The following is a 57,671-nucleotide window of genomic DNA, read 5'->3' as shown; positions in this document are numbered from 1 at the left end:
AATGACAAAAGCTTGTGAAACAGCAATTGAAAATAATACAGTTTTACCAAAACTAGATGATTATAGTATTGATTTTGATGCAAATAAAGCAACTCCAATTATTGAAACTTTTAAATATGATGAACTAGATATCGATATAGCTATTAGAGCAGCTGGGAATGAGTTTATTTTAATAGAAGCAGGTGAATTAAAACTTGATATTGAACTAAGATTCTTTATCCATGCATTAATGACTTATATTGAAGAAAAAAACTTAAGTGGTATTGTAGATTTAACACCTGGAATTAGAAGTTTACAAATTCATTTTAATACAAATATTGTAAGTAGAAATACTATCTTAAATCTAGTAAAAAAAGCAGTAAGCTCTTTAAAAGACATTGAGAACTTAGAAGTTGATTCAAGAACTGTTTGGCTGCCACTTTCATGGAATGACCCATCAATTCAAATTGCGATAGATAAGTATCAACAAGGAGTTCGACCAAATGCACCTTGGTGTCCTTCAAATATTGATTTTATTAAAAGAATTAATGGACTTCAAAATAAAGATGAAGTTAAAAATATAGTATTTGATGCAGATTATTTAGTAATGGGATTAGGAGATGTTTATTTAGGAGCTCCTGTTGCCACTCCACTTAATCCATCACATAGAGTAGTAACAACAAAATATAATCCTGCAAGGACATGGACAGCTCAAAACTCAGTTGGTATTGGTGGTGCTTATATGTGTGTGTATGGTATGGAAGGACCAGGTGGGTATCAATTATTTGGTAGAACTTTACAAATGTGGAATACCTATAGACAAACAAAAGAGTTTACAAATCCATGGCTTTTAAGATTTTTTGATCAAGTGAAATTTTATCCTGTAACAACAGATGAATTACATGACATTAGAGAAAAGTTTTTATATGGAAAATTTCCTTTGACAATCGAAGATAAAACTTTTAAATTAAAAGAGTATAAAGAGTTTTTAAAAGCTAATGAAGAGAAATCAAATATTTTCCAAACAAAAAGAGCTAATGCTTTTGAAACTGAAAGATTAATGTGGAAAGAAAAAGGTCTAGATAGTTTTGATACAAAAGTTGTAGCAGTTGAAGATAAAGATGAACTAATATTAGCAGATGATGAAGAAGCTATTGAATCTATTATGTCTGGGAATATTTGGAAAATAGAAGTAAAAGTTGGAGATAAAGTAAAAGCTGGAGAGGTATTAGTTATTTTAGAATCTATGAAAATGGAAGTAGAAATCGAAACAGAGGTATCTGGCGTTGTATCGCAAATTCTTTATAAAGAGGGTGATAATATTGAAAGTGGTAATGTTTTAGTTGTATTAAAAAAGGATGAGAAATGAATTTAAATATTGATAGTTTAAGAGAAAATTATATTAATAAAACAATAACAATACAAGATGTTTTATCATCTATTAAAAATAAAATAAAAGAAACAAAAAATCACAATATTTGGATATATACTTTAAGTGATAAAGAGTTAGAAGCTTATATTAAAAACTTAGAAACAAAAGACCCTAAAGAGTTACCACTTTATGGTATCCCTTTTGCTATTAAAGATAATATAGATTTAGAAAATATCCCTACAACAGCAGGATGTAAAGAGTATAAATATACTCCAAAAGATTCTGCTTTTGTTGTATCAAAACTTATAGAAGCTGGTGCTATTCCTATTGGGAAAACAAATCTAGACCAATTTGCAACAGGACTCGTTGGTACTAGAAGTCCTTATGGTGAGTGTAAAAACTCTATTAATCCTGAGTATATCTCAGGGGGTTCAAGTTCTGGAAGTGCTGTAAGTGTTGCACTTGATATGGTTTCTTTTTCACTTGGAACTGATACAGCTGGATCAGGTCGTGTTCCTGCTGCTTTTAATAATCTAATTGGACTTAAAGCTACAAAAGGTGTTGTTAGTACAAGTGGAGTAGTACCTGCTTGTAGAAGTTTAGATTGTGTTACAGTTTTTGCTAAAGATTTAGATGATATAGAGTCTGTATTTGAAATCGTAAATAAATATGATGAAGAAGATATTTATAGTCGTGAATATACAGCAACAACAAAAAAAGCTAAAAATGAATTTACTTTTGCAATACCTCAAAAATCGCAGTTGAAATTCTTTGGAGATGAACAAGCTAAACAACTATTTTTTTATGCAATTAAAAAATTTGAATCTCTGGGTGGAAAAGCTATAGAGATTGATTATGAGCCATTTAATGAAAGTGCAAATTTACTTTATAGTGGACCTTGGGTAACGGAAAGATATATAGCTATAAAAGATACTATAACAAAAACACCCCAAGTTGTAGAAAAAACGGTAAGAGCAATTATTAGTGGTGGAAATAAAATTGATGCTATAAACTACTTTGAGTCTGAATATACTTTAAAGAAAAATAGGAAATATGTAAATAAAATATTTACAGATTTTGACTTTTTATTAACACCAACAACTGGAACTATATATAAAATTGATGAAGTAAATAATGACCCAATACAATTAAATACTAATCTTGGATACTACACAAACTATATGAACTTACTTGACTTATCAGCTATTGCAGTACCTGCTGGATTTAGAGACAATGGCCTTCCTTTTGGTGTAACAATTGTTGCTGATGCATTTGAAGAAGAAAAATTGTTATCTTATTCTTCAAAATATTTAGGAGTTTAATTTGAAGGAAAATGAAATACTAATAGGAGTTTGTGGTGCTCATATGAGTGGACTATCACTTAACTGGCAACTTACAGATTTAGATGCAACTTTTGTAAAACAAACTAAAACAAAACAAGGTTATAGACTTTTTGTACTAGAAAATAAAACTCCAATTCGTCCAGGAATGATTTATGATAATTCAAGTAAAGGTCAAATAGATGTAGAAATATGGTCAATGCCTATAGAGAACTTTGGAAAATTTATGAAACAGATACAATCACCTTTAGGTATAGGAACAGTTTATTTAGAAGATGAAAGTATTGTTTATGGTTTTTTATGTGAAAGTGATTATATAAAAAATGCAAAAGAAATTACAGAAATGAAATCTTGGAGAAACTTTATTTCTTAAAAAGAATAAATATATAAAGTCAAAAACTAAAATATTAAAGAAGTATTAGAATATGAAAACACAAGAAATGTCTTAATTTCTAATTTCTTCTTTAAATACTACTATTTTATTTTACTTCTTTTATACCCTATAAAAAATGCTGTTAGAATAAAAAATACACTTATTAGTGCTGTATATAAAACTGCTGTTTCTTCTTTTTTTACAGTTTTGTCAAACCCTTTTTCAGGAGCTATTCCTTCTACAACAATATCATTATCTCTTACTATTACATAAATCCAATATGACTCTTTAGGTATATCTAAAGCTATTCCTTGATAAGTTAGTATTCCTTTTTTTAATACTCTATTATCAAACATTGAAATTAATCGAACTTCATTTCCTGTAAGAGGTTTCTTTGAACGTTTGAAAAAAGCTTTTATATTAATCTTATCATTTTCAAGTTTTGTTACATCTACTGATATACCAGGTATTTGGTGAGCATATAAAGTAGAAAAAAAGGTTATTAGAATAAAGAAAACTATTTTTTTACTAAGCATGATATCTCCTTGAGTATTTTGTTAAAAATGTAATTTTGTGTGAATATTTATAAAATAAGAAAAAAACTATACTTAAGAGTAATAAGGTTAAATCAAAATATAAAACACTATGAATAGAATCTGCTTTGATTAGTTTTGCAATATAAACACTAGTAGCCATAATATGTGATATTACAGCAGAGAATAAAAATATAGATGTAAATAAGGCAAGACTTTTTAATATGTCTAGTATATCATCATAATAAACGCTAAGAAGTAAGGTAAAGGCCCAAAAAGAGTAAAAAATACCTTTAATCCATATAGTTCTTTGAAATAATTCAGTAGGTATTCCCCAATATAAAACTAATATAAGTGCTGATGATGGAATGATTCCAAACATAATAGCAATAGAAAACCTTCCAGTGAAATTAAAATAGTTTCTATTATCTTTATTTTTTATAGCTTTTTTATTAGTTATTATAAGAAAACCAAGTGCTAAAGATGCAATAAAAGCAAGAGAAAGTATTAAGTATATTATTCTTACAAATAAAGTTTCATCTGGTATAAAATGAAAAAAGTAAAAAGCAGATAAAGTTTTATTTGCAAGGTGTGAACTACTTAGATCTTTTTTATCTATTAATTCTCCTGAAATAGGATTTAAAAGAACATGAACTCTATTAATTCTTCCTGTTAGCATTCTATTGTTTTTTAAAAAACCCTCTATTTTTATTTGTGCATTTTTATCATTCCATTGAAGAAGCTTTATATTTGTAACTTCAAGATGGGGCATGATTATTTTTGCTTTTTCTATAAGAGTGTCTATGTTTTGAAAGTTTTTAAACTCAGTACTTTTTTTAGGAATTCTTTCACTAGGGAAAATAATAGGTCCTACAAGTGGTCTTAATTCTGAACTTTCAGTATTTGTAGCAACATAAGCAAATGCAGAAGCAGAAGATAACATAAAACCAAGTACTGCTCCTGTTAATGAAAAAACAATAATATAGGGTAATAAAAGTAAAGATAGATTTCTATGCCATTTAAAATTAAACTCTGTATTGTTTTTTTATGTTTATTTAAATATAAAATTACTCCACTTATAGTTAAAAATATAATTAGAATTGATGCAATTCCCATTAATAATTGTCCAATTTTAGGAATATTTCTTCTTATATGTAAGTCATTGAAAAAGTTACTTAACAATGAAGTATCAGAAGTACTATCAAGCATTTTATATTCAAAAGATATAGATGATATCCACGAAACAGTGGTAATAGAATGTAAACCTAATGTATTTAAAAATAAACATATAAATTTAGAAGAAGATATAAAAAATGATTTACAAAAAAGTTTTGAATTATCTAATAAAGACCATAGAGGGAAAATAAATCTTATCTGGGTAAATTCAGATTATGAGAAATTTGCTAATAAACCTTTATATAATATTAATGATAATGCATATAACGATAAATATTGCTTGAGTAAAATGTCAAGTTCTAACTATCCCCAAACAGGTCTTCTTAGCGCAAAAGAAATTATTGAAATAGCAGATAAAGAACCTATATATCATTTAGTAAATTCAAAAGAAAATCTTAAAGATTTTGTAAATCCTGCTTTTACTTGGGTGAAATCTATTTGAGATATGGAAGACAGAAAACTTTTATTTTTGACAACAGTATATTTAAGAGATTTTAATAGAGATTTTTATTCTCCTATATTTAAAATTTTACCAGCCGCTATCTTATCTATACTAATAGCTGTATTATTAGGTTTTTTCCTTTTTAAAAAACTTTTTAAAAGTATTAATATATTAACAAATACTGCAAAACAAGTTAATGAAGGAAATCTTCATTTTAGAAGCAAAATCAAAGGTGAGGATGATATTTCTATTCTTGCTAGAACATTTGATAATATGCTAGATTCACTTGAAGTTAATATTAATGACTTAGATCAGAAAGTTGAAATAAAAACAATCTTGCAATGACTATAAATTTAATAAAACTTCAGAAATCAAAGATTAGTGATTCAAATACAAAAAATACATTAACTGATATTCAAGAAAGAGTTTTTACTATGGAATTACTACATAGAAAGTTATATGAATCAAAAGATTTAAACTCTATCTCTTTAAAAAAATATATTTTAGAGCTTATTGAAGATTTAGATAATACATATGGAAAAGACAAAGAGATAAAAATAAACACTTTAATTAGTGATGTTAATATGGATATTGAATATGCCTTACCTTGTGGTTTAATCATAACGGAGTGTATTACAAATGCTTACAAATATGCTTTTAAAAATAAAAATGGGAATTTAAAAATAGAATTTAAAAAATTAGATAATAATTGCATTTTACTTATTCATGATGATGGGTTTGGCATAGCTAGTGATGTTGATGTAAATCAAACAAAAACACTAGGATTAAGACTTGTCTCTACTATTGTAAGAACTCAATTATTTGGTACTTTTACTTATAAATATGAGCATGGTGCAAAATTTACAATAATGTTTGACTATAAAGAGAAGTAGTAAAACTACATTCTCTTCATATAAGTTGATAATGTTGAAATTAGTTCATTATTAAGATTTTGTAAATTTATATCATTTTCATAACATTCATACTCTTCAAGAATAAATGTATAGTTTTGAAGATTTTTTTGTAAGTTTATATCTTCTGTTAAAAGCATAATTTTTGATGATATTTCTTTTATATGTATTCTATTATCTGCAATATTCTGACAATTTATAGTTAATATTTTTTCTGAAAGTTGTGAAAAAAGATTTAATTTTTTTTCTCTTAGCCATTTGTTTTTTTCTTGTTTTTGTGTAAGTCTTGATGTGATAACTGTATCAAATATTTTCGTAGTAACTGATCCAATAACGATATTAGTTGCTGTACTAACTAATGACATTGCTAACATGTATTTTCCTTTTTGATATTTATTATCACATAATATCAATTAAATCTTAGATATAAATTAAATTAATAATTATTATCATTAATATTATGTTAAGTTTTTTGTGTGTATCATAATGATACTCATTATCAAGGTTTAAAATGAAAAAAAACAAAATTGCAAAAAGATCTCTTTTGCATAAGCGGAATATTAAAATACATAATAATTTATGGAAGATTTACACACTTACTTTAACTATAGGTATTTTATTAATTTTAGTAAAAGGATTTAATTAATGAATAATTATAAAAAAGATTTTAATGCTTTTTTAGAAAACTTTAAAAAACATGTTTCAAAATCAGGCTTAAAGAATTCGATACAAAAGGATTATATTTTAAAGATATTATATTTTGCCGAAGAGCATTTGAGCGTTGAGCAAATTGCAAATGATGTAAAAGTTAAATATAAAATAGATATTGGAATTGCTACAGTTTATAGATCAATGAAGTTTTTTGAAGAACTTAATATTGTAGAGTCATTGGATGTAGGTGATGGAATAAAAAGATATGAATTAAATTTATCTTTACATCATGATCATTTAGTTTGTACATCTTGTAGCAAGATTATTGAGTTTACAGATGAAATTATTGAAGAACAACAACTAAAAGTAGCTTCTGATAATAATTTTGATTTAAAAGACCATGTTATGACGATTTATGGGATATGTGAAGATTGTCAATAATTGCTTTTTGATAATGAGTATGACTTTATAATAAGTCTTACTTAAGATTGAAAAAGAGAAAATAGAATGATGAAAGGAAGACTTTGATAAATACAGAAGATATTATAAAAATTGCTAAATATTTTTCAATTATTGCCCACACTCCTGGACGACTAAGAGTTAGAGTAAGTCCTAAAATAAAAGAAGAAAGTGGCAATATAACAATAAATGATATTGAAAGTTTACCTACAAGAATAAATGGAATAAAAGATATAAAAATTAAAAAGATTATAGGCTCAGTTACTATTCTTTATGATCATAATATTTTTGCTCCAAAACTTTGGGAAGATTTAGTAAAAAATGAAAACTTAGATGAATTAACACAGTTAATAAATAAATTAGCGAAGGAGGTAGTTTAATTGGAAGAGAATTTTGATGAACAATTACTTTTATCTCAAAGAGTAGATATAAATAGCGAACAAACACAAATTGAACAAGTTCTTAGAATTGCAGTATATGATGAATTTAAAGCTTATGAAACTTATACAAAAGTTATAGAAAAATTTGGATTTATTCAGCCTTTTGTAAATATAAAAGCAGCAGAATCAAGACATTATAGTGCTTTAATTCCACTTTTAGAAAAATACGGAGTTGAAGTACCAATTAATAATTGGGCTTCTAAGATTGAAGTACCAAATTCATATGTTGAATGTTGTGAAGTAGGTGTTGCAGCAGAAATTAGAAATATTGCAATGTATGATAATCTTTTATTACATACAAAAGAGGATGATATTAGAGATGTTTTATTTAGACTTCAAGCAGCTTCTTTTAATAATCATTTACCAACCTTTAGATCTTGTGTAATTAATTATTATACTGCATCAAATACTCAAGGAATTAATCAAGAAGATTTAATGCAAAAACTTGGTGAATATCAAGGTTTATTTGATGATTTAATGACTGGAAATGTAGATCAAAATAAATTAACTGAACTTTTTTCAAAGTTAAATATTTCGATGATTAGTGGAGGAGCTTTAGGAAGTACATCTGTTGCACTTTTAAATAGTTACTTAAACAAAGAAAATAAGGAGTAAGTTATGGCATTACCATTTATATTAGGATTAGCAGTAGGTGCAGGAGCAATAGTTGCTTATAATAAGTCTGATAAATTAAAAAAAGTTGCAGGAAGTTTTTTGAATAAATCAAAAGATGTAGCAAATAATTCTTTAGAAAAAGGGAAAGAAACTGTTGATGAGGTTAAACAAACAATAAATGCAACAGCAGAATGTATAAAAGAGAAAAAAGAAAAAGCAGCGCTAGAAGAAAAACAAGAAAAAATAAAAAAGGTAGAAGAATGAATCAACCCTTAATTAATACAGGTGCACCTAGAAACGTACTAGGACATGTTGTAAGTGGAGCAGTAGCCTCTGCTATTGTTTCTGGTACGATTAATTATAAAAAATTACAAGAAAGAAAAATTTCTCCAAATGATGCAATAAAAGATACAGTAAAAAGAACATCTCAAGGAGCAATAGCAACAGGTTCTGCAATTGCAACTGCAAATTATATTGGACAAAAAGGTGGTCTTTTCAAAGCTCTAACAGCAGCTTCAATTGGTATGGCTGGAATTTATGCTTTAGAGCTTATTGACAATAAACTTGAAGAAAAAGATGAGTTTATTTCTGAATCAAATAATGATTTAATTAGTGAAGGTGAATAATGAATAATAACAATAATTTAAACTATGATACAAACATTGAAAATACTAGAAATCAAAGTAATCAAAATATGAATCAAAACCAAAATCCTTATATAAATCAAGAAATGAATATAAATCAAACAGGACCACTAGTTCAAGAAAATCAATCAGGGTTCAATAATGGAGATTTTATCAAAGGTGCACTAATAGGTGCAGCTGTTACATTTCTTTTAACAAATAAAGGTACTCAAGAATCTTTAATGAAAGCAGCTTCTAAAGGAAGTGAATTATTTCAAGCTGGAATGGAAGAAATAAAAGAGAGATTTGAAGATGCTAAAGCTGCTGCGGAAGCAAATCAAGAATAGTATTTATGCACAATCAATTTATAAAAGTACATAGTACACCAAATAGAGCTAGATATAAATTTTCCTTATTAAAAGATAAATATCTTGATGAAAATATTTTAAGAACTAATTTAGAAAAACTTGAAGGTGTAACTTCTGTACGAGTAAATAAAAAAGCAAATAGTATTATTTTTCATTTTGATAATATATCTACATGTGATGAGATAGAGAATAAATTATCAACTTTAGATATAGAAGAACTATTAAGTTCTTGTGAAGATGCTGCGGTTTGTGTTTCTTGTGTTAGTGATGAAGAACCTAGTACCAAAGGTATTATAAGAGCTAGTTCTGCATTAGTAGGAGAGCGATTTATTCAAAATGATATGCTAAAAGCTGGTATTACAACAGCTGCCGCTTTTCCTATGTTAATTGATGGATCGAAGGAACTTTTTTCTGAAGGCTTAACATCAAAAGTTTTAGAAAGTGCTGCTGTTGGTATATCTATTTATAGAAAAGATTATTTAGCTGCAAACTCAACAAATGCTATGCTTGAACTTGGTGAATATATTGAGGAAACTACAGTTCATAAAAGTGATGATTTATTAAAAGAATTATCAAAACCAAATGTTGAAGAAGCATGGATTGAAAAAGAAGTTGATGGAAAAATTACAGAAGTTTTAATAAAAAGTATTGATATTAAAATAGGTGATATTGTAATAGTAGCAACAGGTAATACTGTACCTGTTGATGGGCATGTTATTGATGGAAGTGCTAGTGTAAATGAAGTTTCAATGACAGGGGAAGCTGAACCTGTTATAAAACAAAGAGGAAATAGAGTTATATCTGGAACTATTGTAGAAGATGGAAGATTAAAAATCTGGGCTGAATATGTAGGTTCTAATACAGCAACTCAAAGAATAAAACATTATATTGAAAACTCTTTAAATGAAAAATCTTCTGTGCAGTTAAAAGCTACAAAACTTGCGGATAAACTTGTTCCTGTAACCTTAGGCTTAGCTGGAGTCTCTTATATCTTTACTAAGGATTTTGAAAGAACAGCATCAATTCTACAAGCTGACTACTCTTGTGCTTTAAAACTTGCAACTCCCGTAGCTTTTAAATCAACAATTTCAAAAGCAGGTCATCAAGGTATTATGATAAAAGGTGCAAAAGCAATTGAGTCCTTATATAGTGCGGATACATTTATTTTTGATAAGACAGGAACTTTAACAGAAGGTGAATTAGAAGTAATTTCAGTTGAATCGTATGATAAAGATTGGACTAAAGAACAATTACTAAATCTTACTGCATCAACTGAAGAGCATTACTTTCATCCCGTTGCTGATGCAGTTGTAAAAGCTGCAAAGGAGAATGGTTTTGTACATATGCATCATGAAGAAGTTGAATTTATTGTAGCTCATGGCGTTAAAACAGAAGTAGATGGAAAACAAGTAATAATTGGAAGTAGACACTTTTTGGAGGATGATGAAAAAATTGATTTCTCAATACATAAAGAAAAGATAGATAAGTCTTTAAGTAAAGGAGAAACACTTCTATATGTAGGTTTTGATGGAAAGTTATTAGGAGTAATCACACTTGCTGATAATTTAAGAGCTAATGCAAAAGAATCAATAAATAGATTAAGACAATTAGGTGTAAAAAATATTGTTATGTTGACAGGCGATACTATGAAAAAAGCTAAAATGATAGCTGATGAATTAGGTATAACTGAAGTAAGAGCAGAACTTTTACCTACAGCCAAAGCAAAAATAGTAAAAGAATTTATTGATGAAGGGAAAAAAGTTGCCTTTATTGGTGATGGAATAAATGATGCTCCTGCATTAATATCTGCGCATGTAGGAATTTCTATGAGTAGGGGTGCTGATATTGCAAAAGCTACAGCTGATGTTGCCTTATTAAAAGATGATATTGCAGCAGTTGTAGAAGCTAAAGAGTTAGCAAATAGTACGATGCAATTAATTAATAATAACTTTAAAGCAACAGTTGGTATAAATTCTGTAATTTTGGCAGGTGCTACTTTTGGTTTCTTTTCTCCTATTGTAACAGCAGTTTTACATAATGGTACAACTATTGGCTTATTATTAAACTCAATAAAAGGGGTAAAGTAAATATGAAATTTGATAAAGAACTACAAAGAGAAACTGCAAAGATTGGTATGACAGCAACTCTTGGTGTTACAGTAGTGACTTCAATGTTTATGAAAAATAAAGCTTCTAAGAAAGCACATGTTATTGCCGGAGCTGCTTTTTGTGGTTTTACATTATGGCATACATTATTATATGATTCAAAAAAGAAAAAAAGTGTAAATAATAGTAAAGAAAATATAGAAGAGTTGGAAATAGATATAAAAACAATATAATGATAATAAATATCAGTATTGTATAAGTTTACTTTTGATAAAATTATTGATAATTATTATTAAAAAGGATTTATATGGGATTTTTATTACCATTAGCTACACTATTAACAGCTGCAATTACAGCTAAAACTATTACTAAAACATCTAAAAAATTAATAAAAAGAAAAAATAGAATAGAGAAACTTTAATACTAAGTTTTTCTACTCATTTTTTAATAATATTTTAAAACAAGCACCTTCCTCTTTATTTGTCACTGTGAGTTGACCATTACATTCTTTATTTATTATCATTGTTGCCATATATAAACCTATTCCTGTTCCTTGTGTTTTTCTTTTAGTCGTAAAGTATGGGTCAAATATTTTTTCTATTATATTAATATCTATTCCTTTTGCATTATCAATAACTTCAATTATGTAGTGTGAATTTCTTTTATATACATTAATAAAAATCTTTGGATTTACAATTTTTTGAGTCATTAATGCATCTTTGGCATTATTTAATAATACAACAAGGACTTGTTGTAAAGCATTCTTTTGTAACTTACATTTAAGAGATTTATCCATATTTGTACTAATCTCTATATGATAAGAATCAAGTGAACCTTTCATTATAAAAAGCGATTTTTCTATTGCTTCATGTATAAAAAAAGCATCTTTTATTTTAGTTGGATTTAGAAAGTCTTGAAAATCATTAATAGTTTTTGACATGTATGAAGTTAAGGATTCTATTTCTAGTAATTTTTCCATTACTTTTGGATCTTGGAAATTATGCATATTCAACGTAGCATCAGTTATTAATACAGCAGAGTTTATTTGAGCTAATGGTTGCCTCCATTGATGTGCAATATTTTCTATCATCTCTCCCATTTGTATTAATTTATTTTGATGCATAAGGACAACTTGTTGTTTTATATTTTTTTCAATTTCTAATTCAATTTTCTTTTCTAGAGAATTATTTAGTGTTTCTAACTCATCTTTTGCGATTGTAAGCTGTTGAGAAGTTTTTTTTAGTTGAGTATTTAAAATCTTAATCTTATCAGTTTTTGCTAATTCTTTAGACATATCATTAAAACTTATAGTAAGCTGACCTATTTCATCTTTAGAATGGATTTCAAGCTGTTTACCTAAATTTCCGGATGAAAGCTCTTTAATCCCTCTTTGAAGGTTAATAATAGGGGTTGTAATATTTCGTATTAAAATAATTGTAAAAGGTATTACTATTAATAGAGTAACTATAAATACAATAATTAAACTTTTAAGAAGCTCTAGAACATAATCACTAATTGTTTTTTCAATTTGTAAAAGTGCAATTACTCCAATAAGTTTATCATTGTTGTATAATGGCAAAGTTTCCTGAAGATAAGTTACCCCTTCAACATCAACTTTTCTATTCTCTGAATATGTTTTAGATAGTATTTTATATTGTTTTAAAGTACCAACTGTTAAATGCATATTATTTTTATCAAATGCATAAATATTGATCTCTTTATTTGATATAAATCTTTTAAGTTTATCTATAAATGAATAATTTAAAGGGTTCTGCGTTAGAACAAATCCAACTTCAGAAGGTGTCATTTTACGTAACTTTTTGTCAAAATTTAGTCCCATTATGGGATAAAATGACCTAATTGTAAGTTTTGAATCCTCTTTTGCATAAATTATTGTTTCTTTATTAGGAATAATCTCTTTAAAATGTGAATCAAACCCTTTATATTTAGAATGTTTTTCCCATGGATTATATAATGGATCAACAGAAGTTTTTCCATCTGCGATTTTAAATTTAGCATTAGGAAAATCAAAGGCATACCCTTTCTTTGAGTAGTTTTTTTCAATATGTGAAAAAGAAATTAAGTCTCCTTCTTTGTCATAAATCATTGTTTTCCATATACTTCCAGCAATTTTAGCAGAATCATGAGTTGCATTAGCAAGTTGGATATATAGAGGCTGAATATTTTGATTATATCTATTTTTATTACGAGTGATATGTTTTATTTTTAAATCAAGTTCTTGCATTTCTGCTGTTTTTTGAGATGAAGAAAGAAGTTGCTTTTTATTATATTCAAGTTCAGTTTTAATCATTTTTATATTGTCGTATAGTTCTATTTTTGATTTAGCAATATTATTTTCAGTAAGAACCCAAGCGATTGATATTGTTACTAAAAATAAAGTTAAAAGTATAATAATAATACCAAAAAGATTTAACTTTGTTTTTATGCTCATTATCATTATTTGAACTCCTGCATTGGACGGTTATATTTCCCTTCCCATAGTTTTGAATAATCTATATTAGGAAGATTTATAATATTGTTTTTTAGAAAAGTTTGAGCATTTTCACGAGTAATCAGTTTGGTTTTAGTATAAAAGGCACGTTCTTTTTTTGTAAGTTTTAATGGGTCTATATTTCCTAAATATGCTTGATATGCAAAAGATAATCCCATCCCTGATTGCCAATATGGATATGTAGAAACAGTACAAGTTAATTCTTTAGATATAACGGAATTAGCAGATTCTTTGGTACCATCAACACCAGAAACTGCAATTTGTTTTTCTACACCCATTTCTTTAAGAACTTCTATCGCACCCAATGCCATTTCATCATTTGCAGCCCAAATAGCTTGAACATCATCAACTGTATATTTAGTGAACCATTTTGTAACAAGCATTGATGCTTGAGCTCTTGACCAGTTTGCTACTTTGCTATCTAATATTTTTATGTCAGGATAGTTTTTTATAGCTCTATTTAAACCTTCTAATCTACCTTTATTTGTTGAATTATTGAGTATTCCTTGAATTACTAATATATTACCCTTTCCGTCAATTTGTTTAATAATCTCTTGTGTAGTTATGTTCCCTGAAAGTAAGGAATCTGGAACTGTATGTGTCACCCAATATTTACTAACATTCCATGGCCAAAGATTTGTGGGTTTATTAAATACAGTTGAAAAATATATGCCATAATCTTTGGCGATATTTACCAAGTAAATTAGGTCTTTTTCGTCATTTGCATCCATAAATAAAATAGCATTTGAGCCTATCTTCTCAAGAGTTAATTGTAAGTCTTGTATCTGTTTCTCACTGTTCCCATAATTAAAAAGTGATATAACTTTTTCTTGCGATCCTATACTTTTAGCAAATAGTTTTGCACCTTCTACTAAAGCTCTCATAAATTCATTGGCATCTGTTCTAATTGAAATAATTACATAAGGTGTTTCTTTTATCTCAATACTATTTTGAGTTTCTTCTGCATTTAAATATATTGAATTGAAACAAAATAATATACAAAAAACTATTTTTATAACTCTTATCACTGTTTATCTCCCTACTTATCTTCTTAATATAAAAGAAACACTTTTTCTAATTAAAATATTTATTATATTTTAGCATAAAGTCCAAAAAATAAGTTCTTTAATATACGATAATTTCATTTACTAAGATATTAAATATATTATTTATAAATAGAATAAATTAATGAAAGGATTCTAAATTTATTCTATTTAAAACACGTTCAAAGTTTAATTTAAATTATGAAAGTTTTCTATTTGTTGAGATAATAATTTGATTGTTAAAAGAAATGGAGGAGCTAGTCGGACTCGAACCAACGCATACCGGATTTGCAATCCGGGGCATTACCAGCTTTGCTATAGCTCCAATGTTTGAAGAATCATTTTAATATTGAAATGAAAATGATTTGTAAAAATAAAAGTGGCAGAGGGCAAGGGATTCGAACCCTCGGAGGCGTGAACCTCGCCGGTTTTCAAAACCGGTCCATTCGACCAACTCTGGCAACCCTCTACTTTTATATTAAGTGGTGCGAATGGTCGGAATCGAACCGACACTCCGAAACCGGAATTGGATTTTAAGTCCAACGCGTCTACCTATTCCGCCACACTCGCACATTTTTTATTGGTAGAATCTAAGATGTTATTCTTAAATTGGAGTGGAATTATAATAGATTAATTATTGTTTGTCAAGTACTTTTTAAAGAAATATTGAATTTTGTACTTTTTAGCAATTTTAATGAGAGTTAAAATGCAAAAAATGTATAATGTTTAGATAAATTATGTCTACATTTAAAGGATTGAAATTGAGAAGTGATGAAGTAAAAAAAGGCTTTGATAGAGCACCCCATAGATCTTTATTAAGAGCTACAGGATTAAAAGATGAAGATTTTGAAAAACCCTTCATTGGTGTTGCTAATTCTTTTATTGAATTAATACCTGGACACTTTTTCTTAGATAAAGTATCTGTAATTATAAAAGATGAGATAAAAAAGAATGGTTGTGTACCGTTTGAGTTTAATACTATTGGTGTTGATGATGGTATTGCGATGGGGCATGATGGTATGTTATTTTCATTACCTTCAAGAGAATTAATTGCAAATTCTATTGAAACAGTAATGAATGCACATAAATTAGATGCAATGATTGCCATTCCTAACTGTGATAAAATTGTACCTGGTATGATTATGGGTGCATTAAGAGTTAATGTTCCTACTATTTTTGTATCTGGAGGACCTATGCAAAAAGGTCATACTAAAGATGGTACTCCTATTGATTTAGCAACTGCATTTGAAGCTGTTGGGAAACATGAAGCTGGTGAAATTAGTGATGAAGAATTACATGATATTGAGTGTAATGCATGTCCAAGTGGTGGTTCATGTTCTGGTATGTTTACGGCAAACTCTATGAATACACTTATGGAAGCTATGGGTATCGCACTTCCTGGAAATGGAACAATTTTAGCTTTAACTCCAGAAAGAGAAGTACTATATAGACAAGCTGCAAAAAGAATTTGTGAAATTGCATTAGATAAACAATCTAGAGAAAAATACTTATTAAGAAATATTTTAAATGAAAATGCTGTTAGAAATGCTTTTGCTGTTGATATGGCAATGGGTGGTTCTTCAAATACAGTATTACACATGTTAGCAATTGCAAGAGAAGCAAAAGTTGATTTTAACTTGGAAGATATTAATAAAATTTCTAAAAGAGTTTCTCATATTGCAAAAATTTCTCCATCATTATCAACTGTACATATGGAAGATATTAATAAAGCCGGTGGTGTTAATGCTGTAATGAAAGAAATGACAAAAAGAGGTGATGATATTTTACTTGACAATTTATCTATTACTGGTGAAACTTTATATGAAAAAATAAAAGATTCATATATTAAAGATACAAATATTATCCATACTATTGATAATCCTTATTCTGACGTTGGTGGATTAGCTATTTTATATGGTAACTTAGCAGAAGAAGGTGCAGTTATTAAAACTGCAGGAATCACTGGAGCTAGAAAACTTACAGGGAAAGCTGTATGTTTTGACGGTCAAGCTGAAGCAATTGCAGGAATTATTGGTAAAAAAGTAACTCATGGTGATGTTGTTGTTATCAGATATGAAGGGCCTAAAGGTGGACCTGGTATGCAAGAAATGTTAGCACCTACTTCACTTATTATGGGAATGGGTCTTGGAGATACTGTTGCTTTAATTACTGATGGTAGATTTAGTGGTGCTACGAGAGGTGCTTCAATTGGGCATGTATCACCTGAAGCAGCAGAAGGTGGAATGATTGGATTATTACAAGATGGAGATATAATCAATATTGATGTTGATGCTTACCTTTTATCTGTAGATTTAAGTGATGAAGAAATTGCAAGAAGAAAAGCAAATTTCAAACCTCTTAAAAAACCTCTTACTTCAAGTTGGTTAGGACAATATAGAGCACTTGTAACAAATGCAAGTAATGGTGCTATGTTAAAAACTGACTTATAATTTATTAATAAAGCGTTAACTATTGATTGAAAAATAGTTTACGCTTTTACTTTACAATTACTTAATCAAAAAACTAAAAGGATATATTGTGAAGAAAAAACTTTTATTAGCCTCAACACTAATTGCAACTCAATTATTTGCTGAATCTATAAATTTTAACATGATGGATAAAAATCCAACAAGAGTAGCTCCAAATACAAACAATCAAATTTTATCTTTTAATGGTGCTATTAAACAATCAATGAACTCTATAGTAAATATTTCTACAAAAAGACATGTAGATTCATCAATAGAAAATCTTCCACTACAAATGTTTAATGATCCCTTCTTCAAAAGATTTTTTGGAGATCAATTTGGTAATCAATTTAAACAAAATAAAGTACAAAGATCTTTAGGGTCAGGTGTTATTGTTTCTAAAAATGGATATATAGTTACAAATAATCATGTAATCGAAAATGCTGATGAAATAACTGTAACTATTGGAAATGATACTACTGAATTTAATGCAAAGTTAATTGGAAAAGATTCAGATAGTGATTTAGCTGTAATCAAAATAGAAGCAACTGACCTAAAACCAATTAAATTTGGACACTCAAAAGAGTTAGAAATTGCAGATGTGATTTTTGCAATTGGGAATCCATTTGGAATTGGAAGTACAGTAACTCAAGGTATTATCTCAGCACTTAATAAAAATAAAGTTGGAATAAATAGATATGAAAACTATATTCAAACTGATGCTTCAATTAATCCAGGGAACTCTGGCGGTGCTCTTGTAGATTCAAGAGGTGCGTTAATTGGGATTAATACAGCAATTATTTCTAAAAGTGGTGGAAATAATGGAATAGGCTTTGCAATTCCAGTTGCTATGGTAAAAGACGTAGTTAAAAAACTTGTAACTGATGGAAAAGTAACTCGAGGTTATTTAGGTGTTGCTATTAGTGATTTAGATAAAGAAACTGCAAAAGTTTATAATCATAAAAAAGGTGCATTGGTTTTAGATGTATCAGTTGATACTCCTGCATCTAAATATGGTGTAAAAAGAGGTGATTTGATCTATGCAATAAATAATAAACCTATAAAAGATAGAACAGCCTTGCAAAATATGGTGGCATCTTTTAAACCAAATCAAAAAATTGTACTAAATGTTGAAAGAGACAAAAAAGACATTGAACTTAATATAATTTTAGGAAATAGAACGAGTTTAGTTCATATTCAATCAAATAGTGGTAGAGTTTTAGGTGGATTAAAATTAAATACAATTACACCTGCAGCACAAAAACAATTTAGATTAGCACCTGATACAAAAGGTCTTTTGATTTCAGATGTTGAGCCTAAAAGTAAAGCAGAAAAAGCTGGATTCCAACCTGGAGATATTATAATTCAAATTGAAGATATTGAAATTAAGAATTTCCAAAATGTTGAATCTGCATTAACAAAATATAAAAAGAAACACAAAAGAGTTTATGTAAATAGATATGGTCAAACTATTCTATTTGTTATAAAATAAAAGGATTTACTATCATAAAAGTATTAATGATCGAAGATGATTTAGAGCTTGCTCAAATAATAACAGACTATTTATCATCATTTGATATTGAAGTTACAAATACAGATAGCCCATATAATGGGCTGTCTATGTTAAGTATAGATAAGGATTTTAAATTACTTATTTTAGATTTAACACTTCCTGAGATTGATGGATTAGAACTTCTTCCAAAAATTAGAGAAAAATCAGATATTCCTATTATAATAAGTTCAGCAAGAGATGATATTTTAGATAAAGTTATGGGTTTAGAAAGAGGTGCAGATGATTATTTACCAAAACCTTATAATCCAAGGGAACTTCAAGCTAGAATAAAAACTATCTTAAAAAGAGTAGATCTTCCTGAGATAAAAAAAGATGAAAATGCTTCTCCATTTTTTGTAAAAGAAGAAGATATGCAAATATCTTTTAAAGGAACTACTTTAACACTTACACTAGCAGAATACGATATTTTAAAATTACTAATTAAAAGAAATGGTGGGGTGATTGCTAGAGAAGATTTTATCTATGCAAGTGATAGTATTGAAGATGATTCATCATTAAAAAATATTGATGTAATTGTTTCAAGAATCAGATCAAAATTATCAAAGATTGATAGTAGTAAAACTTATATAAAATCCGTTAGAGGTATTGGATATCAATTAGTATGATAAGAAATATCTCTATTTCGACGTTTATTAATATCATTTTTTCATTAGCTTTTGTTGCTACTATAATTACATTTTCTTTATTTATTAGCTTTGATAAGCAAAAACATGAGATTAACCAACAAAATAGATATGAGCTTATCGCAGAAAATTTTTTAAGCACTTTCCAAAACTTACCAACAGCCGAATCCTTAATAAATCTATTTAAAAAGTTTCAAGTAAGACCCTTAGAAGATAGAGATGAAAAACTAAAAATTATAAAAAATGCACAAGAATTAACAATCACACAAAACTATTTAGGAACATATAGAGTTTATAGATATGATAAACAATATTATATTTATGTACAACAATATGGATATAACTTGATGTTAAAAGATATAAGAAATAGCAACTATAGTATGGTAATTATCATATCAGCCTTTGTTTTATCACTTATTACAATCTTTTTCCTATATGCATTTTTAAAAAGAAAACTAAAACCACTTAAACTATTAAATAAACAAATTATCGAGTTTTCAAATGGAAATAAAGATATAAAAATCAAAGCAATTAGCAATGATGAAATTGGAACTATCGCTAAAAGTTTTAATGAAGCAATAAGTCTTATAAATAATCAAACTAAATCCAAAGATTTATTTATGAGAAATATGATGCATGAACTAAAAACTCCTATTACAAAAGCTATGTTTATTGCAGAAACTTTAAACAATGAACAAACAAGAGATAATCTTCAAAGAGCTTTTAAAAGGATGGATGATATTATAAAAGAGCTTGCAACTGTTGAAAAGCTTACCTCTGCTAATAATATGATTTATAAAGAACAAACATCTTTTTTTAATATTTATACTAAAACTTTAGAAATAATGATGGTTACTCCTGAAAATATTGCTTCTAAAATAAAAGGTTTCCAATTTGAAGTTGATGTATCTATGTTTTCAATTGCACTTAAAAACTTAATTGATAATGCTATTAAATTCTCTCCTAATAATAAAGCAATAATCAATGCATCAAAAGAGCAAATCGAAATTAGTTCACTTGGTGAACCTTTAAAATATGATTTAGATTATTATACGGAAGCTTTTTCACAAGAAGAAAAAAGAAGTGATGGATTTGGATTAGGGTTATATATTGTAAAGACTATTGTAAATTTACATGGTTACAAATTACTTTATAAATACGAAAATGGGAAAAACTACTTTATTATAAAGATGTAAAAGCTTAAGCTCTTACATCTTTCATAACTTCAAACCACGAACGGTTAAAGTGCTTTTTAATATATTTTGCTCTATGAGGAACTATACAGCCTGAACAATTTTGATGAATATAATCATCACCTATATATTGAGCACCATCTCTTGATTTTATATTACATACAGAAAATAAAGTTTTACCTTCATCAGTTTTTTCAAAACCTTCTGTTTTAAATCTAAAGTTTGGACAGGCGCAAAGGTAGCAGTTTAAGTCTTCCATATCATGACATTTTTTATTATCTTTATATAAAGGACAGAAATCCGGTTCATTTTTAACCATATTTTCAAATTTAAAATATTCTATTACCTCATCAACACTTTTATCTTCTAATTTTTTCATTACATTTGCATGAAGGTTACCCTGTTGGATAAACCATTCGTCATAAGTCATCATAGTACTCCTAAAATTAATACAATTATTATAAATATATCTAAGCGATACTTTAACGAAAGAGTCTTTAAAACATCTGCATTTTCAATATTTTCACGTCCAATTCCAAAAAAAGGTTTAGTTTTAACTTTTCCAAAATATGAGGTAGGACCTCCAAGTTTTACTTTTATAGCTAATGACATAGAAGCAATTGGCAATCCTGCATTTGGACTTTCATGTTTTGACCCATATTTGTAAAACTCTAATAAAGCTTTTTTACTAAAAAAAAGAAAAGCTATAAGCACAGCCGTTATTCGTGCTGGTATATAATTTACTATATCATCTAGTATTGCAGCTACTTTTCCAAAGTTTTCGTACCTTTCATTTCTATATCCTATCATTGAATCTAAAGTATTAATAGCTTTATAGATATATGCTCCAACTATTCCAAAACAAAGTAAATAAAATAAAGGAGCAATAACTCCATCACTTAAGTTTTCTGCGTATGTTTCTATTGCTGCTTTGTTTACATCTGAATTAGACATATCCCTTGTATCTCTGCTAACTAGCATAGATATCTTTTCTCTTTTTACCTCAAGATTATCACTTGATATTACATCTCTTACACTATCGTATAACATTTTACTAGCAAGTGCAAAAGAAGCTAAAAAACCTTGAAATAAGATATTATCAAAACTAGCTAGAAATGAAGTGATCATATAAACAATTAAAAGCAATGAAACTGTTAGTATTGCACCTCTTAAAATTGAGTCTTGGTAAAACTTCTTTTGAAACCACGAAATATAATCACCCATAAATATAATTGGATGTTTGATAAACTTCAGTTTCTCAAACTCTCCAAAGATATTATCAATAACATAAGCTATTAAAGCAATACTATAAAACATTATCTAATATTCTTTGTACGTCTAATTTACTTTTCATTTGTTCTACAAAAGTATCTATTGAGTTTCTTTTATACTCTTTAAAATTATAACCTTTATATTCGCTATTTATTGACTTAAAGTATTTTGTTCTAAACTCATCATTGTCAAATATACCATGAACAAATGTACCTTTAAAGTTCTTCTTTTCATATGATAAAGAATAATCTAGTGTTATTCCATGATGGATTTCAAAGCCTTCTATCTGACAACTAAATAAATTATACTCTTGCTTTTTAAGTATCTTTTCTTTTTCAAAAGTAATAGTAGAAGGAATTACTCCAAAACCCTCTTCTACTAATGGCTGATTGTTTTCTAAAGCATACTTATCATTAAGTGTTTCAAACATCATCTCATATCCGCCACAAATACAACAAATATCTTTTTTGTAGTTTTTGATTTGCTCAAATAAGCCATTTTGTTTTAACCATTTTAAATCTTTTATCACAAGCTTTGAACCAGGAAGAATTACTAAGTCAAACTTTTCTAATGAGATATTATAATCCACAAACTCTACAAATACCTCATCATCTGCTATTAAAGGTTCTATATCATTGTAATTACTCATATATGGATATGATATAACTGCAATATCTAGTTTTTTCTTTTTAGGATTTTGAACAAAGTTTTTTAAAGATGTAGAATCTTCAAAGCCTAAGTTAAATGGAACATATGGTAATACTCCTAAAACTGGAATTTTAAAATCTTCTTCAATTATTCTAATGCCTTCATCAAAGAGTGATAAATCTCCCCTGAACTTATTTACTACTACACCTATTATATTATTACGTAGTTTTTCTGGTAATAAGTGATACACTCCATAAATAGAAGCAAATACTCCACCTTTTTCTATATCTGCGACTAGTATGATTTTTGTATTGTATTCATTTGCTATAAAGATGTTTGATAGGTCTTTATCCATTAGATTTAATTCAACAGGACTTCCAGCACCTTCATTTACAATGCAATCAAACTTTGAGTCTAAATACTCATAACATCTCTTTACAGCTGGTTTTAAAGTGTCTAAATCTCTATAGTAATCTAATACATCTTTGTTTGCTACAACTTTACCCTCAACTATCAAAGAAGCTGAACTTCCACGACCTGATTTTAATAGTACTGGGTTTAAATGATATGAAGTCTCTACTGATAATACTTCACTTTGGAAGTACTGAGCTATTGCTATTTCACTTCCATCATCACATACATGAGAGTTGTTTGAAACATTTTGTGCTTTAAATGGAGCAACTGAATAACCTAAGTCTTGTAGTATCTTTGCTATTACAAATGTTATAGTTGATTTTCCAGCGTCTGAGGATGTTCCTAGGATTGATATGTTATTCATCTATTAGGATTCCTGTTTCTATGAAGTCGTTGATTTTTTGGAATGTTTTATCATCTACTTTTCTTGAAATATCTAGTTTATTAAAAATCATACTATAAATTAATTCTTTATCTTTTAATAATTTTTCTACATAAGCTGGCATTTCTATTTGATTATTTTTATAGATAGCTTTACTTAATTCAATATTAGTGTCTTTGCCAATTGTTAAGTCGACTATACTATTTAATTGAGAATCTTCGCTATTCTCTAACTTTACGAAACATTCTTGTACATATTCTCCATCTTCACCATCCAAACTATCTTCATGAGGTTCAAATACCTTTTTCAACTCAAAAACTTTATGATTTAAAATAAAATTAATATTTACCAAAATTAAACATCTTAAAATATCATCATTTATCTTTTGTTCTTTATCTACCCACTCAACTAAATTATCCAGAATTTGAATATAAATTCTTGCATTAAGTTCTTCTGTTTCTTCGATAGTTTTTAAAATGATTTTAAATTGTTTTTTTAATTTTGAATATTTAAACTTTTTATTATCTTCTTCTCTCTCAAAAACTATTGACTTGAATAAGTCTCTAATACTTGGTTCATATTTTAAAAATTTAGATACAGTTTTTTCTTTTACATTTGAAAATACATCTTTTTCTTTACCTTCAAATACATCATCATTTAAAATAATCACTACTTTACATTTAAAATTTAAAGTTAATTGAGTGATAAATCCAAAAAGGTCATTTAAATCTATATCTTTTGATTTTCTTTCAAAGTCATCAAAGCATATTATTCCACCATTATTTAATCTTTCTAGTGCTGTTCTTTCTTTATTATCCGCTTGTTCTTCTTGTAAACTATTAGCTAGTTTTGATAAATCAAAAGAGGGTAAGAATTTCCCATATCTTTTAGAATATTTTGTAAATGTTGAGAAGATTTTTGTTGCTAAATTATCTCCACCTATTGCACTAAAATAGATTTGTCCAAAAATATCATTTTCAATTTCTTCAATTGAACTTTTCCCATATAAACTAATATATGAATATGCACTATTTTTTTCATTTAGTTCTTTTTTTAACTCATCATTTGCTATGTAATTCTGCCAAAAATGTGTTTTCCCACTTCCCCATTTTCCAGAAAGCATAATAACTTTCCCATTTGAAAGGTCACTTTTTAAATAGCCTTGTTCTCCAACTAAATACTTTTTTATTCTTTCTTGATTTGTTTTTACAGACACAATTTATCCTAGTTCTATGTTTATATAGCTTATCTTTTAATCGTTTCCAAATTATTATAATCAATTTTATTCATTTAGTCAATTCTTAATAGAAGGCTGAATTTCCACGATGCTTGTTATTAATAATACCTATGCAATCACTATGTAACTATTATACATTATTATAATTCTAAGCTAACATAATAATATATCTAATAAGGAAATATATGAATACCCTATCAAGAAGAAGTTTTTTAAAAGTATCGGCATTAGCAGCTACAACTTTAATAGTATCAACAGGAATTACAGGTTGTGGTAAAAGTGAAAATACAGTAAATGTATCATTTAATCATGGAGTTGCAAGTGGGGATCCACTTAATGATAAAGTAATTATATGGACAAGAGTTACACATGATGATTCCTCTTTAACTAGTGATGTTGAAGTAAGTTTTGAAGTATCAACAGATGATACATTTACAAATATAACTAACAATGGAACATATATAGCAAATGAGTCAGAAGATTTTACGATTAAAATAGATGTGCAAAATTTAGATTCAGGAACAGCATATTATTATAGATTCTTTGTAAATAATGTTATATCTAAGGTAGGTATTGCAAAAACTCTTCCAATAGAGAATCCAGAGCAAGTGAAAATGGCAGTGTTTACCTGTGCAAACTATACTAATGGATTCTTTAATGCATATAGCGAAGCTGCAAAATTAGAAGACTTAGATGTTACTGTCCATGTGGGAGATTATATATATGAATATGGAATGTATAAAGATGATGATTTAGAAGCATTAGTTCCAGCCTATGCTACATCTAATGCAAAAGAAATAGGAAGAGTCTTACCAGATGATAATAATACTGAGTGTATTTCATTATCAGATTATAGAAAAAGATATGCCTTATATCATACAGATATAGGAACTCAAGCTATTCATGCTATTTGTCCTATGATAGTAGTTTGGGATGACCATGAGATAGCAAATGATACTTATAAAGATGGTGCCGAAAATCATGATGATAGTGAAGGCGATTTCGAAATAAGAACACAAGAAGCACTTCAAGCTTATTTTGAATGGCTTCCAATAAGACCAGTTGACAATAAAAAAGAGATATTTAGAAGTTTTGATTTTGGAACATTAGTCTCTTTACATATGTTGGAAACTAGGATATTTGGAAGAAATAAACAGTTAAGTTATGGTGACTACTATAATGAAAATGGTGAGTTTGATACAACTACGTTTACAAGTGACTTAACATCAAGTACTAGAACTATGATAGGAAGTGAACAATTAAATTGGCTACAAGGCCAACTTTCAAATTCTTCTGCAACTTGGCAAGTATTAGGACAACAGGTATTAATGGGAAAAATGAGTTTGCCCTCTGAATTATTAGCAATAATTTCACAACTTGAAAATGCAGATGATGACTCAAAAAACACTTTATTAACATCATTAAATACTAAACTAATAGAACTCACTACAATAAAAACCAAAATATTATTAGGCGATACCTCAGTTACAGATGAAGAGAAAACAAGATTGTACACTGTAATCCCATATAATCTTGATGCATGGGATGGATATTACTATGAAAGAGAAGTTATTTTTGGAACAGTTAAAGCATTAAATAAAAAGCTTGTTATTTTAGCTGGAGACACACATAATGCATGGTCAAGTAATCTTCGAGATGCAAAGGGAAATCAAATAGGCGTAGAATTTGCAAGCCCTTCTATAAGTTCACCTGGTCTTGAAGAGTATGCAGGCTTAAGAGATACAAAAACAGCAATACAATTTGAAAGTGCAATAAAACTTCTTATAGATGATCTACAATATTTGAATGCTTATGATAGAGGATTTATAACAGTTACTTTTACAAAAGATGATGTAGAGGCAAAATGGCAATTCATAGATAATTGTGATTCTACTGATTATAATGTAAATAAGGATAGAGAAAAAACAATTACTGTGCAAAATACTACTTCATCACTTGAAATAGTATAAAATCATTAAAATATAAAGATTCTTGACAATAGAGAATCTTTATAATCCTTTAATATTAATTATTTATACTCCAACTTATCATATACCAACTGTTTATTTTTAAATGGATCAATTATTGCTTCTATTTCATCAAATGTGTATTTTAAAGGAAAGCCTATTTTTGAAAGTGTTGCTGTTGATTCTAATTTGTAAAAGCGTTTGCCATCTATGTATAGTGCTTTTTTATTTGCTAGTTTTGTTTTTAGATTAACTATTACAAATATATGCTTTGGAACTAGTACAAAGTATGCTTCATAACCTTTCATCTTTAACATTGAAATTAATAGGTTTGATTTATCGTCACAGTCTCCAAAGTTTTGAGTTACGACTTGTTTTGAGCTTCTTGCTATACTTTCATTTACTTTATAAGGTATTTTTGTTACGAAGTCTAGCATTGATTGTACTTCACATATTTCATTGTCTTGGCAGTTTTTTGTTAAAAAACTTGCTAGTTTTAAAGTATAGTCATCTCTTCTTACTTGATTTACATAAGTTAAGTCACCTATGTCTATAAACTGTTTTTTTACTATATAAAATGAACTTATTATCATATATATTAAATATCCAAGAAATATAAAAGTTAATAAGAAAGAGAAGTATTTTAAAAACTTGTTTTGAACTAACATATCTCTTCTAATGCTTTTTTTAGTATTTGTATTGAAGTTCTTGATTTTACAGCTAATCTTATATAATATTCATCTAGATAATCAAAGTTTGAACAATCACGAATCATTATTTTATATACTTTTAGTTTTTCTTGTAGTTGCATTGCTGTAATAGTTCTTAACTTTGCAAGTACATAATTTGCCCTACTTTGATATATAGACTCTATTAAAGATGAGTTTTCTAAAATATTTTCTAACTCTATTCTATTTTTTATATTTATTGCTTTTGAGATTCTTTTGAAATTCTTATCATCAAGTGCCGCTTGCAAATAATTTGAGTCAAATTGTGATAGTTTCCACATAGGCTCAAATCTTTTTAAGGAATCAATATTTGTTTCATTTGAAACAATAGTACCAACTCTAATTCCTGCACTTGAGTAAAACTTTGTCATTGATTTTAATATATATAATTTATCATATTTCTTAAGATATTCAATAGCTGATTTTCCATCACAAAAGTCTAAAAAACTTTCATCAATCAAAATAGTACAACCTTTTTCAATCCAGTAATTCATTAAAACATCTAAGTCATAATATGTCCCATCAGGAGTTGATGGATTTACAAAGATTACTAAGCTTCCATCTTTTATAGGTAAATTTATATTTTCAAATCTGTTAATAGTTCTTAATTGATATCCAAAGTTTACACAGGCTTTTTTATATTCTAAGTATGCAGGAGAGTAAATAGTACAATGTTTTAAATTCAAGTGTCTAAAAAGAGTAAAAATAGCAGAACTACCGCCATTAAAAAGTTCTATTTGTTTTGAACTTATTTTATAATTAGTTGCAATTTTTTCATATAACTTGTCATATATTGGATAGGCTGAAATATCAATATTATTAAAATCAATATTTATTTCTGGCTTAATAAAATTTATATTTGAAGAAAGATCAATTATATCTTTTACTTCACAATCTAATTCAGCTGCAAAATTTTCTATTTGCCCACCATGTTCATAAACTTTCATAGAACTAGTGCCAAACCAATATTTAAAAGTATTAGTTCTGTATGTTCAAGCGTAAACCCTAAACAATCACCATTTACAAAAGAGAACTTTTTATTTAATATTTTTAAAACAAAATAAAAACTTACCATTGATATAAATAATAATACTAAAGCACTTGGCAATAAAAACCAAAGAACAATCACATAAATTAAAGCATAAACTTTCACTTTTCCTACTCCTGCACCTTGAAAAGCTAGTGATAAAAAGCTATTTTTACTAAATTTAAAAAATCCTAATAAATACATAAAATTTAGCCTTGAAAAAATTAAAACTGTAAAAAATAGAGAATATTGTTCTTCATATAAAACATAAGTAGAAATACCTACTTTTAAAAGTACAAATGAAAAAGCATATAAAGCACCAATTGCACCAATAGTTGGTTCTTTCATAATTGCATAAGGATCTTTCCCTGAATAAGAAGCAAACCATGCATCAATTACATCACATATTGCTTCAAGGTGCAAAAAGCCATATAAAAAAAGATATAAAATAGAAGCTACAAAAGCAGAATATAAAGGATTAAAAAACTCATTTAATACTATATTTAAACCAATCACTAAGCTAGCTAAAATAGCTCCAACTAAAGGAAGTAATGCAAGAGTATATTTATAAGTATCATTATCTATTTTCATTTCTTTTACAAAAACTGGAATAATTGAAAAATATGAAAGTGCAAAATAAAAAGCATTTAAAATTTGTTTCATTTTAATTTCTTTGAAAGTGAATACTTAACTTCATAAACTTCATCACAAAGTTTTACTAATTCTTGCCCTATTAAACCTGAGAAGTCAACAAATCTTCTTGACTGGTTATCAAATGGAATTACCCCACAAGATACATCATTTAAAACAAAAACTATATTTGCTTTTGTTTTACAAATATCTCTTAATTGTTGTTTTAAAACTTCTTCTTCTAATTCTAGATTATTAAAAAGCCACATTGAAATACAATCTACTAAATATACATTATTATCTTCTATAACTTTTGTTAAATCCTTTGGCTCTTCAATTGTAAGAAAATCATCCCTTCTTTCATTTAAATGTTTATCAATCCTATCTTGCATCGAACTATCATTATAAGAATTATCATAAGTTGCTACATAATATGGTTTTCCATTTGTTGATAATTCTAATGCTTTTTGTGAAGCAGCACTTGTTTTCCCTGATTTTTGTCCACCAAAATATAATACTTTCATTATAATCCTAAAAAGTTTTTAATACCAGTAAAGACAATTTGAGCAGATAAAGCTGCTAAGAATAAACCTGTAATTTTTGAGATTACTAAAAGACCTTGTTTCCCGATAATTTTTTCAATAATACTTGAACTATAAAGCATAAATCCAATTACTAAAACAGCACATACTAATGCAAAACTTCCCATTACCATAGAAGATGTATTTTCAAAAGTTGCACCCATTACTAGTAAAATACCAATAGTTCCAGGTCCTATTGTAATAGGAATAGAAAGAGGTACTACTGCTAAATCTAAGATATCTTTATCCCCAACTTTTGCAGTAGCTTTATTTCCTTGAATTAACTCAACTGCTGATAAAAACATCAATGACCCTGCTCCAATTCTAAAAGCATCCAAAGTTATACCAAATACTTCAAAAATGTGCTTACCAAAAAATAATAAAATTAAACTAGTTACAATTACTGATATTGTAACTTTAATAGCTAATTTCTTTCTTTCTTTAGCTGTTGCATCATGAGTTACTGTTAAAAAAACTGATAACACAAAAAATGGTGTCATAATAAAAAACATTTTTAAAAAAGTAGAAATAAATAATTCCATATTATTATCCTAAGAAACTTTCAATTTTTGAAGTTAACTCTTTTTTTGTAACTCCATTAATAGCTGCATAACATAAAGCTGCACCACAACCAACACCCTCTTTTGCTTCACCCTCATCATATAATTTTAAAGCAGGATGAGAAGACTCTTTAAAATCAAAAGTTGAAGCATATACATTTATTGGAAAATTTAATTGTTCTAAAAGTGCTTTTAAATTTGCATTTTCATCTTCATCTATCCATTTTGTTGTACAAAGTGCAATATTTGAAGAGTCAATTGCCCCTTGCATACTTTCTAAAATAGAATTTACTATTAGTAAAACAGTAGCCATTTGAGTACCACCTGCAAGTATTACTTTTAAGTTTTTTGATGTACTTCCTAAAATAAACCCAGCATTAAAAATAAGCATATTGTCACTTACTTCCGAAAGCTTGGTAAAAACATCATCTTCTACTCTAATTCTTTTTAATGCATCTTTTATTGTATTATTTTTAATATCGCTTGGTGCATCTTTAAAAGAACTTGAAAAGTAACCATCACATTTATAACCAAGTGCTTTGGCACTAGCTTGGGCTGTTGTTGTTCCACTTGGAACTGATTCCCCTAAAATTACATATTCATCTTTTGATTCATAGTTTGTTCCAAATTCAACACCTTTTTGGAATATTTCCATGGCATTAATTTTAGCACCATCATCAATTCTAGCACTTGGTTTTATTGTAAAATCATGTATTTTAAAATAGTTAATTTGAGGTTTTACTTCTAATCCTAAGTCCAATATTTCTATATTTGAAAAAGGTTTTAATTCGTGAACTGCTCGTGTAATTAAGGCAGGAGTTGGAACTCCTTTTGGAGTTTGTGCAATATCCCTTAAAGATCGAACTTCTTTTAAACATAAAAATTCTGTATCTAATGTGGGAGTTAAGTATAGTTTACCAGGAATTCCAGCTTGAGAAATATTGGGAATTTCACAAGTTTTTGTAACACTACCAGATAATAAAAAAGTAGCTTTTTTACCTCGTAAGTGTTCTAAGAAATCTACACTTCCTAAAATAGTATTAAAGTTCATTTGAACCCTTTATATAATTTTTAGGAAGTATAACAAATATGTGCTTATTTAAAATATTTATTTACAATTTCTAAAAAATCTTTAGCATTTTTATATCCTACAATTTTAGAAGCTTTTATTTCATTGTTATCTTCATTCCAAAAAATTAATCCTGGAGGTCCAACTATTCCATATTTTTTTTGTAATGCTTTATCATCATTATTATTTTTAGTAACATCTGCTTTTAAAAGAGTAAAACCTTGAAGCTTATTTATTACTTCAGGGTCTTTAAAAGTAATCTCTTCTAACTCTTTACAAGCCACACACCAGTCAGCATAGAAATCAAGCATTACTGGTTTTGAAGAAGCTTTTATTGCCAAATCTAGTTCTTCAATATTCTTAATATAAGAAAACTTTAAACCTTGAGTTTGTGTAACTATTCCTGAAGCATTTGTAAATTTCTCAAATGGTTTTAAAGGATTTGTAGCTCCAGAAACTGTTCCAAAGAACAAAGTAACTCCATAAAGAAAAATTAACACAGTTATAACTTGTGCTACTATATGTTTGTATATATTTAAATAAATAGCAGCTCCTATAAATAAAGCAGACCATAAAAACATAACAATACTTGCATCTAATACTCTATCTAACATCCATACTGCAATTGCTAACATAATAATACCAAATACTTTTGATACACTATCCATCCAACCACCAGGTTTTGGCATAAATTTTCCGGCACCAAGCCCTATTAATAATAGTGGCATACCCATTCCCATACTCAATACAAACAGTGCAAGTCCACCAAGAACTGCATCACCTGTTTGACCAATATAAACAAGTGCACCTGCTAGTGGGGGAGCTACACAAGGTCCAACTATTAATGCTGATAAGAATCCCATAATTGCAATTCCCACAACACCTTGTTTTTCTTTTCCATCAGTTGATTTATTTATCTTATTTTGAATACTTTGAGGTAATTCAATTCTAAAGTAGCCAAACATTGAAAATGCAAGAGCTATAAAAATAGCTGCAAATACTGTTAGAACATATGGATTTTGAAGTGCAACTTGTAAGTTTGCTCCAAATAAGCCTGCAATTACACCTGCTATTGTATAAGCCATCGCCATTGCTAAAACATAAATTAATGAAAGAAAGAAACCTTTTCCTGCTGTCATTTTCTCATTTTGAGAAGCACCTACAATTATTGACGATAAGATTGGAATCATTGGAAAAACACAAGGTGTAAATGAAAGTAATAATCCAAAGCCAAAGAATGTAGCTAATACTAATAACATATTTCCATTTTTTAAAGTATTTGCAATTGTATCTGTTTCATTTAAATCATTTTTAGTATCAATTTCTGTATCTGTAACTTCATTTGTAGTTGAACTTGATGAATCTAATTGTAAATTATACTTATCACTCATTGGGGCATAACATAGCCCTGCTTTTGAGCATCCTTGAAATTCTACTTCTAATTCATACGAACCAGAATTCACTTTTGATTTTAGTAAAGAAAAAGGGATTTCGATTTTCTGATTATCAAAGTGAACAATAAAACCATCATATTCAATAGGTTCAGGAATATTTACTTCTTCTGTTATATCAATTTTAGAAGGTTTGTTAATAAATACTTTTAATTTATCATCATACAAATAGATATCTTTTCCAAGATTCAGAGTAAAAACTACTTTGTCATTTTCTTTTTTAAATTCTTTTTTAAATGCATCATCTGGATCTAAAAAACCTTGTTGAAGATCTAAGGAGAAGGCATAAAGGCTTATAAATAGTAGTAATAATATTTTTTTCATTCAAAGTCCTATATTATATTTTTCTTATTATATTCAAATTTTGTAAAGAGTTTGTTAATTCCTCTTTTCTATATATCAAAATATAAGATTTTATTATATTTAATCTAAGTATTTTATGTTAAGATTCTATTTTAACTAAGGATAATTATGAATGAATTAGTGGATTTACAACCAAGAATAGTAGAAAAAATGATTGATGATAATATTGTAATGATTGATGTAAGACGTAAGGATGAATATCAAAGGACAGGTGTAATAAAAAATGCACACCTTATGACATTTTTTGATGAATATGGGAATCATAATATAGAGAAATGGATGAAAGAGTTTGAAAAAATAGTAAGATCAAAAGATCAAACTTTTGTATTAATATGTGCACATGCAAATAGAACAAGAAGCATAGGAAATTTTTTAATTGAACAAGGATATAAAAATACAGCTCATTTATTTGGTGGTATGGCTTTATGGAAACAAGAGTTAAGAGAAACTACTAAATTTACAATTTAGTAGTTCATTATAACTTTTCTGTGTGAATTTATCCATTCATCAATTCCACCATCAAGATAGTGTCCATTTTTTAATTTTTTTTCATTATCTAATCTAAAAACTAAATCTTTTGCTTTCTTACCTTTTTTTGATATTAAAACAAAAGCTCTATTTTTATCTTTTATTAGTTTAATTAAAGTATATAACCACTTTTTCTCATTTTTTTTATTATATTCTAATCTATAAGAATTTGGGATTGTTCCCGTAGTTTTCCATTTGTTTTCAGCTCTAATATCAATTACAATAATATTTTTTTCAATATAAATTTCCAATTCATCTACTGTAAGAGATTTTGACTCTTGAGCCATTGAAGAAATTATTAAGGAAGAAAGAAGAGTGATTATTATGAGTATTTTTTTCAAGTTATTTCCTTTCTATTTATTATAGTTAAGTATAACTGAAAAAAGTTACCAGAAAGTAAACGTAAGAAAAATTCTTACGTTAAATATATTTATTGTGAGTTTTTCTTATCTTCACTTGCTTTTTGTAAAATAGCAATAACATCATCTAAATTTTCATATGGAAGATGTGATTTCCATTGAATATCTTGACCATTTAAAGAAACACCAATACTAACTATGTCAGCTGTATCTTTTCCATAAGGTTCTGTAACATTTGAAACTGAAATAACACCTTTTTTTGTACCCGCTAATGGTAATGAACCAAGTTCTGTAATTGTAGACATTTTATACCCTTATTTGTTAAATTTTTTTTCTTTCTTAATTTTACAAGAATAAACTTTTGTTTAATTAAAACTACTCAATATGTGCATCAGGTTTTCCTAAATGGAAACCTTGGAACTCATCTACTCCTAAGCCCATAACTAAATCGAAGACTTCTTGTGAATGTATAAACTCAGCAATAACTCTGATATTTAAAGCTTTTGAAAATTCAATTATTGATTTTACCATTTCAAATGAATTTTTATCTGTGTCAATATCTTTAATTAAGGAACCATCAATTTTAATATAATCAGGTCTAATTTTTAGAATATGAGCAAAATTAGAATATCCTGTTCCAAAATCATCAATTGCTATTTTTATACCTTGCTTTCTATATTTAAAAATAAAATCTTCTAAAATAGAATAATCTGAGATATGATCACTTTCTAATATTTCAAAAACTATTCTTTCTTTATTAGCACTATCAATCTTATCTAAATTTTTATCTAAAGACTCTACAAAATCTAAATCTAAAATATCTTTAAAACTTAAGTTAAATGATATTTGTTTATCTGTTCTATTTAAATCTGCTAATGCTTTTGAAATAACATGATTAGATAATTGTAAATACTGTTTTGTTTTAACTGCAACATCTAAAAATAAATAGGGAAGTAAGAATACTTCATTTCCATCTTTATCAACATCTTTTATTCTCATTAGTGTTTCGTATTTAACAATTTCCTTATTTCTATTAAAAATTGGTTGATAAAAAGGTGTTACAGTATTATTTTTTAATGCACATTTTATTTTTTCTCTCCAGAATATTGATTTCTCAATAATTTCTTTTGTATCAAGCTCATTATTATAAACAAAAAATCTTTGATTAGTTTTTTTAGCTTTTTTAAGTGCAATTCCTGCTGTTTTTAAAGGTTCTTCTTGTGCAATAGATATTCCTAATGTAATATCAATAAAAATTTCAATATCAAGCTCTTCTACGATAATAGGTCTATTTTTAAATAGTGTAGATAATTCAGTTATAAACTGATCATATTTTGAAAAGCCCATCATTCTTTTATCTGTAACACTAAAAACATTTCCATGTATTCGATGAACTGTTACATTATATTTAGCACTAAATTCATTTAATATATTTGCTGTTTCAATTAAAACTAAGTTACCCGTTGAGAATCCATAAAGTTCATTAATATCATCAAAAGAATCGATATCAACTAAAGCTACAGATACAAAATCACAATCTTTTATATCTTCTTGAAGTGCATATCTATTTTTTAAATTTGTTAATTCATCATAGTAAAGCTTATCACTAATTTCTTTTGTTTTCTTTTGTACATGATCTTCTAATGTTTTTCTATTAGTTTCAACTTGATCAAGAAGACTATTAAATTGATTTGCAAGAAAACCAATTTCATCTTTTGATTTTGGTGCTGATTCAAATTCATTTGTTTCGACATGTGCTTTTTGAACTTCTGAAAACATTTTATTAATAGGTGCAATTACTTTAACTGTAATAAATATTCCAATAATAGCAAGTACTACAAATAGCAAAATAGAGATATTTAAAATTAAAGCATTTATACCATCAACATAAGTTGAGAAATCTTCTTTATAAACTGAAGATACAATATACCAATCTAAAGTTTTATTATATTCAACCCATGAAATTTTTGGATATACATAATTATATAAATCATATTGTTTATTCCATAAATATTCAAAAGCCGTTCTACTATTATGAGACTTTTTAATTTCATCTAAAAATAATTTATTTTCTGAATTAGGAAGAATTAATTTAGAAATATCTTTAGAATCAAATTCATTACTAGCATCAATTATTACTTTTCCAGAACTATCAAAAATATATATTTGTCCTGTTTTTGCTAATGTGATACTACTTAATAATAATTCAACCTCTTTGATTAAAGATTCTTTATTTTCAAAATTTCTTGATTTACCGTTAATAATGGAAACCACTTTAGTAAACTGTAGTCTTTCATTTTTAATTTCTGTATCACTTAAGTAGTTATTTACTTTAGGTGAAAGGAAGAATACGACAAAGAAAAGATAGCCAAGCAATGCTATTATAAGCATCCATCCGATTTTTAGAAATATTTTATTATTCATTATTTTTCCAATTCTTAAATTATATTAATTATAACAAAATTATTTTTTATTATAAATTAAAATAACTAGATTTCTCTTGCTATTACTTGACCGAACCTTACATCTTGATTTAATAAATCTTCTATTTCAACGCTATTTTCTTCCCATAACATCACTACAGTTGAACCCATTTTAAAGTAACCTAAACAGTCACCTTTTGAAATTTTTACATTTTCGTATTCATATACTTTTATTTCACTCGTATCTACATTTGTTTCAACTCTTGGTTCAAATTCAAATACCATTTGACCTACATTTAAAGCTCCTACAAATACCATATAAAATAGTTTCCCATTTTTTTCACACTCAATAATAACTCTTTCATTTTGAACAAATAAATCAAGTTCTTTATTTAAATATTTTAAATTTACAGGATAAAGTTTCCCTGGTACATGAATAAGTTTTTTAAGATTAAAATCACTAGCAGCATGATATCTATGATAATCTTTTGGTGAAAGATAAAAATTCATAAATGACCCATTTTTTATTTTTTCTAACTTATCGTTACAATAATAAGTTAATAAATCTTCAATACTGTATTCCATGCCTTTAATTTGTAAAGCAATATCATCTTCTATCTTTCCACATTCTGTTATTAAACTATCTGTTGGAGATATTATTACATTTCTTTCTTCATTTATTTCTCTTGATATCTCTAGCTCTCTTGTAAATAAAGCATTTAATGATTTATAAAACTTCGGGTTTTTAAATTCACTCATATTTAATCCTAAGAACTTAACGTATGCTCCGTTAATAATTCTTTGAATATAAGAAGGGAATTCTGTTTTAGCAAACTTTCCAAAGTTCTGAGAAATTAAATTTGTAATATGCATTTTTTTCCTTTTATATTATTAATTAATCTATTTTATCTAGTTTTACTTCTTAAAGTGCTTTAATAAAAAACAAGTGATTTTTAGCTACTCTACAAATAAATTTAAAAAAATATTAAGGACAATTAAATGTATAAAATTATTGTTTCAAACCAGTGCCCATGCTTTAAAAAAAGTGATTTAGAAAACAATTTAAAATTCCAATCAAAAGATGAAGCATTATTAAAAGCAATCGAAATGAAAAATACTATGAATAACGAATTTTGTAAGAAACACGAATTTGATTTACAGGAAATGTATAATAATTTCGTTATTTCATTTTACAGTGATGCTAGAGATAATTGTTGTGGAAATGGTTGTTGTAGTTAGTAAGAATTATTCCTAAAATAATACTAAATCTTAGGAATTAGCATATGAAGTCGACCTTCTTCTTTCATAAGACCTGCTAATTCTTTTGCTTCTTTTCCAAATCCCATAAAATAATCAGCTCTTATTTCACCTTTAATAGCTCCACCTGTATCAGCAGCAACTACTAGTTTGTTAATTGGCTCTTTTGTTTTTGGATTAAATGTTTCCAAAAATACTGGCATTCCTAAAGGAATATAGTTTCTATCAACTGCAATATTTCTTTTTGCTATTAATGGAACATTTAAACTTCCAGTTGCACTATTAGGACTTTCATGAAAAAACACATAGCTTTCATTTAAATTCATTATATCTTGCATTTTAGAAGGATTTGATTCTAAAAATTCTTTTATACTTTGTAAAGATACTTCTTCTTTTGTTAAATATCCTTCATCAATTAGATGTTTCCCAATTGCAAAATATTTTCTTCCATTTTGATCTGCATAACCAATATTTATAGTTTCACCATTATTTAACTGCACTCTTCCTGAACCTTGAATTTGCATAAAGAAAAGATCAATAGGATCACTTACATAACAAATTATTTCAAAGTTATTTGACTTTTCTATTTCTTCCCTTGAATCATAAGGTATATATTTTCCATTTTTAATTTTAGCTTTATATCTTAATCTTTTAAAGTTTGGATATCTTTTTTTATTTTTTATTGTTATTAAATCTTTTGGTGTTTTATATACTGGATATTTATATATTTCATCCTTAATTCTACTTCCATATAATAAAGGCTCAAAATAACCTGTAATAAGACCTTTATCACCAGAATTTGAAACTAAAACTTTTGGTGTGAAATATTTTGTAAAAAAAATCTGGCCATTATTATAATATTGTGAATTTTCACATACCTCTTTAAACATATCTTTTTTAATAGATTTTGTACAAGCTTCTTTAAATACAGTTAAGGCTAAATCTAAATCATCATCATAAAATCCATTTAAATAATCAAATTCAGTTTTTGGAATAGTAGTTTTAGTAATTTCTTGTGCTAAATTAGTAGGTAAAGTTTGTTCTTTATTAGAACATCCAAGTATGATAAAAGATAGTAGTAGTAATAAATAATGTTTCAAGATATAAATCCATTTTTTTTAAGATTATATCCTCTTAAAGGTTACATCCAGCAGAAGAAACTTGATGAACTTCTTTTAATCCACAAGCTTGGCACTTAAATTCAATTTCACTAACACCTGAACAGCCATGATTTTTTAAAAGATTTGATTTAATCACTTCTGATTTGAATTTTGTATTTGTAGTTTCATCAAAAAAAACTTTCGCTTTTGCTCCACAATCAGGACATTCCCCACTGTTTAGCTTTGCTTCTCTTGTTTTTTTGCTTTTAAAATATTGTAATACTGAAAATATTACGATTAAAAAAGTAAGTAATAAAAATATTATAGTTTGCATGAAGCAGAGTTTTACTCTACTTCAGCGTCGATAACATCGTCATCGTCTTTTTTAGCTTTTTGATTTGGTTGTGCACCAGCTTGGTCACCACCTTCTTTTTTATACATTGCTTCTGCTAATTTATGAGATTTTTCAGTTAAAGTTTTCACTTTTTCTTCAATTTGCTCTTTTGTAGCATTTTCGTCTTTTAATAATTCTTCTAACTCAGCAGCTGAATCAACAATAGCTTTACTTTCTTCTTCAGAAACAGCATCAGGATTTTCTTCTAATGTTTTCTTAGTTGAATGTAATAATGCATCAGCTTGATTTCTAACTTCAATTACTTCTTTTTTCTTAGCATCAACTTCTTTATTAGCTTCTGCTTCATTTACCATTTTTTCGATTTCTTCATCACTAAGTCCAGATGAACCAGAAATAGTAATTTTATTTTCTTTTCCAGTACCTTTATCTTTAGCAGATACATTTAAAACACCATTTGCATCAATATCAAATGTTACTTCAATTTGAGGAACACCTCTTGGCGCTGCTGGAATGTCTGATAATTCAAACATACCTAATGATTTATTATCTTTAGCAAATTCTCTCTCACCTTGTCCTACGTGTATAGAAACAGCTGGTTGATTATCTTCTGCTGTTGAGAACACTTGTGATTTTTTAACAGGAATTGTAGTTCCTTTTTCAATTAATTTAGTTAAAACACCACCTAAAGTTTCAATTCCTAGTGATAATGGAGTAACGTCTAGTAATAATACATCTTTAACATCACCTTTTAATACACCAGCTTGAACTGCAGCACCAGCAGCTACAACTTCATCAGGATTAACACCTTTATTTAAATCTTTACCGAAGAATTCTCTTACTACTTCATTTGCTTTTGGTAATCTAGTAGATCCACCAACCATAATAATTTCTTGAATTTCATCTTTTTCTAGACCAGCATCTTTAAGTGCAGTTTTGATGTGTGATAAAGTTTCTGAAATTAAATGCTCAGTCATAGATTCAAATTTAGCTCTTGTTAATGACTTAACTAAGTGAACTGGTCCTGCATTACCCATTGAAATAAATGGTAAGTTAATTTCTGTTGATTCAGCAGACGAAAGTTCTTTTTTAGCATTTTCAGCTGCATCTTTTAATCTTTGTAATGCCATTTTGTCATTTTTAATATCAAAACCATTTTCAGATTCAAACTCTTTTGCTAACCAATCAATAATTGCATTATCAAAATCATCTCCACCTAAGAATGCATTACCATCAGTTGAAAGTACTTCAAAAGTTCCATCTCCAATTTCAAGAACAGTAACATCAAATGTACCACCACCTAAATCGTAAACAAGAACTTTTTCTTCACCTTTTTTATCTAATCCATAAGATAAAGAAGCAGCTGTTGGTTCGTTAATAATTCTTAATACATTAAGTCCAGCAATAGTACCAGCTTCTTGAGTTGCTTTTCTTTGTGCATCATTAAAGTATGCAGGTACTGTAATAACAGCATCAGTAACTGGTGCTCCTAAATATTCTTCAGCATCAGCTTTTAATTTTCCTAAAATTTTTGCAGAAATTTCTTGAGGAGTATAAACTTTATCTCCGATTTCAATTGCTGCAGCACCATTTCTATTTACAATTTTGTAACCAACTTTTTCTTGCGCTTCTTTAGCATTTTCTTCGTCCATCATTAAACCCATAATTCTTTTTACAGAATAAATAGTTTTTTCAGGGTTTGTAATAGCTTGTCTTTTTGCAGGATCACCTACTAAAACTTCACCTTTATCAGTGAATGCAACAATTGATGGAGTTGTATTTTTACCCTCTTTATTAGGGATAATCTTAGCTTCTCCACCTTCATAAACTGCCATACAAGAGTTTGTAGTTCCTAAATCAATTCCAATTACTTTACTCATTTTTTTTCCTTATCAAGTTTTATTTTTTGTTTTTTGTCTAATTAATATATTCTAGTTTTTTGACATTACGGTCAACATCATTTTAAATCTATTTCTTACAAATAGAAACCATTGCTGGTCTTAATAATCTATCTTTAAACTTATAACCTTTTTGAAGTCTTTGAACAATATGTCCATCTTCATGATCTGGGCTATCTATTTGCATTACCGCATCATGGAAGTTTGGATCAAACTCACCATCTGTATCAACTTCAGTAATATCATGTTTTTCAAAAGCTGTGTAGAAGTTTTTAATTGTTAATTCAACACCTTCTTTTAATTTTCCAAGTAATTCATCAGCTGGTAAATCTGCTGCTGCTTCTTCTGCAGCTAATGCCATTTCTAAAGTATCAATTGGTGCCAATAAATCTTTTGCAAATTTTTCACTTGCATAATCAATAGCATTATATTTTTCTTTTTCTAATCTTTTTTTAATATTTTCAAAATCAGCATGAACTCTTAAATATTTATCTTCTGCTTCTTTTAATTTAGCTTCTAACTCAGCTTTTACACTTTCAATTGTTTCTTCAACAACTGGCGTTTCTTCTTCAACTAATACTTCAGTTTCAGTTTCTAAAACTTCATCTGTTTGTAATTCTTCTTTTTTTTCTTCACTCAAGTTCTTCTCCTATAAAGTTGTAATTTTTTTATAAAAATATTCATAATTTTTTGGAAGCTGCCCAATTACTAACATCTTCACATCTTCGTTGTCAATTTTGCAATAATGACAAATTCCTATATATCCAATCGGTAAGAAGTTTTCAAAATATAAACCTTCTTCTAAATCATCTAAGATTTGTCCTTTTAGAAACTTATTTATAGTTAATTCATCAAAATCATAACTTAATGCCAAATTTAAAAACTCTTTAGAATTAAAGATTTCAAAATCTGAATTTTGTAAAGTCTGATTTATTGCATCACATACATCGTATGCACCAACATCTTTTGAGATTCTTAAAATATCTTTTAGAGTTAAACCTCTCATATCTTGTAAGAATCTATATAATGCATCTGAGAATTTAACAGAAATTGCAAATGAAGAAAACTCTAATATCATATATTTTTCTTCAACATTTAAAATCTCTTTTAATATGTCAGACTTCTCTTTTTTAATAAAAACTGATACTTCTACTTCAGATGAAAAATATTGTAATGCTTTTAAATTTATATCTGAAACATCAAAATTAAGTCTAGTTTTCCAATACTCTTTTAAAGCTTCAGTTGTTGGAGTTCTTCCACTACTAATATGCTCTTGAGCTAGATAACCTTCATCACCTAATTTTTTAAAGTATCCTCTAATTGTTGCAGGAGAATAAGTGATATCATACATAGATTTTAACTGTGTAGAACCTATTGGTTCTAAGTGTTCTATATACGCTTTAATAATAGACTGTAATAAAAACTCTTTCTTATCAATCATTTTACAACCATTTTAATTTATTAGCACTCATTGTCTTAAACTGCTAAAGAATTATAACCTATTGAGTGTATATTTGTCAAGTAGTTTTAATAAAAAGTTTTTTTATCTGCCAAAACTCCTAAATATCGGGCTTACTAATTTTACTATTATTTAAATAATAAGAAATTGTCTTGCAAAACTTATATAAAATTGATTAAAAAATATGATATACTTAAATAAAATATATTTATTTTATAAAATGAAAATAGGAGAAAAAATGAAACTATTTGCTAAAACATCAATTTTAACTGCTTTAATAATCCCTTCATTTTCTGCTGAATTTGTAACTATTGGGACAGGAGGAGTTACTGGAACTTACTATCCAACGGGTGGAGCAATCTGCAGACTCGTAAATAAATACAAAAAAGAAACTAAAATTAGATGTTCTGTTGAATCAACGGCTGGTTCGGTATATAATATTAATACAATTAAAAATGGCAATTTAGATTTTGGTATTGCACAATCTGATGTTGTCTATCAAGCTTCAAAAGGTACTGGAGATTTTAAAGGTAACTCAATTAAAAAATTAAAATCTGTTATGGCTATTTATCCTGAATTATTAACACTAGTTACAAGAAAAGATGCAAATATTAATAATATAACTGATATTAAAGGTAAAAGAATTAACTTAGGAAACCCAGGTTCTGGTAATGAAGCAACTACTTTAACTCTATTTGAAGCAAGTGGTATTAAAAAAGAAGATTTAGAATTTGCAGGAACACTAAAAGCTTCTGAAATGCCTGATGCATTAAAAGAAAATAAAATTGATGGATACTTTTATATGGTAGGTCATCCAACTGCAAATATTAAAGATGCAACAAATTCTGTGGATGCAAGAATTACTCCACTTAATGGTCCAAATATTGATGCTCTTATTAAAAAGTATCCTTACTTTGCAAAAGCAGATGTTCCTGCTGGAATGTATAAAGGGAATCCTAATGATATTCCAACATTTGGAGTAAAAGCAGTTTTAATTACAAGTGATGATGTAAGTGAGAAAGCTGTATATACTATGGTAAAAGCTATTTTAGAAAATTTTGATAAATTTAAAAAGCTTCATCCAGCTTATAGTAATATAACAAAACAATCTTTATTAGAAGGTTTATCAGCTCCACTACATGAGGGTGCAAAAAGGTATTTTAAAGAAGCAGGATTATTATAATCTTGCTTTTATATTTTATATAAGATGCTATTTATTTAACAAAAGGCTTTTCAATTATATAACCATAACCTTTATGAGAAATAATAAAATCATCATCAATAACTTTATCTTTTAATCTTTTCATAACTGTTCTAAATGCAGAGTCATTTGTATTTATATCATTCCAAACTGCTTCTTTAAATTTCTCAACTGAGATTACTTCACCAATAGATTTAATTAATACTTGCAAAATATCTAATTCTTTTTTAGAAAGTTTTACAATTGATTCGTTATTATAAAGTTTATGACTTGATAAATCATATGTATATGTTTTATTTAAAGTTATTAAATTATTTTTAGAAAAAGACTCTTTCTTATCTTCTAAAACTTCTTCTTTTGCTTTTTTTAACATTTCCATCATATTATCAATATTTAAAGGTTTTAAGAAGTACCCTAGAACTCGTAAGTTAATTAATTTTAATAAATCTTCTTCATTTTTATGAGCACTTACAATTATAAATCTTTGATTAGGTATTACTTCTCTAATTAAGTCAATCATTCCCATACCATCTACATTTGGCATTTTTAAATCTGTTAAAACTAAATCAAATGTTTTATCATTATCAATATTCTCTTTTAAAATTGAGAAACCCTCTTTTCCATCACAAGCTAAAACTACTTCATCAAAAATAGTATTTAAATAAAAAGCAAGCGTTTTTCTTGCTACATCTTCATCTTCGACTAAAAGTACTCTTGTTGTTATATTACTCATTTTTCTTCTTCCATTTTCTATAGTATATTGATTATATCAAAACTTAAATTAACACTTTAATTTGATAATAAATTCAACTCCATCATCTTTATTAAATGCATCAATAGTTCCTTCCATATTTTTTTCTATAATTGTTTTTGACATATAAAGACCTATTCCCGTACCTTGATTTTCAAATTTTGTTGTAAAATAAGGTTCAAACATTTTTTCCAAAACTTGTTCTTTTGCATTTCCGCAATTATTTGATATTGAGATAATAATAAATTCATCATCTTTAGAAATACCTACTATTACTTTTGCTTTAAATTTTTCTTCTTTATCTTTTATTAATTTTGCATCACTTGCATTATTTAAAATATTTACAATTACTTGTTCAAATTCATTTTCATAACTATTTATTTGAACATTAAGACCATTTATTTCAAGAAGAATATTATTTCTTTCAAATAAAGAGAGAATAATTTTAGAACTTCTTATGATTGAATCTTTTACATCAAATATTTTTTTATCTTTTGTCGGTTGATAAAAATTTCTAAAATCATCAATAGTTTGAGACATATAATCAATTTGTATCTTTGCACTTTTAATAGAATCATTTAACTCTTCTTGTGAAAAGTTTTTATAATTGTCTCTTATAAAATATAGTAATAAGTTTATATTATTTAAAGGCTGTCTCCATTGATGAGAGATATTCCCTAACATTTCACCCATTGAAGCTAGTTTATTTTGCTGAACTAAAAGTCTATCTTTTTTGATATTTTTATCTACTTCGATTTCAACTCTTTGTTTTAGCTCCTCTTCATTTAGTTTTATCTTTGTAATATCAGTTAAATAACCATATAAACTTCTAACTTTACCGTGATCGTCTTTAATCAAAATTGTTCGATTATAAACCCATTTTACATTACCTAAACTGTCCACTATTCTATGTATATTTGTAAAAGAGTTTGCATCATTTTTGATTGCATTTTCAATCACATCTTTTAATTTTGAAATATCATCTTGATGTACTAAATCAAAATATTCAATATCACCATTTTCAAAATCACTCGCAGTATAACCATATGAGTTAACACTGTTTGAAACAAATTTTACAGTAAGTTTGTCATCATTAAGCCATCTAAAAACTACAATTCGTCCAAAGTCTGTTAATAATTCAACATTTCTTAACTCTTTAGTTAACTTCATTCTATTATCAATATCCATTGACATCATTAGCATTCTATTGGAATCATCTTTTTTAAAAGCTTTTCCTCTTACTAATATCCATTTAAATTGATTTTGTTTTGTTTTTAATCTATACTCACAGATAAAATGAGCTGTTTTTGATTTAATATGAGATTTAAATTTTTTTAGTACTTTTTCTTTATCATCTTTATGTATTAAATCAAGCCATTGATCAACGTTTTGAATATCATCTCTTTTGTATCCAAACATATCAAGCCATTTATTTGAAAAAAATATTTCATTGGTTTCAAGATTTATATCCCATAAACCATCATTTGAAGCAATAATAGCTAATCCGTATCTATCTTTCCATTTTTTATATAATATACTTTTTGTTTCAATTCTTTTATTATATCTGTTAAAAATAGTATTTATAAATCTTGCAAAAATATTTGATGTAGTAATTAATAAAAGTGCCACAAAAATAATGGTTAATAAACTCATTATTATCTTATATTCATAATCACCTTTTATTTTTTTAATTTCATCTTCTAAAAATGTTTCTTTTACAAATATTTCATATTCATATTTTTGAAAAGTATAAGTGAGACTATTATCTTTTATCAAATTAAAATCTCTAATTTTCTCTACTTTTAACTCTTTACCCTTTCCATAGAAATTAAAAACTGTTTCTTTCTTTTTATCATAAAAATAAAAATATGCATTATTTATATTTTTACTTTTAGCTAAGATTGTATCAAGTATTACTTTTTTTGTTAAAAGATTCATATCATCAACTTTTGAAAAAGCTCCTAAAAATAGTTCTTTATCCTTTACATATTTAAAGTAACTTAGTTGAATATTTTCTTTTGAATTATCAATCCAATACATCAGATTATTGTCACCCATATATTGAATATTATTTAACATATGCTTTCTAAATCTATTCGTATTGATTTTTGAATTAGTGAGTTTTGCAAGATTTTCAACTAATATTTTTCCATGTAAAACTTTATAATCTTTTGTATCAAAAAGTAAAAACTTTATATCTTTTTGTTTTTCAATACTTATAATATAATTTTTTAGTTTTTCAAAATCTAATTCTTTATTTTCAAATTTAGAAGACTTTATATAACCATTTATTTCATATACGTTATTGCTTAGTTCGATTTCAATATCGTCAAAACTTGCACTTGTATTGTATTTGATATTATTGATATAGTTTTTTAATTCTTCTTTCTTATAAAAAGTTTCACTTTGAATTAAAAGTTTAGTCTTACTCTTTTCTTGATAACTAAAAAAAAAGAAAACAGTCAAAGAAGAGATAATTGCTAGAAAAATTACGAAAATCAAAGGAGTATAAACTATCTGATTCTGAATATCCCCTAGTGTATAAAACTTTTTCTTTTTAAAAAACATTTTAATATATCACTTTTGCTAAATATAATCCATTTGCCAAAGCGGGTAATCTATGAATATTTTTTTCTTTTTTTAGTTGTAATTTTAAATCTTCAAGATTTAATTTTCCTTCAGAAATTTTTAGTAAAAAACCAACCATTAATCTTATTTGTGATCTTAAGTATGAATTTGCAGTAAATTTAAATACATAAATATCTTTATATTTATAAAACTTAGTATCAAAGATTTCTCGAACTGTTATATCTTTATCACTCCCTTGTTTATGAAAATATTCAAAATCATGTACACCTATAAACTCTTTTATTGCTTCTTTTATTTTTTGTTCATCTATACTTTTTACTTCTGTTATAAAGTTATTATTAAAAGCTGTAATATTTTTTGTAGTTACAAGATATCTATAAACTCTTTTTTTCGCATGAAACCTTGAGTGAAAATCTTCTTTTACTTTTTTAATATGATGCACTCTTATTGAAGAAGGAAGTTGTTGATTTAATGTAGCTTTTAATTTTGAAAAATTATTCCAAAAATCTGGAACAATGCAGTTAAAAACTTGTCCAGTTGCATGGACATCTTTATCAGTTCTGCCACTTAATATAATCTTAGTATCAATATTTATTCTTTTAAAAGCTTGTAAAAGTTTATCTTCTATTGTTTGCTTATTAGGTTGTTTTTGAGACCCTTTGTATAAAGAGCCATCATACGAGATAAGAAATTTTAAATTCATAAAATCTTCTAATACTCTTTTTTTACAGTTTTTGTATATAAATAATAAGTTCCAGCCAACCAAAGAATTGGTATTAAATACAGTGCATGAAGAAGAATTGAATCTCCTATTGCTTTAATTAAAACATAGTATAAAACAACTGCAACAAGAGAATAGGATACAGCTCTATTTTTCTCATATCTTGGATTAAAGTATCCAAATGTGATTACTAAAAAAAGTGATAATACAGGAAAAAGTGATGTTAAAACAAAAAAACTTAAATCATCAATATCAACATTTCTTTTTAGTCTATCTTTCCAATAAGCATAAGTTGTAGTAAATATTCCTAATTTACTTCCTGCTATTGAATCATTAATGTACATTGATTCAAAATTGATTTGATTTACTTCTGATTCATCGATATAAAAAGCTTTTCCTTCTTTAAGTTTAAAACTAAGATCACCTTTATCATTATTTAAAACAGCTGTTTTACCTAATATAAATTGTTCCTTTCCTTTTTCTGTTTTAAATAATTTCACTTCATTATAGATTTTATCTTCTTTGCTATTTATATAAATTAGCCAATCTCCAAACTTTTGTCCAAACTCGCTAGCTTTAATATTAAAGTTTGCTTCTTTTGTTTTTACATCTAGGAACTGTTTTGTTAAAAACTTAGTCTTTGGAATTAGCCCAACAGAAATTACTAAAAGTGCACTTGATAAGATAAGAGTTAGAGGTAAAAATATCTTTAATATTTTCACTGGATTTAAACCAAAAGAGGTAATAACAGTAAGTTCATACTCACTTGAAAGTTTTGAAAGCGTAATAACTAGTGATATGAAAAAAGAAATAGGCATAGTATAAAATAAAATTTGAGGAATTACATAAGCATATAAAGTAAATAACTCAATAAAGTTAATAGTTATAATAGAGGTTAAAGAAGCAATTTTCACTAAAAAAACTATAGATGTAATAAAATACAGTCCTAAGAATATTGGGAAAAATGTAATTGATAGTTGTGAATATAAATATTGTTTTAATTTCAAAAAAGTACCTTTAAAATATTTTCTAAATCAAAAAAATAAACACTTATCATTCCTAAAATTAAATATGGAATAAAAGGCGTTTGAATATCTTTTTTTACAAGATTAGAATAAAGTGAAGGTATTATAGCAAAAATTGCTGCTAAAAATATAGCCAACAGTGCACCTTTTACTCCTAAAATCACTGCAATTGTTGCAATAATTGGGATATCCCCCTCCCCTAAAGCCTCTTGAGTTTTTAAGGCATCATCTTTTAAAATCTTAGCTTTAATATTTTGGATATAAAAAGTTATAAAAAAATTGAGTAATACAAAGGCTCCTGCAAATAAAAATGCATTTTTAAAAGAATCCATCAAAGAAAAAGATGTAGCAAAAAAAGATAAAATTAAGACTATTAAAAGTAGATAATCAGGAACTGCTTTATATTTAAAATCTATAAATGAAAGAGTAATACAAACATAAATTAATAAACTCATATATAAGAATTCATAACTAAGACCAAGCTTTAGAAAAAGACAAAGTGATAAAACTGCACTTAATAATTCAACTATAAAATATTGTGAAGATATTTTTTCTTTACAATAAGCACATTTTGCTTTTAGAAAAAGAAATGATAAAAGAGGAATATTATAATACCATGCAATTATATGCTTACAAGAAGGACAGGAACTTCGAGGAACTACAACAGATTTATTTAAAGGGAGACGAAGTATTAATACATTTAAAAATGATCCAATAACTGCACCAAAGATGAAGCTAAATACCTCCAAATCTTCTCTCTCTATTGTTAAAATCACTTATAATATCATCTAATTCATTTTCATTGAAATCAGGCCAATATGTATTTGTAAAGAACATCTCAGCATAAGCATTTTGCCATAAAAGATAATTTGAAAGTCGAACTTCACCGCTTGTTCTAATCAAAATATCAACATTTGGCATACCAGCTGTATCTAAATTCTCTTCTATATTTTCTTCACTCACTTCAAGGTTTTTTGAGTTTAACCTTTTTACAGCTCTTACTATTTCATCTTTTGAACCATAATTTAAAGCTAATACTTGTGTTAATTTTGTACCATGTGCTGTTTTATCTTCTGTTTCTTTGATAGTTTTTTGTAAAGATTTAGAAAATCTTGAGATATCTCCAATTGTCTTTAATTTTATACCATTTTCTAAATATACTGGTAATTCTTGTTTTAAATATTTCTCAAGAAGTTTCATCAAGAACTCAACTTCTAATTTTGGTCTTTGCCAATTTTCAGTTGAAAATGCATATAAAGTTAAATACTTAACTCCAATATTTCCACAATGAATAGTAATCTTTCGAACAACTTCTGCACCTGCACTATGACCTGCTGTTCTTTTCAGATTTCTCTCTTTTGCCCATCTTCCATTTCCATCCATAATCATTGCTATATGTGCGGGTACCGTATTATTCATAATGATTAAACTCTTTTTCTAATTTTGTTAAAATTTCAATAGAGATATCTAGTTTTGTACCTTTAAATTTATATGAATTGTCTTTTAAAATTAATTCAATCGCATTATCATCTGTACCAAAACTATTTGAATCATCTAAGATATTTAAACATACCCCATCTAAATTCTTTTTTTCTAACATTGTTGTTGCTGAGTTTAAAGCAGATGATTTGTCCATTTCAGCTTTAAAACCTATTGTTATTAAATCATTTTTATCTAAAGATTCTAAAATATCAATATTTTGTTTTAACTCTAAATTCCATGTTTCTCCTATCATATCTTTTTTCATTTTTCCACTTTGAGGAAATGATGGAATATAATCACTTACAGCGGCAACCATAAATAAAAATGGCCGTTTAATTATCAACTCAGGTCTTGAAGAATCCATAAGTGTAGTTTTTGTCAATGTACCTTTTTTAGCAACTCTAAGAGCATCTGCTAGATAACCTTGCATTTCTTTTGAACTTTGTACATTAATAACATGAATATCTTTAGGAATTTCTTCATATCCACGTGAACTAACTAAGCAAACATCAGCACCTTTAAAATATAAAGCTTTTGCCATTGATGCTGCCATTTTTCCAGATGAGAAGTTTGAAATATATCTAACCTCATCAATTTTTTCAATTGTTCCACCACCACTTAATACAACTTTTCTATTTACCCAATACTCATCTTTTAGTAATTCTCTAACTGTTGCATTAAATATATCAATAGGTTCAGCCATCGCTCCATCACCTACATCTTTACAAACCAACTCTTTTGTAACTGATGAAATAATTTCAAAATTACAAAGTTTTAACATTTTTAAACTAGCTTGCGTAATTGGGTTTTTAAGCATCATAGTGTTTGCAGCAGGTGCAAGTATCTTAATTCTAGGATATGCTAAAGCAGTTTGAAGAAGTAAATTGTCAGCTAAACCATTTGATAGTTTATTAATAGTATTAGCAGAACATGGTGCTATTACAAAAATATCTGACCATTTACCAATATCTATGTGATTATAATCTTGATTTTTATCCCAATTTTCATTTAGCTCATCTAAAACTTTACTTTGAGATATTGCTTCAAAAGTTATAGGTGAGATAAACTTCTTCGCACCTTCTGTCATAATTACACGCACCTTTGCACCTGCTTTTATATAAAGTCTAATTAATTCTAAACTTTTATATATTGCAATTGAGCCAGTAACTCCAACAAGTATTTTTTTATCTTTTAATAGCATATCATTTATCTTTGTTTTAAATTTTTACTTTATTTTTTTTGCAGAAAAGTGTTTGTCATAATATCCAGCAACTACTCTTTTTTTAGCACGACTTGTATAAAGTTCACCTTCTTTAACATCAGATGTAACAGTACTTCCTGCACCTATCATTGTATTATCTTCAATTGTAACTGGAGCTATAAACTGTGTATCTGAACCTACGAATACATTTTTACCAATAATAGTTTTGTATTTATTAATACCATCATAATTACAAGTAATTGTTCCACAACCAATATTTGTTCCTTCATTAATTTCACAATCCCCAAGATATGTTAAATGTCCTGCTTTTACACCGTTTAATTTTGCTTTTTTTGTTTCAACAAAGTTTCCTAGATGTGTTCCATTAAGCTCTGAACCTGGTCTTACTCTTGCCATTGGTCCAATATCTGAATCTTCAATAATCGAGTCTTCTACTATAGAATTTGTTTTAATATGTGAATTTATAATCTTTGCATTACCTAAAAGTGTAACTCCATTTTCTAAAATAGACTCACCCTCAATTGTAACACCCTCTTCTATATAAATAGTATCAGGTAGTCTCATAATAACACCAGCTTTTAAAAACTCATGTTTTAATCTATTTTGATGAATTACTTCTGCATCTGCTAGCTCTACTTTTGAATTAACACCTTTAAAGTTCTCAACATTAACTGCAAGTGGTTTTAAAACCTTTCCTTGATTAATTGCCATTTCAATTAAATCTGTTATATAGTACTCTGCTTGTGCATTGTCATTTGAAAGTTTTGGTAAGTTTTCAAGTAAGAATTTTGTATTAAACTGATAAATACCTGCATTTGCAGTTGTAACTGCTAATTCTTCTAAAGAAGCATCTTTTTGCTCCACAATCTTTTTAACAGATCCATTTTCAACAATAACTCTACCATAACCATCAGCACTTTCAAGTTCTAATACAGACATTACAATAGTTGCATCTATATCAAACTTTTTTAATTCAGTAGCTTGAATTAAAGGCATATCACCATTCAATACTAATACTTCTTCATATTTTGGAGTTATTCCCATAACCGCACCACCAGTTCCTGGATAATTTTCATGATCTTGAATCACATAATTTATATTTGAAAAATATTTTTCCATCGCAGCTTGTACACGTTCAGCTTGGTGAAAAAGAACAACAGTAATATCATCACTTAATTTTAATGCTTCTTTTATAGAATAATAAAGCATCTCTTTTCCAGAGATTTTATGTAAAACCTTTGGAGTTGTTGACTTCATTCTTGTACCTGCACCTGCGGCTAATATAATTATTGATTTATTGCTCATTTTTATCCTTCTAATGCTTCGTTAATTTCTCTTCTAGTATTTTCTACTACTTCTTTTAATGCATTTTGCATTTTATCATCTATAATATTATTTATTAGTAATTTATCAAGATTTTTTTCTTTTTCTTTTAAAAGTTTTGCAACTTTTGCACTTTTTTTCTTTCTATTGTACATTAGAACGCCAGATTTAATAAGAGTCACTGCTAAATCTATATGTCCAAATAATGCTGCATAATTTAAAAGAGTAAAGCCTGATTTATCTATCTGATTAATATCAGCACCTGCTGCTATTAACCATCTTGCAATTTTATGGTTACCATTCCATTGAGTATGATGAAGTGCTGTTCTTCCTTGATTATCTGTAAGTGTTAAATCTGCTTTTTTTGTAAGAAGTTTTTCAACTACTCCTAAATCATCTGCTATTACAGTTTTGTGAAATACTGTATAACCATTTTTATCTTGAATATCTACATTTACTCTAAACTTTAATAAAAAAACTAAACGTTCTAAAAAAAGTTCTCGCTCTTTGCTATCTTCTAATTTTAATCCATCATCTACTAAAACTGATAAAGGCGTATTTCCTTCATTATCTACAACATTAGGGTCTATCCCATAATTTAAAAGTAATCTTATCGTATCAAAATCATTATAAGTAATTACATCAAATAGTATATTTCTTCCATCTGATCTTCTCTTATCTAACTTAGGTCTAAAAGATAACATTTTTTTTAACAATAATACATAATCCTCTTCTTCATAGATATCTGGATATTTTTCAAAATCTTCTTCTTTAAAGCCTTTTTGAATTAGTATAATATCTACTAAATCATCAATTATTGTCTTTTCATCTGCATCTTCTAAATCAATATCAGCTCCATGATTAATTAAGAAGTTAATCATTTTATAGTTTGAGTTTCCTTTCATCACTTCATTTAGTAATAAAGTCTTTCCATTTATATTTTTAAGATTAACATCCGCACCACAATTTATTAAAAACTCTATATGTTCATAGTTTTTCTTTTCAACTTCTTTACTTAAAGTTGTAACACCATAATCATCCATTTTATTTATTTCAAGTCCATTTTCTATTAAAACTTTTGCTAGGTTTAAATATTGTGTTTGTTTTGTGATTAAAGAGTAGTTACCTTCCAACTGCAATAATTTTTTTGCAGGTTGAAGTTGTAGTTCTAAGATATATAAAATTTCATCTAAAATATTTTCATCATTTATATCTGTTTGATTGATATTTATTTTCTTTTTTATCATCAACTTTAAAATATCAATATTATTATCCCCTAATAGCACTGTATTAAATAAAGCATTTCTTCCATGATTATCTAAAATATTTAAGTCCATCCCAAAGAGAATTAAAACTTCAGACATTTTACTATTTTCTTTTAAAACAGCTTTAAAAAGAGGTGTTTCATTATCTTCATCAAGAATATCAATGTCTGATATATGATTTACTAATTCTCTTACTATTCTTACATTCCCACCCTCAACGGCATCAAATAATACAGTTCTACCATAACTATCAACTGCATCATAATTTGGATGATAAGACATTAAAATTTGAAATATTTTATAGTTACCTTCTAAGGCTACATTTTGGAGGATTGTTCTATTACTTGAGTTTTTATGGTTAATATCAAAGCCATTTTCTAGTAAATACCTAATCATTACACCATCTGAACGATGAACTACATCATCAAGAACAGTTCGTCCATATTTATCTTCAATATTTAAATCAATGCCATTTTTTATTAGAATTTTTATTGCTTTAAGTTTTTTCTTTAGACAAAGAGGGAAAAGAAGTGTTCTTCCATCTTCATCTATTGTGTTTATATCAATACCGTTATCAATATCTTTTTGGATTTGATTTATATTTATATCATCACTAAATAGTTCTTTTTGAAATGCTTCATTTGTACTATTTCTGAATAATTTAAACAATAGATTCCTTTATATTAAAGATAAGACTTTGCAGTATTAGTTTTATTTTAACTAATTTTTAATTAAAATATTTTACTTAAACTAATCTCGCCTTCTTCTTCTAGGTTTAAATTCACTTCTAGCTCGTCTTGGTCTTAACTCTTTTTCATCTTTTGATGAAGAACTTCTATTATCTCTTCTTGGTCTTTTTTCATCGGTCCTTTTCTTAAAATCATTTCGTCTTGGAGTTTCTATTTGAATAATTTTACCTTTTAAAGACGTTTCAATAAAAGAGTTAAAGGTATTTCTTAAAATATATGCTTTATCGTGGTCAGGGAAAATTTCAGGAAGCTTATATGATAACCATAAATATAATGATATTTTTTTCACTTCATCTTCAACTAAAAGTAAATCTTTTTGAGTTATAGCTTTTTTAGGAAGAGTAATAGAAGGTTTGTACCTACATACTTTTTGTTTTACAACAGCTGCAATATAAGCTTCATAAGCTTGCAAAATAATAGGAGATTTAGTTGTAATTGGAGCTTGTGCAAGTAAATACTTATCTTCAAGTTTCATAGAAAACCTTGTATCAACTATTTTTGAAGCTGTAATCATAGATGAAATATTTGCAGCTACAAAAGGACCACTAAAAGACATATTCTCAGCAAAAAACTTTAGTATCTTTGTTAAAGAAGTTGTTTTTATATGTGAAGACAGAGACTCTAATTGTTGTGCATTTATCTTAACTCTAAAAGGTGGTTTTATTGTTTTAATAGGTTGCTTAAATTCTTCACTTATATGTTTTAAAATATCTCTTCTTGTAGCTCCTAAGAATCCAGCTTCAAAATGTCCATATCTTCCAGCACGACCTGCAATTTGAACTATTTCATTAACATTGATTTTTCTTCTTGAAATTCCATCAAATTTTGTATCAGTTGTGAATAAAATAGTTTTAATAGGAAGATTTAATCCCATTGCAATTGCATCAGTTGCTATTAAAACTTGGCTTTTCTTTTCTCTAAACTTTCTAGCTTCATCACGTCTTACTTCAGGAGAAAGGTTTCCGTAAATTACAGATACTGTATAATTCTTTTTTAATCTATGTCTTAGCTTTAAAACATCAGCACGTGAGAAAGCTATGAGAGCAGTTCCTTCTTCTAGATTATCTAAAGAAGTATATTTCTCATTTACTTTTAGTTCTGTTTTTCTTTTATGTCTTACTACTTCTAATTCTTCTCCTAAGTAAGTAGCTATTTTTTTAATAGCCTCAAGTGCATTAACTGAACCTGTCATTATTACTCTTTTAGCAGGACATCCTATAATTGCATTAACCCATGCCCAGCCTCTATCAATATCAGCTAACATTTGAACTTCATCAATAACGCACACGTCAACATCTAAATCATAGTCAATCATTTCAATAGTTGAACATACATGAGCTGCGTCATCATTTAACATTTGTTCTTCACCAGTAATAAGAGAAGCTTCTATGCCATCTTTTTTTAAGCCTTCATATCCTTCAAGTGCTAATAATCTAAGAGGTGCTAAATAAAGTCCTGAATTTGCTTGCTTTAATTCTTGCATTGCATTATAGGTTTTACCCGAGTTTGTAGGTCCCACATAAAACTCTAGTTTTCTGTTTAAGCTTCGAGCTAACGGATATAATTCTTTTAAATCACAGTTTAATAAAGTGTGTAGTTGTTCTTGCCAATTTTCTTTCATGTGCGTATTATAATCAATTGAATATAATATCGCATTAAATAGCTAAGGATAGTTGATGAATTGTGAATATTTTGGTAAATGTGGATCATGTACAATACATGATATTGGATATGAAGGTCAATTAGACTTAAAAATACAAAGAGAAAAAGAACGTTTTTCAAACTTTACAGATATTGATTTTGATATTGTAAGAGGTGATGAGCAAAACTTTAGAAACAGAGCTGAGTTTAAAATATGGAAAAACTTTGATGAAGATGATAATGCCACATTATCTTATGCAATGACTAGCGTTGATAAAAATGTATTAGAAATAAACTCATGCCAAATTGTTAGCGTTGACATACAAAAATTAATGCCAAAACTATTAGAAGAAATACAAAAAGACAAAATACTTTCATTTAAACTCTTTGCAATAGAGTTTTTAAACTCAACTACAAACGATATGCTAGTAACTCTTATTTATCACAGAAAACTTGAAGAAGATTGGAATACTTTAGCACTTGAATTATCAGATAAATTTAATATCAAAATAATTGGGCGATCTAGAAAACAAAAAGTAATACTTGAAAATGACTACATAAATGAAAAACTAAGTATTAACAATTCTACTTATAACTTCAGATACATAGAAGGTGGCTTTACGCAACCAAATACAAAAGTAAATATAGGAATGATTGAATGGGTTTTAAATAATATCAAAGATTCTTCAAAAGATTTATGTGAATTATATTGTGGTGGTGGGAACTTTACTATTCCTCTTTCATCAAAATTTAGAAAAGTCTTAGCAACTGAAATATCAAAAACATCAATTAAATCAGCAAAAGTAAACTGCGAGCTAAATAACAATACAAAAATAGAATTTATAAGAATGAGTGCAGAAGAGTTCGTAGAAGCTTTAGAAGAAAAAAGAGTATTTTCAAGACTTAAAGATATAAATTTAAAAGATTATGACTTTGATTCTATTTTTGTTGATCCTCCAAGAGCAGGACTTGATGATACAACAAGAGCTTTAGTAAAAGATTTTGATCAAATTATATATGTTTCATGTAATCCTGAAACATTACATAGAGATTTAGAAGAATTAACAAAAACGCATACTATTGAAAACTTCGCACTATTTGATCAGTTTTCATATACACATCATATTGAATCTGGATTAATTTTAAAAAAGATATAAACAACAATTATAATTAATCTAACTTTAAGAATTGGTATGTCATA

58 protein-coding genes, 3 tRNA genes and 1 pseudogene (1 of these 62 running past the window's edge) are annotated in these 57,671 nt (G+C 27.3%); 23 read left to right on the top strand and 39 right to left on the bottom strand.

Translation table 11 applies throughout. The features are described 5' to 3' along the window. The 3 genes in view from uca to KO488_RS13755 are tightly spaced (at most 1 nt apart) and all read left to right on the top strand, a layout consistent with a single transcriptional unit that may run on beyond the window. On the top strand, nt 1-1,348 hold the 3' end of the coding sequence (gene uca, locus KO488_RS13765) for an urea carboxylase (RefSeq protein ID WP_216059387.1). Its footprint begins 2,249 nt before the window's first position; the window shows 1,348 of its 3,597 coding nt (coding positions 2,250-3,597); the start codon falls outside the window, past its left edge; it ends in the stop codon at nt 1,346-1,348. Next, nucleotides 1,345-2,673: an allophanate hydrolase gene (gene atzF, locus KO488_RS13760; RefSeq protein WP_216059386.1), complete on the top strand. Its 1,329-nt coding sequence runs from the start codon at nt 1,345-1,347 to the stop codon at nt 2,671-2,673. Before uca ends, atzF begins: the two co-directional genes overlap by 4 nt. Nucleotide 2,674: 1 nt before the next feature. Next, nucleotides 2,675-3,064 (top strand): hypothetical protein, encoded by a 390-nt coding sequence (locus KO488_RS13755; protein WP_216059385.1) that lies wholly within the window; start codon nt 2,675-2,677, stop codon nt 3,062-3,064. Between the two features lie 101 nt (nt 3,065-3,165). Here KO488_RS13755 and KO488_RS13750 read toward each other — a convergent pair whose 3' ends face one another. The 3 genes and pseudogenes from KO488_RS13750 to KO488_RS15535 all read right to left on the bottom strand — a co-directional run bounded on the left by KO488_RS13750 (nt 3,166) and on the right by KO488_RS15535 (nt 4,806). Beyond that, on the bottom strand, nt 3,166-3,600 hold the full coding sequence (locus KO488_RS13750; protein WP_216059384.1) for a hypothetical protein: 435 nt from the start codon (nt 3,598-3,600) through the stop codon (nt 3,166-3,168). Continuing rightward, nucleotides 3,593-4,621: pseudogene (locus tag KO488_RS13745) on the bottom strand (PepSY domain-containing protein); the annotation flags it as partial. The gene KO488_RS13750 and the pseudogene KO488_RS13745, both read right to left, overlap by 8 nt. Beyond that, nucleotides 4,561-4,806 (bottom strand): PepSY domain-containing protein, encoded by a 246-nt coding sequence (locus KO488_RS15535; RefSeq protein WP_368500038.1) that lies wholly within the window; start codon nt 4,804-4,806, stop codon nt 4,561-4,563. The pseudogene KO488_RS13745 and the gene KO488_RS15535, both read right to left, overlap by 61 nt. Between KO488_RS15535 and KO488_RS13735 the strand changes: the two genes are divergently transcribed. From KO488_RS13735 to KO488_RS13725, 3 genes are read left to right on the top strand one after another with little or no spacing between them, the layout of a single operon-like run. Continuing rightward, the gene (locus KO488_RS13735) at nt 4,760-5,215 is read left to right on the top strand and encodes a hypothetical protein (RefSeq protein WP_216059382.1); all 456 of its coding nucleotides are present in this window, start codon (nt 4,760-4,762) and stop codon (nt 5,213-5,215) included. The genes KO488_RS15535 and KO488_RS13735 overlap by 47 nt on opposite strands. A 27-nt stretch (nt 5,216-5,242) precedes the next feature. After that, nucleotides 5,243-5,560, top strand: coding sequence for a HAMP domain-containing protein (locus KO488_RS13730; protein ID WP_216059381.1), 318 nt, complete (start codon nt 5,243-5,245; stop codon nt 5,558-5,560). Further along, nucleotides 5,557-6,108 (top strand): sensor histidine kinase, encoded by a 552-nt coding sequence (locus tag KO488_RS13725; protein WP_216059380.1) that lies wholly within the window; start codon nt 5,557-5,559, stop codon nt 6,106-6,108. The genes KO488_RS13730 and KO488_RS13725 overlap by 4 nt, the downstream gene beginning before the upstream one ends. A 5-nt stretch (nt 6,109-6,113) precedes the next feature. Here KO488_RS13725 and KO488_RS13720 read toward each other — a convergent pair whose 3' ends face one another. Continuing rightward, a complete protein-coding gene (locus KO488_RS13720; RefSeq protein WP_216059379.1) occupies nt 6,114-6,500 on the bottom strand; it encodes a hypothetical protein in 387 nt (128 codons plus the stop codon). A gap of 271 nt (nt 6,501-6,771) precedes the next feature. On the opposite strand from KO488_RS13720, the gene KO488_RS13715 reads away from it, so the two are divergent. The 8 genes from KO488_RS13715 to KO488_RS13680 all read left to right on the top strand — a co-directional run bounded on the left by KO488_RS13715 (nt 6,772) and on the right by KO488_RS13680 (nt 11,620). Further along, nucleotides 6,772-7,218 (top strand): Fur family transcriptional regulator, encoded by a 447-nt coding sequence (locus KO488_RS13715; RefSeq protein WP_216059378.1) that lies wholly within the window; start codon nt 6,772-6,774, stop codon nt 7,216-7,218. An 83-nt stretch (nt 7,219-7,301) separates the two neighbouring features. Then, nucleotides 7,302-7,616 carry a hypothetical protein gene (locus tag KO488_RS13710; RefSeq protein ID WP_216059377.1) on the top strand — a complete coding sequence of 105 codons (315 nt, stop codon included), beginning with the start codon at nt 7,302-7,304 and terminating at the stop codon, nt 7,614-7,616. After that, nucleotides 7,617-8,291 carry a ferritin-like domain-containing protein gene (locus KO488_RS13705; RefSeq protein WP_216059376.1) on the top strand — a complete coding sequence of 225 codons (675 nt, stop codon included), beginning with the start codon at nt 7,617-7,619 and terminating at the stop codon, nt 8,289-8,291. It begins immediately after the preceding gene. Between the two features lie 3 nt (nt 8,292-8,294). Beyond that, entirely contained in the window at nt 8,295-8,555 is a 261-nt protein-coding gene (locus tag KO488_RS13700) for a hypothetical protein (RefSeq protein WP_216059375.1), read from the top strand. Beyond that, complete coding sequence (locus KO488_RS13695; protein WP_216059374.1) at nt 8,552-8,917, top strand: hypothetical protein; 366 nt, start codon at nt 8,552-8,554, stop codon at nt 8,915-8,917. Before KO488_RS13700 ends, KO488_RS13695 begins: the two co-directional genes overlap by 4 nt. Continuing rightward, on the top strand, nt 8,917-9,261 hold the full coding sequence (locus KO488_RS13690; RefSeq protein ID WP_216059373.1) for a YtxH domain-containing protein: 345 nt from the start codon (nt 8,917-8,919) through the stop codon (nt 9,259-9,261). Before KO488_RS13695 ends, KO488_RS13690 begins: the two co-directional genes overlap by 1 nt. Before the next feature lie 5 nt (nt 9,262-9,266). Beyond that, nucleotides 9,267-11,369 (top strand): heavy metal translocating P-type ATPase, encoded by a 2,103-nt coding sequence (locus KO488_RS13685; protein ID WP_216059372.1) that lies wholly within the window; start codon nt 9,267-9,269, stop codon nt 11,367-11,369. Between the two features lie 2 nt (nt 11,370-11,371). Beyond that, the gene (locus tag KO488_RS13680; protein ID WP_216059371.1) at nt 11,372-11,620 is read left to right on the top strand and encodes a hypothetical protein; all 249 of its coding nucleotides are present in this window, start codon (nt 11,372-11,374) and stop codon (nt 11,618-11,620) included. A 200-nt stretch (nt 11,621-11,820) separates the two neighbouring features. Here the strand turns inward: KO488_RS13680 and KO488_RS13675 are convergent, their stop codons facing one another. The 5 genes from KO488_RS13675 to KO488_RS13655 form a co-directional block, all read right to left on the bottom strand. Further along, a complete protein-coding gene (locus KO488_RS13675) occupies nt 11,821-13,839 on the bottom strand; it encodes a sensor histidine kinase (protein ID WP_216059370.1) in 2,019 nt (672 codons plus the stop codon). A 5-nt stretch (nt 13,840-13,844) separates the two neighbouring features. Then, nucleotides 13,845-14,927, bottom strand: a complete 1,083-nt coding sequence (locus tag KO488_RS13670) for a sugar ABC transporter substrate-binding protein (protein WP_216059369.1) — start codon at nt 14,925-14,927, stop codon at nt 13,845-13,847. 264 nt (nt 14,928-15,191) lie between these two features. After that, a tRNA-Cys gene (locus tag KO488_RS13665) sits at nt 15,192-15,267 on the bottom strand. Nucleotides 15,268-15,322: 55 nt separating this feature from the next. Further along, nucleotides 15,323-15,411, bottom strand: a tRNA-Ser gene (locus KO488_RS13660). Nucleotides 15,412-15,425: 14 nt separating this feature from the next. Next, nucleotides 15,426-15,512: transfer RNA gene (locus tag KO488_RS13655), tRNA-Leu, on the bottom strand. 191 nt (nt 15,513-15,703) lie between these two features. Here KO488_RS13655 and ilvD point away from each other — a divergent pair. The 4 genes from ilvD to KO488_RS13635 all read left to right on the top strand — a co-directional run bounded on the left by ilvD (nt 15,704) and on the right by KO488_RS13635 (nt 20,799). Next, nucleotides 15,704-17,392 (top strand): dihydroxy-acid dehydratase, encoded by a 1,689-nt coding sequence (gene ilvD / locus KO488_RS13650; RefSeq protein ID WP_216059368.1) that lies wholly within the window; start codon nt 15,704-15,706, stop codon nt 17,390-17,392. Between the two features lie 88 nt (nt 17,393-17,480). Next, nucleotides 17,481-18,899, top strand: a complete 1,419-nt coding sequence (locus KO488_RS13645; protein WP_216059367.1) for a Do family serine endopeptidase — start codon at nt 17,481-17,483, stop codon at nt 18,897-18,899. Nucleotides 18,900-18,910: 11 nt separating this feature from the next. Then, the gene (locus KO488_RS13640) at nt 18,911-19,585 is read left to right on the top strand and encodes a response regulator transcription factor (protein WP_216059408.1); all 675 of its coding nucleotides are present in this window, start codon (nt 18,911-18,913) and stop codon (nt 19,583-19,585) included. Further along, nucleotides 19,582-20,799 (top strand): ArsS family sensor histidine kinase, encoded by a 1,218-nt coding sequence (locus KO488_RS13635; RefSeq protein ID WP_216059366.1) that lies wholly within the window; start codon nt 19,582-19,584, stop codon nt 20,797-20,799. Before KO488_RS13640 ends, KO488_RS13635 begins: the two co-directional genes overlap by 4 nt. A 4-nt stretch (nt 20,800-20,803) precedes the next feature. Here the strand turns inward: KO488_RS13635 and KO488_RS13630 are convergent, their stop codons facing one another. Genes KO488_RS13630 through KO488_RS13615 form a run of 4 tightly spaced genes read right to left on the bottom strand, consistent with a single transcriptional unit; the run spans nt 20,804 to nt 24,728 of the window. Continuing rightward, nucleotides 20,804-21,226 (bottom strand): hypothetical protein, encoded by a 423-nt coding sequence (locus KO488_RS13630; protein ID WP_216059365.1) that lies wholly within the window; start codon nt 21,224-21,226, stop codon nt 20,804-20,806. Then, nucleotides 21,226-22,113 (bottom strand): adenosylcobinamide-phosphate synthase CbiB, encoded by an 888-nt coding sequence (gene cbiB, locus KO488_RS13625; protein WP_216059364.1) that lies wholly within the window; start codon nt 22,111-22,113, stop codon nt 21,226-21,228. The genes KO488_RS13630 and cbiB overlap by 1 nt, the downstream gene beginning before the upstream one ends. Then, nucleotides 22,103-23,494: a cobyric acid synthase gene (locus tag KO488_RS13620; RefSeq protein ID WP_216059363.1), complete on the bottom strand. Its 1,392-nt coding sequence runs from the start codon at nt 23,492-23,494 to the stop codon at nt 22,103-22,105. Before KO488_RS13620 ends, cbiB begins: the two co-directional genes overlap by 11 nt. Next, a complete protein-coding gene (locus KO488_RS13615; protein ID WP_216059362.1) occupies nt 23,487-24,728 on the bottom strand; it encodes a P-loop NTPase fold protein in 1,242 nt (413 codons plus the stop codon). The genes KO488_RS13620 and KO488_RS13615 overlap by 8 nt, the downstream gene beginning before the upstream one ends. A gap of 206 nt (nt 24,729-24,934) precedes the next feature. Between KO488_RS13615 and KO488_RS13610 the strand changes: the two genes are divergently transcribed. Further along, nucleotides 24,935-26,719, top strand: coding sequence for an alkaline phosphatase D family protein (locus KO488_RS13610; RefSeq protein ID WP_216059361.1), 1,785 nt, complete (start codon nt 24,935-24,937; stop codon nt 26,717-26,719). Between the two features lie 59 nt (nt 26,720-26,778). On the opposite strand, the gene KO488_RS13605 is transcribed toward KO488_RS13610, so the two are convergent. The 7 genes from KO488_RS13605 to dsbD form a co-directional block, all read right to left on the bottom strand. Then, nucleotides 26,779-27,309, bottom strand: coding sequence for a hypothetical protein (locus KO488_RS13605; RefSeq protein ID WP_216059360.1), 531 nt, complete (start codon nt 27,307-27,309; stop codon nt 26,779-26,781). A gap of 68 nt (nt 27,310-27,377) precedes the next feature. Then, nucleotides 27,378-28,391 carry an aminotransferase class I/II-fold pyridoxal phosphate-dependent enzyme gene (locus KO488_RS13600; protein WP_216059359.1) on the bottom strand — a complete coding sequence of 338 codons (1,014 nt, stop codon included), beginning with the start codon at nt 28,389-28,391 and terminating at the stop codon, nt 27,378-27,380. Next, on the bottom strand, nt 28,388-29,134 hold the full coding sequence (locus KO488_RS13595; RefSeq protein WP_216059358.1) for an adenosylcobinamide-GDP ribazoletransferase: 747 nt from the start codon (nt 29,132-29,134) through the stop codon (nt 28,388-28,390). The genes KO488_RS13600 and KO488_RS13595 overlap by 4 nt, the downstream gene beginning before the upstream one ends. Continuing rightward, the gene (locus KO488_RS13590) at nt 29,131-29,625 is read right to left on the bottom strand and encodes a bifunctional adenosylcobinamide kinase/adenosylcobinamide-phosphate guanylyltransferase (RefSeq protein ID WP_216059357.1); all 495 of its coding nucleotides are present in this window, start codon (nt 29,623-29,625) and stop codon (nt 29,131-29,133) included. The genes KO488_RS13595 and KO488_RS13590 overlap by 4 nt, the downstream gene beginning before the upstream one ends. After that, complete coding sequence (locus KO488_RS13585; RefSeq protein WP_216059356.1) at nt 29,625-30,224, bottom strand: MarC family protein; 600 nt, start codon at nt 30,222-30,224, stop codon at nt 29,625-29,627. The genes KO488_RS13590 and KO488_RS13585 overlap by 1 nt, the downstream gene beginning before the upstream one ends. 4 nt (nt 30,225-30,228) lie before the next feature. Beyond that, nucleotides 30,229-31,293: a nicotinate mononucleotide-dependent phosphoribosyltransferase CobT gene (cobT, locus tag KO488_RS13580; RefSeq protein ID WP_216059355.1), complete on the bottom strand. Its 1,065-nt coding sequence runs from the start codon at nt 31,291-31,293 to the stop codon at nt 30,229-30,231. Between the two features lie 44 nt (nt 31,294-31,337). Then, nucleotides 31,338-33,086, bottom strand: a complete 1,749-nt coding sequence (dsbD, locus tag KO488_RS13575; protein ID WP_216059354.1) for a protein-disulfide reductase DsbD — start codon at nt 33,084-33,086, stop codon at nt 31,338-31,340. A gap of 147 nt (nt 33,087-33,233) precedes the next feature. On the opposite strand from dsbD, the gene KO488_RS13570 reads away from it, so the two are divergent. After that, nucleotides 33,234-33,593: a rhodanese-like domain-containing protein gene (locus tag KO488_RS13570; protein ID WP_216059353.1), complete on the top strand. Its 360-nt coding sequence runs from the start codon at nt 33,234-33,236 to the stop codon at nt 33,591-33,593. Here KO488_RS13570 and KO488_RS13565 read toward each other — a convergent pair. The 4 genes from KO488_RS13565 to KO488_RS13550 all read right to left on the bottom strand — a co-directional run bounded on the left by KO488_RS13565 (nt 33,590) and on the right by KO488_RS13550 (nt 37,308). Continuing rightward, complete coding sequence (locus KO488_RS13565) at nt 33,590-33,994, bottom strand: rhodanese-like domain-containing protein (RefSeq protein WP_216059352.1); 405 nt, start codon at nt 33,992-33,994, stop codon at nt 33,590-33,592. The two genes, KO488_RS13570 and KO488_RS13565, sit on opposite strands and share 4 nt — an antisense overlap. A gap of 89 nt (nt 33,995-34,083) precedes the next feature. Beyond that, on the bottom strand, nt 34,084-34,317 hold the full coding sequence (locus KO488_RS13560) for a hypothetical protein (RefSeq protein ID WP_216059351.1): 234 nt from the start codon (nt 34,315-34,317) through the stop codon (nt 34,084-34,086). A gap of 70 nt (nt 34,318-34,387) precedes the next feature. Further along, entirely contained in the window at nt 34,388-36,436 is a 2,049-nt protein-coding gene (locus KO488_RS13555; protein ID WP_216059350.1) for an EAL domain-containing protein, read from the bottom strand. 65 nt (nt 36,437-36,501) lie between these two features. Continuing rightward, nucleotides 36,502-37,308: a phosphatidylserine decarboxylase gene (locus KO488_RS13550; protein ID WP_216059349.1), complete on the bottom strand. Its 807-nt coding sequence runs from the start codon at nt 37,306-37,308 to the stop codon at nt 36,502-36,504. Nucleotides 37,309-37,434: 126 nt separating this feature from the next. Between KO488_RS13550 and KO488_RS13545 the strand changes: the two genes are divergently transcribed. After that, nucleotides 37,435-37,674, top strand: a complete 240-nt coding sequence (locus tag KO488_RS13545; RefSeq protein ID WP_216059348.1) for a hypothetical protein — start codon at nt 37,435-37,437, stop codon at nt 37,672-37,674. Between the two features lie 23 nt (nt 37,675-37,697). Here KO488_RS13545 and KO488_RS13540 read toward each other — a convergent pair whose 3' ends face one another. The 5 genes from KO488_RS13540 to KO488_RS13520 form a co-directional block, all read right to left on the bottom strand. Continuing rightward, nucleotides 37,698-38,792 (bottom strand): murein transglycosylase A, encoded by a 1,095-nt coding sequence (locus tag KO488_RS13540; protein ID WP_216059347.1) that lies wholly within the window; start codon nt 38,790-38,792, stop codon nt 37,698-37,700. Between the two features lie 34 nt (nt 38,793-38,826). Further along, complete coding sequence (locus KO488_RS13535; RefSeq protein WP_216059346.1) at nt 38,827-39,126, bottom strand: hypothetical protein; 300 nt, start codon at nt 39,124-39,126, stop codon at nt 38,827-38,829. An 11-nt stretch (nt 39,127-39,137) separates the two neighbouring features. Further along, entirely contained in the window at nt 39,138-41,024 is a 1,887-nt protein-coding gene (gene dnaK / locus KO488_RS13530) for a molecular chaperone DnaK (protein WP_216059345.1), read from the bottom strand. 88 nt (nt 41,025-41,112) lie between these two features. After that, a complete protein-coding gene (grpE, locus tag KO488_RS13525; protein ID WP_216059344.1) occupies nt 41,113-41,682 on the bottom strand; it encodes a nucleotide exchange factor GrpE in 570 nt (189 codons plus the stop codon). 9 nt (nt 41,683-41,691) lie between these two features. Continuing rightward, nucleotides 41,692-42,483 (bottom strand): heat-shock protein, encoded by a 792-nt coding sequence (locus KO488_RS13520; protein WP_216059343.1) that lies wholly within the window; start codon nt 42,481-42,483, stop codon nt 41,692-41,694. Nucleotides 42,484-42,739: 256 nt separating this feature from the next. On the opposite strand from KO488_RS13520, the gene KO488_RS13515 reads away from it, so the two are divergent. Then, nucleotides 42,740-43,684 carry a TAXI family TRAP transporter solute-binding subunit gene (locus KO488_RS13515; protein WP_216059342.1) on the top strand — a complete coding sequence of 315 codons (945 nt, stop codon included), beginning with the start codon at nt 42,740-42,742 and terminating at the stop codon, nt 43,682-43,684. Nucleotides 43,685-43,715: 31 nt separating this feature from the next. Here the strand turns inward: KO488_RS13515 and KO488_RS13510 are convergent, their stop codons facing one another. The 10 genes from KO488_RS13510 to KO488_RS13465 all read right to left on the bottom strand — a co-directional run bounded on the left by KO488_RS13510 (nt 43,716) and on the right by KO488_RS13465 (nt 56,450). After that, the gene (locus KO488_RS13510; protein WP_216059341.1) at nt 43,716-44,435 is read right to left on the bottom strand and encodes a response regulator transcription factor; all 720 of its coding nucleotides are present in this window, start codon (nt 44,433-44,435) and stop codon (nt 43,716-43,718) included. Between the two features lie 48 nt (nt 44,436-44,483). Then, the gene (locus KO488_RS13505; protein WP_216059340.1) at nt 44,484-47,021 is read right to left on the bottom strand and encodes a PAS domain-containing protein; all 2,538 of its coding nucleotides are present in this window, start codon (nt 47,019-47,021) and stop codon (nt 44,484-44,486) included. Nucleotide 47,022: 1 nt separating this feature from the next. After that, entirely contained in the window at nt 47,023-47,745 is a 723-nt protein-coding gene (gene truA, locus KO488_RS13500; RefSeq protein WP_216059339.1) for a tRNA pseudouridine(38-40) synthase TruA, read from the bottom strand. An 8-nt stretch (nt 47,746-47,753) separates the two neighbouring features. After that, the gene (locus KO488_RS13495; protein WP_216059338.1) at nt 47,754-48,770 is read right to left on the bottom strand and encodes an LptF/LptG family permease; all 1,017 of its coding nucleotides are present in this window, start codon (nt 48,768-48,770) and stop codon (nt 47,754-47,756) included. Next, the gene (locus tag KO488_RS13490; RefSeq protein ID WP_303572671.1) at nt 48,767-49,564 is read right to left on the bottom strand and encodes a prepilin peptidase; all 798 of its coding nucleotides are present in this window, start codon (nt 49,562-49,564) and stop codon (nt 48,767-48,769) included. Before KO488_RS13490 ends, KO488_RS13495 begins: the two co-directional genes overlap by 4 nt. Further along, nucleotides 49,524-50,207: a di-trans,poly-cis-decaprenylcistransferase gene (locus KO488_RS13485; RefSeq protein WP_216059337.1), complete on the bottom strand. Its 684-nt coding sequence runs from the start codon at nt 50,205-50,207 to the stop codon at nt 49,524-49,526. Before KO488_RS13485 ends, KO488_RS13490 begins: the two co-directional genes overlap by 41 nt. Next, nucleotides 50,200-51,471 (bottom strand): bifunctional phosphopantothenoylcysteine decarboxylase/phosphopantothenate--cysteine ligase CoaBC, encoded by a 1,272-nt coding sequence (gene coaBC, locus KO488_RS13480; RefSeq protein ID WP_216059336.1) that lies wholly within the window; start codon nt 51,469-51,471, stop codon nt 50,200-50,202. Before coaBC ends, KO488_RS13485 begins: the two co-directional genes overlap by 8 nt. Before the next feature lie 24 nt (nt 51,472-51,495). Continuing rightward, nucleotides 51,496-52,797, bottom strand: coding sequence for a bifunctional UDP-N-acetylglucosamine diphosphorylase/glucosamine-1-phosphate N-acetyltransferase GlmU (glmU, locus tag KO488_RS13475; RefSeq protein WP_216059335.1), 1,302 nt, complete (start codon nt 52,795-52,797; stop codon nt 51,496-51,498). Nucleotides 52,798-52,799: 2 nt separating this feature from the next. Beyond that, nucleotides 52,800-54,749 (bottom strand): ankyrin repeat domain-containing protein, encoded by a 1,950-nt coding sequence (locus tag KO488_RS13470; protein WP_216059334.1) that lies wholly within the window; start codon nt 54,747-54,749, stop codon nt 52,800-52,802. Between the two features lie 81 nt (nt 54,750-54,830). Then, complete coding sequence (locus KO488_RS13465; RefSeq protein ID WP_216059333.1) at nt 54,831-56,450, bottom strand: helicase-related protein; 1,620 nt, start codon at nt 56,448-56,450, stop codon at nt 54,831-54,833. A 55-nt stretch (nt 56,451-56,505) separates the two neighbouring features. Between KO488_RS13465 and trmA the strand changes: the two genes are divergently transcribed. Then, nucleotides 56,506-57,627, top strand: coding sequence for a tRNA (uridine(54)-C5)-methyltransferase TrmA (gene trmA / locus KO488_RS13460; RefSeq protein ID WP_216059332.1), 1,122 nt, complete (start codon nt 56,506-56,508; stop codon nt 57,625-57,627). Nucleotides 57,628-57,671 lie beyond the last annotated feature (44 nt).

The sequence above is a fragment of the Poseidonibacter lekithochrous genome, from assembly GCF_018861145.1.
GTDB classification, from domain to species: domain Bacteria; phylum Campylobacterota; class Campylobacteria; order Campylobacterales; family Arcobacteraceae; genus Poseidonibacter; species Poseidonibacter lekithochrous_A.
This window is presented reverse-complemented; position numbering and strand designations above follow the sequence as displayed.

What these genes read in the sequence shown, in the direction of transcription:
- KO488_RS13570 (WP_216059353.1), top strand. Translation starts at nt 33,234, where the DNA reads ATGAATGAATTAGTGGATTTACAACCAAGAATAGTAGAAAAAATGATT.
- coaBC (WP_216059336.1), bottom strand. Translation starts at nt 51,471, where the DNA reads ATGCTATTAAAAGATAAAAAAATACTTGTTGGAGTTACTGGCTCAATT.
- cobT (WP_216059355.1), bottom strand. Translation starts at nt 31,293, where the DNA reads ATGAACTTTAATACTATTTTAGGAAGTGTAGATTTCTTAGAACACTTA.
- KO488_RS13590 (WP_216059357.1), bottom strand. Translation starts at nt 29,625, where the DNA reads ATGAAAGTATTATATTTTGGTGGACAAAAATCAGGGAAAACAAGTGCT.
- KO488_RS13600 (WP_216059359.1), bottom strand. Translation starts at nt 28,391, where the DNA reads ATGAAAGTTTATGAACATGGTGGGCAAATAGAAAATTTTGCAGCTGAA.
- KO488_RS13605 (WP_216059360.1), bottom strand. Translation starts at nt 27,309, where the DNA reads ATGATAATAAGTTCATTTTATATAGTAAAAAAACAGTTTATAGACATA.
- KO488_RS13465 (WP_216059333.1), bottom strand. Translation starts at nt 56,450, where the DNA reads ATGAAAGAAAATTGGCAAGAACAACTACACACTTTATTAAACTGTGAT.
- KO488_RS13630 (WP_216059365.1), bottom strand. Translation starts at nt 21,226, where the DNA reads ATGACTTATGACGAATGGTTTATCCAACAGGGTAACCTTCATGCAAAT.
- KO488_RS13680 (WP_216059371.1), top strand. Translation starts at nt 11,372, where the DNA reads ATGAAATTTGATAAAGAACTACAAAGAGAAACTGCAAAGATTGGTATG.
- truA (WP_216059339.1), bottom strand. Translation starts at nt 47,745, where the DNA reads ATGAATTTAAAATTTCTTATCTCGTATGATGGCTCTTTATACAAAGGG.
- KO488_RS13550 (WP_216059349.1), bottom strand. Translation starts at nt 37,308, where the DNA reads ATGCATATTACAAATTTAATTTCTCAGAACTTTGGAAAGTTTGCTAAA.
- KO488_RS13585 (WP_216059356.1), bottom strand. Translation starts at nt 30,224, where the DNA reads ATGGAATTATTTATTTCTACTTTTTTAAAAATGTTTTTTATTATGACA.
- KO488_RS13725 (WP_216059380.1), top strand. Translation starts at nt 5,557, where the DNA reads ATGACTATAAATTTAATAAAACTTCAGAAATCAAAGATTAGTGATTCA.
- KO488_RS13620 (WP_216059363.1), bottom strand. Translation starts at nt 23,494, where the DNA reads ATGAATAACATATCAATCCTAGGAACATCCTCAGACGCTGGAAAATCA.
- KO488_RS13675 (WP_216059370.1), bottom strand. Translation starts at nt 13,839, where the DNA reads ATGAGCATAAAAACAAAGTTAAATCTTTTTGGTATTATTATTATACTT.
- atzF (WP_216059386.1), top strand. Translation starts at nt 1,345, where the DNA reads ATGAATTTAAATATTGATAGTTTAAGAGAAAATTATATTAATAAAACA.
- KO488_RS13505 (WP_216059340.1), bottom strand. Translation starts at nt 47,021, where the DNA reads ATGTTTTTTAAAAAGAAAAAGTTTTATACACTAGGGGATATTCAGAAT.
- KO488_RS13485 (WP_216059337.1), bottom strand. Translation starts at nt 50,207, where the DNA reads ATGAATAATACGGTACCCGCACATATAGCAATGATTATGGATGGAAAT.
- glmU (WP_216059335.1), bottom strand. Translation starts at nt 52,797, where the DNA reads ATGAGCAATAAATCAATAATTATATTAGCCGCAGGTGCAGGTACAAGA.
- KO488_RS13720 (WP_216059379.1), bottom strand. Translation starts at nt 6,500, where the DNA reads ATGTTAGCAATGTCATTAGTTAGTACAGCAACTAATATCGTTATTGGA.
- KO488_RS13750 (WP_216059384.1), bottom strand. Translation starts at nt 3,600, where the DNA reads ATGCTTAGTAAAAAAATAGTTTTCTTTATTCTAATAACCTTTTTTTCT.
- KO488_RS13555 (WP_216059350.1), bottom strand. Translation starts at nt 36,436, where the DNA reads ATGAATAATAAAATATTTCTAAAAATCGGATGGATGCTTATAATAGCA.
- KO488_RS13520 (WP_216059343.1), bottom strand. Translation starts at nt 42,483, where the DNA reads ATGATTGATAAGAAAGAGTTTTTATTACAGTCTATTATTAAAGCGTAT.
- KO488_RS15535 (WP_368500038.1), bottom strand. Translation starts at nt 4,806, where the DNA reads ATGCTTGATAGTACTTCTGATACTTCATTGTTAAGTAACTTTTTCAAT.
- dnaK (WP_216059345.1), bottom strand. Translation starts at nt 41,024, where the DNA reads ATGAGTAAAGTAATTGGAATTGATTTAGGAACTACAAACTCTTGTATG.
- KO488_RS13685 (WP_216059372.1), top strand. Translation starts at nt 9,267, where the DNA reads ATGCACAATCAATTTATAAAAGTACATAGTACACCAAATAGAGCTAGA.
- KO488_RS13715 (WP_216059378.1), top strand. Translation starts at nt 6,772, where the DNA reads ATGAATAATTATAAAAAAGATTTTAATGCTTTTTTAGAAAACTTTAAA.
- KO488_RS13510 (WP_216059341.1), bottom strand. Translation starts at nt 44,435, where the DNA reads ATGAGTAATATAACAACAAGAGTACTTTTAGTCGAAGATGAAGATGTA.
- KO488_RS13595 (WP_216059358.1), bottom strand. Translation starts at nt 29,134, where the DNA reads ATGAAACAAATTTTAAATGCTTTTTATTTTGCACTTTCATATTTTTCA.
- KO488_RS13535 (WP_216059346.1), bottom strand. Translation starts at nt 39,126, where the DNA reads ATGCAAACTATAATATTTTTATTACTTACTTTTTTAATCGTAATATTT.
- cbiB (WP_216059364.1), bottom strand. Translation starts at nt 22,113, where the DNA reads ATGTTTTATAGTATTGCTTTAATAGCTTATGTTATTGATAATATCTTT.
- KO488_RS13690 (WP_216059373.1), top strand. Translation starts at nt 8,917, where the DNA reads ATGAATAATAACAATAATTTAAACTATGATACAAACATTGAAAATACT.
- trmA (WP_216059332.1), top strand. Translation starts at nt 56,506, where the DNA reads ATGAATTGTGAATATTTTGGTAAATGTGGATCATGTACAATACATGAT.
- KO488_RS13515 (WP_216059342.1), top strand. Translation starts at nt 42,740, where the DNA reads ATGAAACTATTTGCTAAAACATCAATTTTAACTGCTTTAATAATCCCT.
- KO488_RS13545 (WP_216059348.1), top strand. Translation starts at nt 37,435, where the DNA reads ATGTATAAAATTATTGTTTCAAACCAGTGCCCATGCTTTAAAAAAAGT.
- KO488_RS13560 (WP_216059351.1), bottom strand. Translation starts at nt 34,317, where the DNA reads ATGTCTACAATTACAGAACTTGGTTCATTACCATTAGCGGGTACAAAA.
- KO488_RS13700 (WP_216059375.1), top strand. Translation starts at nt 8,295, where the DNA reads ATGGCATTACCATTTATATTAGGATTAGCAGTAGGTGCAGGAGCAATA.
- KO488_RS13635 (WP_216059366.1), top strand. Translation starts at nt 19,582, where the DNA reads ATGATAAGAAATATCTCTATTTCGACGTTTATTAATATCATTTTTTCA.
- KO488_RS13610 (WP_216059361.1), top strand. Translation starts at nt 24,935, where the DNA reads ATGAATACCCTATCAAGAAGAAGTTTTTTAAAAGTATCGGCATTAGCA.
- KO488_RS13695 (WP_216059374.1), top strand. Translation starts at nt 8,552, where the DNA reads ATGAATCAACCCTTAATTAATACAGGTGCACCTAGAAACGTACTAGGA.
- dsbD (WP_216059354.1), bottom strand. Translation starts at nt 33,086, where the DNA reads ATGAAAAAAATATTATTACTACTATTTATAAGCCTTTATGCCTTCTCC.